This window comes from Nocardia sp. NPDC058519 (assembly GCF_042719755.1).
Lineage (GTDB): Bacteria > Actinomycetota > Actinomycetes > Mycobacteriales > Mycobacteriaceae > Nocardia.
In genome coordinates this window covers 50,721-107,623 of sequence record NZ_JBHXNK010000017.1, presented here as the reverse complement: position 1 = coordinate 107,623, position 56,903 = coordinate 50,721, and the positions used below count along the sequence as shown (strand labels likewise).

General features: G+C 66.5%; 54 protein-coding genes. 19 read left to right on the top strand and 35 right to left on the bottom strand.

Going from position 1 to position 56,903, the window contains the following annotated elements:
- The first annotated feature begins 46 nt into the window (after nucleotides 1-46).
- Nucleotides 47-1,174 (top strand): NDMA-dependent alcohol dehydrogenase, encoded by a 1,128-nt coding sequence (locus tag ACFWPK_RS19870; RefSeq protein ID WP_378917779.1) that lies wholly within the window; start codon nucleotides 47-49, stop codon nucleotides 1,172-1,174.
- Between the two features lie 64 nt (nucleotides 1,175-1,238).
- Here the strand turns inward: ACFWPK_RS19870 and ACFWPK_RS19865 are convergent, their stop codons facing one another.
- Nucleotides 1,239-2,735 (bottom strand): acyl-CoA carboxylase subunit beta, encoded by a 1,497-nt coding sequence (locus tag ACFWPK_RS19865; RefSeq protein WP_378917777.1) that lies wholly within the window; start codon nucleotides 2,733-2,735, stop codon nucleotides 1,239-1,241.
- A 70-nt stretch (nucleotides 2,736-2,805) separates the two neighbouring features.
- Complete coding sequence (locus tag ACFWPK_RS19860) at nucleotides 2,806-4,035, bottom strand: cytochrome P450 (RefSeq protein ID WP_378917865.1); 1,230 nt, start codon at nucleotides 4,033-4,035, stop codon at nucleotides 2,806-2,808.
- A gap of 279 nt (nucleotides 4,036-4,314) precedes the next feature.
- Here ACFWPK_RS19860 and ACFWPK_RS19855 point away from each other — a divergent pair, with 279 nt between their 5' ends.
- A complete protein-coding gene (locus ACFWPK_RS19855) occupies nucleotides 4,315-5,535 on the top strand; it encodes a cytochrome P450 (RefSeq protein WP_378917775.1) in 1,221 nt (406 codons plus the stop codon).
- On the top strand, nucleotides 5,532-6,296 hold the full coding sequence (locus ACFWPK_RS19850; protein ID WP_378917773.1) for an SDR family NAD(P)-dependent oxidoreductase: 765 nt from the start codon (nucleotides 5,532-5,534) through the stop codon (nucleotides 6,294-6,296). Before ACFWPK_RS19855 ends, ACFWPK_RS19850 begins: the two co-directional genes overlap by 4 nt.
- 58 nt (nucleotides 6,297-6,354) lie before the next feature.
- Here ACFWPK_RS19850 and ACFWPK_RS19845 read toward each other — a convergent pair whose 3' ends face one another.
- Both ACFWPK_RS19845 and ACFWPK_RS19840 read right to left on the bottom strand, forming a co-directional pair.
- Nucleotides 6,355-7,254, bottom strand: a complete 900-nt coding sequence (locus ACFWPK_RS19845) for an enoyl-CoA hydratase/isomerase family protein (RefSeq protein WP_378917771.1) — start codon at nucleotides 7,252-7,254, stop codon at nucleotides 6,355-6,357.
- A 73-nt stretch (nucleotides 7,255-7,327) separates the two neighbouring features.
- Nucleotides 7,328-8,578: a CaiB/BaiF CoA transferase family protein gene (locus ACFWPK_RS19840; protein ID WP_378917769.1), complete on the bottom strand. Its 1,251-nt coding sequence runs from the start codon at nucleotides 8,576-8,578 to the stop codon at nucleotides 7,328-7,330.
- Nucleotides 8,579-8,687: 109 nt separating this feature from the next.
- On the opposite strand from ACFWPK_RS19840, the gene ACFWPK_RS19835 reads away from it, so the two are divergent.
- Genes ACFWPK_RS19835 through ACFWPK_RS19820 form a run of 4 tightly spaced genes read left to right on the top strand, consistent with a single transcriptional unit; the run spans nucleotide 8,688 to nucleotide 12,215 of the window.
- Nucleotides 8,688-9,491, top strand: a complete 804-nt coding sequence (locus tag ACFWPK_RS19835; protein WP_378917767.1) for an enoyl-CoA hydratase/isomerase family protein — start codon at nucleotides 8,688-8,690, stop codon at nucleotides 9,489-9,491.
- The gene (locus ACFWPK_RS19830; RefSeq protein ID WP_378917765.1) at nucleotides 9,476-10,291 is read left to right on the top strand and encodes an enoyl-CoA hydratase/isomerase family protein; all 816 of its coding nucleotides are present in this window, start codon (nucleotides 9,476-9,478) and stop codon (nucleotides 10,289-10,291) included. Before ACFWPK_RS19835 ends, ACFWPK_RS19830 begins: the two co-directional genes overlap by 16 nt.
- On the top strand, nucleotides 10,291-11,796 hold the full coding sequence (locus tag ACFWPK_RS19825; RefSeq protein ID WP_378917763.1) for a class I adenylate-forming enzyme family protein: 1,506 nt from the start codon (nucleotides 10,291-10,293) through the stop codon (nucleotides 11,794-11,796). Before ACFWPK_RS19830 ends, ACFWPK_RS19825 begins: the two co-directional genes overlap by 1 nt.
- Nucleotides 11,793-12,215 (top strand): PaaI family thioesterase, encoded by a 423-nt coding sequence (locus ACFWPK_RS19820; RefSeq protein ID WP_378917761.1) that lies wholly within the window; start codon nucleotides 11,793-11,795, stop codon nucleotides 12,213-12,215. The genes ACFWPK_RS19825 and ACFWPK_RS19820 overlap by 4 nt, the downstream gene beginning before the upstream one ends.
- Nucleotides 12,216-12,343: 128 nt before the next feature.
- Here the strand turns inward: ACFWPK_RS19820 and ACFWPK_RS19815 are convergent, their stop codons facing one another.
- On the bottom strand, nucleotides 12,344-13,855 hold the full coding sequence (locus tag ACFWPK_RS19815; protein WP_378917759.1) for a class I adenylate-forming enzyme family protein: 1,512 nt from the start codon (nucleotides 13,853-13,855) through the stop codon (nucleotides 12,344-12,346).
- Nucleotides 13,856-13,874: 19 nt separating this feature from the next.
- A complete protein-coding gene (locus ACFWPK_RS19810; RefSeq protein WP_378917757.1) occupies nucleotides 13,875-14,384 on the bottom strand; it encodes a DoxX family protein in 510 nt (169 codons plus the stop codon).
- Between the two features lie 196 nt (nucleotides 14,385-14,580).
- Here ACFWPK_RS19810 and ACFWPK_RS19805 point away from each other — a divergent pair, with 196 nt between their 5' ends.
- Nucleotides 14,581-15,768: an acyl-CoA dehydrogenase family protein gene (locus ACFWPK_RS19805; RefSeq protein ID WP_378917755.1), complete on the top strand. Its 1,188-nt coding sequence runs from the start codon at nucleotides 14,581-14,583 to the stop codon at nucleotides 15,766-15,768.
- 50 nt (nucleotides 15,769-15,818) lie between these two features.
- Here ACFWPK_RS19805 and ACFWPK_RS19800 read toward each other — a convergent pair whose 3' ends face one another.
- Nucleotides 15,819-16,628: an NAD(P)-dependent oxidoreductase gene (locus ACFWPK_RS19800; protein WP_378917754.1), complete on the bottom strand. Its 810-nt coding sequence runs from the start codon at nucleotides 16,626-16,628 to the stop codon at nucleotides 15,819-15,821.
- A gap of 282 nt (nucleotides 16,629-16,910) precedes the next feature.
- Here ACFWPK_RS19800 and ACFWPK_RS19795 point away from each other — a divergent pair, with 282 nt between their 5' ends.
- The 6 genes from ACFWPK_RS19795 (at nucleotide 16,911) to ACFWPK_RS19770 (ending at nucleotide 22,306) form a co-directional block, all read left to right on the top strand.
- A complete protein-coding gene (locus ACFWPK_RS19795; protein WP_378917752.1) occupies nucleotides 16,911-17,732 on the top strand; it encodes a mycofactocin-coupled SDR family oxidoreductase in 822 nt (273 codons plus the stop codon).
- Nucleotides 17,733-17,761: 29 nt separating this feature from the next.
- Nucleotides 17,762-18,490, top strand: a complete 729-nt coding sequence (gene fabG / locus ACFWPK_RS19790) for a 3-oxoacyl-ACP reductase FabG (RefSeq protein WP_378917750.1) — start codon at nucleotides 17,762-17,764, stop codon at nucleotides 18,488-18,490.
- On the top strand, nucleotides 18,487-19,380 hold the full coding sequence (locus tag ACFWPK_RS19785; RefSeq protein ID WP_378917748.1) for a hypothetical protein: 894 nt from the start codon (nucleotides 18,487-18,489) through the stop codon (nucleotides 19,378-19,380). The genes fabG and ACFWPK_RS19785 overlap by 4 nt, the downstream gene beginning before the upstream one ends.
- The gene (locus tag ACFWPK_RS19780; protein WP_378917746.1) at nucleotides 19,373-20,584 is read left to right on the top strand and encodes an acetyl-CoA C-acetyltransferase; all 1,212 of its coding nucleotides are present in this window, start codon (nucleotides 19,373-19,375) and stop codon (nucleotides 20,582-20,584) included. Before ACFWPK_RS19785 ends, ACFWPK_RS19780 begins: the two co-directional genes overlap by 8 nt.
- A 2-nt stretch (nucleotides 20,585-20,586) precedes the next feature.
- On the top strand, nucleotides 20,587-21,045 hold the full coding sequence (locus ACFWPK_RS19775; protein ID WP_378917744.1) for a MaoC family dehydratase: 459 nt from the start codon (nucleotides 20,587-20,589) through the stop codon (nucleotides 21,043-21,045).
- 70 nt (nucleotides 21,046-21,115) lie between these two features.
- On the top strand, nucleotides 21,116-22,306 hold the full coding sequence (locus tag ACFWPK_RS19770) for an acyl-CoA dehydrogenase family protein (RefSeq protein ID WP_378917742.1): 1,191 nt from the start codon (nucleotides 21,116-21,118) through the stop codon (nucleotides 22,304-22,306).
- Nucleotides 22,307-22,365: 59 nt separating this feature from the next.
- On the opposite strand, the gene ACFWPK_RS19765 is transcribed toward ACFWPK_RS19770, so the two are convergent.
- Both ACFWPK_RS19765 and ACFWPK_RS19760 read right to left on the bottom strand, forming a co-directional pair.
- Nucleotides 22,366-23,163 carry an SDR family NAD(P)-dependent oxidoreductase gene (locus tag ACFWPK_RS19765; RefSeq protein WP_378917863.1) on the bottom strand — a complete coding sequence of 266 codons (798 nt, stop codon included), beginning with the start codon at nucleotides 23,161-23,163 and terminating at the stop codon, nucleotides 22,366-22,368.
- Nucleotides 23,164-23,301: 138 nt separating this feature from the next.
- Nucleotides 23,302-24,357, bottom strand: a complete 1,056-nt coding sequence (locus ACFWPK_RS19760; RefSeq protein ID WP_378917740.1) for an enoyl-CoA hydratase/isomerase family protein — start codon at nucleotides 24,355-24,357, stop codon at nucleotides 23,302-23,304.
- A gap of 165 nt (nucleotides 24,358-24,522) precedes the next feature.
- Between ACFWPK_RS19760 and ACFWPK_RS19755 the strand changes: the two genes are divergently transcribed.
- Both ACFWPK_RS19755 and ACFWPK_RS19750 read left to right on the top strand, forming a co-directional pair.
- Nucleotides 24,523-25,671, top strand: a complete 1,149-nt coding sequence (locus tag ACFWPK_RS19755) for a CoA transferase (RefSeq protein ID WP_378917860.1) — start codon at nucleotides 24,523-24,525, stop codon at nucleotides 25,669-25,671.
- A complete protein-coding gene (locus ACFWPK_RS19750; protein ID WP_378917738.1) occupies nucleotides 25,668-27,098 on the top strand; it encodes an amidohydrolase family protein in 1,431 nt (476 codons plus the stop codon). The genes ACFWPK_RS19755 and ACFWPK_RS19750 overlap by 4 nt, the downstream gene beginning before the upstream one ends.
- Nucleotides 27,099-27,105: 7 nt before the next feature.
- Here ACFWPK_RS19750 and ACFWPK_RS19745 read toward each other — a convergent pair whose 3' ends face one another.
- Entirely contained in the window at nucleotides 27,106-27,426 is a 321-nt protein-coding gene (locus tag ACFWPK_RS19745; protein ID WP_378917736.1) for a hypothetical protein, read from the bottom strand.
- A gap of 133 nt (nucleotides 27,427-27,559) precedes the next feature.
- On the opposite strand from ACFWPK_RS19745, the gene ACFWPK_RS19740 reads away from it, so the two are divergent.
- The gene (locus ACFWPK_RS19740) at nucleotides 27,560-28,411 is read left to right on the top strand and encodes an acyl-CoA thioesterase (protein ID WP_378917734.1); all 852 of its coding nucleotides are present in this window, start codon (nucleotides 27,560-27,562) and stop codon (nucleotides 28,409-28,411) included.
- A gap of 60 nt (nucleotides 28,412-28,471) precedes the next feature.
- A complete protein-coding gene (locus ACFWPK_RS19735) occupies nucleotides 28,472-29,728 on the top strand; it encodes an amidohydrolase family protein (protein WP_378917732.1) in 1,257 nt (418 codons plus the stop codon).
- A gap of 67 nt (nucleotides 29,729-29,795) precedes the next feature.
- Here ACFWPK_RS19735 and ACFWPK_RS19730 read toward each other — a convergent pair whose 3' ends face one another.
- The 11 genes from ACFWPK_RS19730 to ACFWPK_RS19680 form a co-directional block, all read right to left on the bottom strand.
- Complete coding sequence (locus ACFWPK_RS19730; RefSeq protein WP_378917730.1) at nucleotides 29,796-30,947, bottom strand: phosphotransferase; 1,152 nt, start codon at nucleotides 30,945-30,947, stop codon at nucleotides 29,796-29,798.
- Nucleotides 30,947-31,372: a hypothetical protein gene (locus ACFWPK_RS19725; RefSeq protein ID WP_378917728.1), complete on the bottom strand. Its 426-nt coding sequence runs from the start codon at nucleotides 31,370-31,372 to the stop codon at nucleotides 30,947-30,949. The genes ACFWPK_RS19730 and ACFWPK_RS19725 overlap by 1 nt, the downstream gene beginning before the upstream one ends.
- 42 nt (nucleotides 31,373-31,414) lie before the next feature.
- Nucleotides 31,415-32,152, bottom strand: coding sequence for a hypothetical protein (locus tag ACFWPK_RS19720; RefSeq protein WP_378917726.1), 738 nt, complete (start codon nucleotides 32,150-32,152; stop codon nucleotides 31,415-31,417).
- Nucleotides 32,153-32,303: 151 nt separating this feature from the next.
- Nucleotides 32,304-33,098, bottom strand: a complete 795-nt coding sequence (locus tag ACFWPK_RS19715; protein ID WP_378917724.1) for a CbbQ/NirQ/NorQ/GpvN family protein — start codon at nucleotides 33,096-33,098, stop codon at nucleotides 32,304-32,306.
- Entirely contained in the window at nucleotides 33,095-34,618 is a 1,524-nt protein-coding gene (locus tag ACFWPK_RS19710; RefSeq protein WP_378917722.1) for a nitric oxide reductase activation protein NorD, read from the bottom strand. The genes ACFWPK_RS19715 and ACFWPK_RS19710 overlap by 4 nt, the downstream gene beginning before the upstream one ends.
- 190 nt (nucleotides 34,619-34,808) lie before the next feature.
- Nucleotides 34,809-35,417, bottom strand: coding sequence for a TetR/AcrR family transcriptional regulator (locus tag ACFWPK_RS19705; protein WP_378917721.1), 609 nt, complete (start codon nucleotides 35,415-35,417; stop codon nucleotides 34,809-34,811).
- A 334-nt stretch (nucleotides 35,418-35,751) separates the two neighbouring features.
- Nucleotides 35,752-36,747: a DUF3068 domain-containing protein gene (locus ACFWPK_RS19700; RefSeq protein ID WP_378917719.1), complete on the bottom strand. Its 996-nt coding sequence runs from the start codon at nucleotides 36,745-36,747 to the stop codon at nucleotides 35,752-35,754.
- A 257-nt stretch (nucleotides 36,748-37,004) separates the two neighbouring features.
- Nucleotides 37,005-37,775, bottom strand: a complete 771-nt coding sequence (locus ACFWPK_RS19695) for an SDR family oxidoreductase (protein ID WP_378917718.1) — start codon at nucleotides 37,773-37,775, stop codon at nucleotides 37,005-37,007.
- A 48-nt stretch (nucleotides 37,776-37,823) separates the two neighbouring features.
- Nucleotides 37,824-38,585: a crotonase/enoyl-CoA hydratase family protein gene (locus tag ACFWPK_RS19690; RefSeq protein WP_378917717.1), complete on the bottom strand. Its 762-nt coding sequence runs from the start codon at nucleotides 38,583-38,585 to the stop codon at nucleotides 37,824-37,826.
- A gap of 29 nt (nucleotides 38,586-38,614) precedes the next feature.
- On the bottom strand, nucleotides 38,615-39,796 hold the full coding sequence (locus ACFWPK_RS19685) for a thiolase family protein (RefSeq protein WP_378917715.1): 1,182 nt from the start codon (nucleotides 39,794-39,796) through the stop codon (nucleotides 38,615-38,617).
- 81 nt (nucleotides 39,797-39,877) lie between these two features.
- On the bottom strand, nucleotides 39,878-41,107 hold the full coding sequence (locus tag ACFWPK_RS19680; protein ID WP_378917858.1) for a cytochrome P450: 1,230 nt from the start codon (nucleotides 41,105-41,107) through the stop codon (nucleotides 39,878-39,880).
- A 167-nt stretch (nucleotides 41,108-41,274) separates the two neighbouring features.
- Between ACFWPK_RS19680 and ACFWPK_RS19675 the strand changes: the two genes are divergently transcribed.
- Complete coding sequence (locus tag ACFWPK_RS19675) at nucleotides 41,275-42,060, top strand: SDR family oxidoreductase (RefSeq protein ID WP_378917712.1); 786 nt, start codon at nucleotides 41,275-41,277, stop codon at nucleotides 42,058-42,060.
- Nucleotides 42,061-42,186: 126 nt separating this feature from the next.
- On the opposite strand, the gene ACFWPK_RS19670 is transcribed toward ACFWPK_RS19675, so the two are convergent.
- The 14 genes from ACFWPK_RS19670 to ACFWPK_RS19605 form a co-directional block, all read right to left on the bottom strand.
- Nucleotides 42,187-43,857, bottom strand: coding sequence for an acyl-CoA synthetase (locus ACFWPK_RS19670; RefSeq protein WP_378917710.1), 1,671 nt, complete (start codon nucleotides 43,855-43,857; stop codon nucleotides 42,187-42,189).
- Nucleotides 43,858-43,944: 87 nt separating this feature from the next.
- The gene (locus ACFWPK_RS19665) at nucleotides 43,945-45,468 is read right to left on the bottom strand and encodes a coniferyl aldehyde dehydrogenase (RefSeq protein WP_378917708.1); all 1,524 of its coding nucleotides are present in this window, start codon (nucleotides 45,466-45,468) and stop codon (nucleotides 43,945-43,947) included.
- A 142-nt stretch (nucleotides 45,469-45,610) separates the two neighbouring features.
- Nucleotides 45,611-46,288, bottom strand: a complete 678-nt coding sequence (locus ACFWPK_RS19660) for a hypothetical protein (protein WP_378917706.1) — start codon at nucleotides 46,286-46,288, stop codon at nucleotides 45,611-45,613.
- 10 nt (nucleotides 46,289-46,298) lie between these two features.
- Nucleotides 46,299-47,606 (bottom strand): MlaD family protein, encoded by a 1,308-nt coding sequence (locus ACFWPK_RS19655; RefSeq protein ID WP_378917704.1) that lies wholly within the window; start codon nucleotides 47,604-47,606, stop codon nucleotides 46,299-46,301.
- Nucleotides 47,603-48,706, bottom strand: a complete 1,104-nt coding sequence (locus ACFWPK_RS19650; protein ID WP_378917702.1) for an MlaD family protein — start codon at nucleotides 48,704-48,706, stop codon at nucleotides 47,603-47,605. The genes ACFWPK_RS19655 and ACFWPK_RS19650 overlap by 4 nt, the downstream gene beginning before the upstream one ends.
- Nucleotides 48,703-49,809: an MCE family protein gene (locus tag ACFWPK_RS19645; protein ID WP_378917700.1), complete on the bottom strand. Its 1,107-nt coding sequence runs from the start codon at nucleotides 49,807-49,809 to the stop codon at nucleotides 48,703-48,705. Before ACFWPK_RS19645 ends, ACFWPK_RS19650 begins: the two co-directional genes overlap by 4 nt.
- The gene (locus ACFWPK_RS19640) at nucleotides 49,806-50,861 is read right to left on the bottom strand and encodes an MCE family protein (protein ID WP_378917698.1); all 1,056 of its coding nucleotides are present in this window, start codon (nucleotides 50,859-50,861) and stop codon (nucleotides 49,806-49,808) included. Before ACFWPK_RS19640 ends, ACFWPK_RS19645 begins: the two co-directional genes overlap by 4 nt.
- Before the next feature lie 8 nt (nucleotides 50,862-50,869).
- The gene (locus ACFWPK_RS19635) at nucleotides 50,870-51,910 is read right to left on the bottom strand and encodes an MCE family protein (protein WP_378917696.1); all 1,041 of its coding nucleotides are present in this window, start codon (nucleotides 51,908-51,910) and stop codon (nucleotides 50,870-50,872) included.
- On the bottom strand, nucleotides 51,907-53,172 hold the full coding sequence (locus tag ACFWPK_RS19630) for an MlaD family protein (RefSeq protein WP_378917694.1): 1,266 nt from the start codon (nucleotides 53,170-53,172) through the stop codon (nucleotides 51,907-51,909). Before ACFWPK_RS19630 ends, ACFWPK_RS19635 begins: the two co-directional genes overlap by 4 nt.
- A gap of 1 nt (nucleotide 53,173) precedes the next feature.
- Entirely contained in the window at nucleotides 53,174-54,028 is an 855-nt protein-coding gene (locus ACFWPK_RS19625) for an ABC transporter permease (RefSeq protein WP_378917692.1), read from the bottom strand.
- Complete coding sequence (locus tag ACFWPK_RS19620; protein WP_378917856.1) at nucleotides 54,028-54,855, bottom strand: MlaE family ABC transporter permease; 828 nt, start codon at nucleotides 54,853-54,855, stop codon at nucleotides 54,028-54,030. Before ACFWPK_RS19620 ends, ACFWPK_RS19625 begins: the two co-directional genes overlap by 1 nt.
- A 683-nt stretch (nucleotides 54,856-55,538) precedes the next feature.
- Nucleotides 55,539-55,949 carry a cupin domain-containing protein gene (locus tag ACFWPK_RS19615; RefSeq protein WP_378917690.1) on the bottom strand — a complete coding sequence of 137 codons (411 nt, stop codon included), beginning with the start codon at nucleotides 55,947-55,949 and terminating at the stop codon, nucleotides 55,539-55,541.
- Nucleotides 55,950-56,016: 67 nt separating this feature from the next.
- Entirely contained in the window at nucleotides 56,017-56,382 is a 366-nt protein-coding gene (locus ACFWPK_RS19610; protein ID WP_378917688.1) for a VOC family protein, read from the bottom strand.
- A gap of 103 nt (nucleotides 56,383-56,485) precedes the next feature.
- A complete protein-coding gene (locus ACFWPK_RS19605; protein WP_378917687.1) occupies nucleotides 56,486-56,830 on the bottom strand; it encodes a phosphopantetheine-binding protein in 345 nt (114 codons plus the stop codon).
- Nucleotides 56,831-56,903 lie beyond the last annotated feature (73 nt).

Here is a 56,903-nt window from a genome sequence, read left to right as displayed (position 1 = left end):
ACCGGGCCGGCCGACATCACTGCCAGAGACTATGAAGAGGTAACCGATGAAGACCAGAGGCGCGTTGATCTGGGACCGCAATCAGCCGTGGTCGATCGAGGACATCGAGATCGGCGAGCCGCGAACGGGCGAGGTCAAGGTCAGGATGGAGACGGCGGGGCTGTGCAATGCCGACCACCATCTCGTCACCGGCGATATCGCCATGGCCGGCTTCCCGATCCTCGGGGGCCACGAGGGCGCGGGGGTGGTGGTCGAAGTCGGTGCGGGCGTGCACGATCTCGCCGTCGGCGACCACGTGGTGATGTCGTTCGTGCCGTCCTGTGGCACGTGTCCGCCGTGCCGTGCCGGACTGTGCAATCTGTGCGACCTGGGTGCGGGCCTGCTCGGCGGCGCGGCTGTCGCCGACGGCACCTTCCGGGTCACCGCGCGGGGACGCGGAGTGCATCCGATGGCGCTGGTCGGCGCCTTCGCGCCCTACGCCGTCGTCCATCGAGCGTCGGTGGTGAAGATCGACCCGTCGATCCCGTTCGAGATCGCCTGCCTCGTCGGCTGCGACATCACCACCGGCTACGGCTCGGCCGTGCACACCGCGCGGATCCAGCCGGGCGAGGATGTCGCGATCATCGGGCTCGGCGGCGTCGGCGCGTCCACGCTCCAGGGCGCGGTGCTCTCCGGCGCGTCACGGATCTTCGTCGTCGATCCGGTCGAGTGGCAGCGCAAGCAAGCCGAGAAACTCGGAGCCACCGACGTCTATCCCGACCTCGCCACCGCCACCGCAGGCATCGCCGCCGCGACCGCGGGACGCATGTGTCACAAGGTGATCGCCTCGATGGGGCGGCGAGACGGTGACGACCTCGAAGCGTGGATGGACCTCACGGCCCGAGCGGGCACCTGCGTACTCACCGCCATGGGCACCACGCTGGCCGCGGAGGTACCGCTCAAGCTGTCGATGCGGACGCTGTTGCAGAAGAACCTGCAGGGCAGCCTGTTCGGCGGCGGGAATCCGCACGAGGACATCCTCGAGGTGCTTGCCCTCTACAAACTCGGCGACCTCGACCTGGACGGCACGGTCACCAAGGAGTACCGGCTCGACCAGATCAACGAGGGCTACGAGGAGATCCACCGCACCCACGATCTGCGCGGCATCATCCGCTTCACCGACGCCGACCGTTAGCCCACACGAAAACGGGGGCCGGACGATTCGTCCGGCCCCCGTTCTGTCGGCGGTTCAGGCTGGTTCAGGGAATGATGACGGTGCGCTGCACCGGCGCCGCGGGGGTCTGTCGCCCGTAGAGGCCCCGCTGCAGCGATCGAAGCAGGACGTTGCGTGTCTCCTCGGGCCGGATCAGTTCGTCGAAACCCATGTGCTCGGCGGAATGGTAGGACGCCTTCAGCTCCATGTCGCGCAGTTCGGCGGCCAGATCGGCTTCGGCATGGGAGGCGTTGCTCAACGCGGCGGCACCCATGGCGCCCATCGTGGCCCCCGGGTAGGCGAACGTGCCCGCCTGACCGTCGAATCCGATCAGCGACATCACCATCGAGCCGAATCCGTAGGCCTTGCGCAGGGTCACATGCAGTTTCAGCGTCGTCGCCGCGGTCTGTGCCACGAACATCCGCGCGCCGCTGCGCAGCACACCTTCCCGCTCGGACTCGCTGCCGGGCAACATGCCCGGGTTGTCGGCGAGGAAGATGATCGGCAGGTGGAAGGAATCGGCGACCATGATGAAGTGGGCCGCCTTGTCCGCGGCCTCGGCGTCGATCGAGCCGGCCAGGACCTGCGGCTGATTGGCCACCACCGCGACCGGGTGCCCGCCCAGATGCCCCAGCGCGCAGATGATCGGCGTACCGCGTTCGGGCTGCACCTCGAACCAATCGGTGCCGTCGAACACGACATCGAGCACGGCCCGCATGTCGTAGCTCTGCACATTGTCCCGGGAGACGATGTCGAGCAACTCCGGTGTCGCGCGCGGCCCCGTTGTCTCGTCGGCGAGGTACACCGGCGGATAGGACCACGCGCTCGGCGGGAAATAGGACAGGTAGCGGCGGATTTCGTCGAGGACGTCCTCGTCGGTCTCGGCGACGTTGTGGACCACACCGCTGGGCAGCGCGACGTCGGGCCCACCGAGGTCTTCCTTCGAGATGTCCTCGCCGGTCGAGACTTTCACGACCGGCGGTCCCGCGGTGAAGATACAGCCCTGCCTGCTCATGATGGAGAAGTCGGCGACCGGGGCGACCAGTGCGCCGTGGCCCGCCGAGGGCCCGAGCACGCCGGTGACCATCGGCACCTTGCCCGAGCATTGCGCCTGGGCGAGCAGGTCGGTGGGTGTTCGGCCGTAGTGGTCGCCGGTCGGCCGGAATCCGGCCCCCTCCAGCAGCATCACCAGCGGAACCTTGTCGCGCACCGCCAATTCGGCCAGCCGATACCGCTTGGAATTGCTGCCGGGTGCGATCGAGCCCGCCAATGTGGTGAAGTCCTCGGCGCCGACCATGACGGGGACACCGTTGATCAGGCCGGAACCGGTCACGATGGCGTCGGCGGCCACGTCGCCGCCGACGAGTGTGCCGAACTCCTGGAACGTCCCGGGGTCGAGCAGCCGTTCGATGCGCGCTCTGGCATCCAGCTTCCCCTTCCCCCGATGTTTGGCGACCCGGTCGGGGCCGCCCATCTCCAGCACGCGCGCGCGGCGACGGCCGAGATCATCGAGGGTCTCGTCCCAGGTGTTGGCAGTTGTCATGTCGGGCCTGTCTTCTGTGATCGGGTACGCCGGAAACGGCGCGGAAACTCGGGAAAGCGGGACTGTTCGCTCAATCGATGGTGAAGCGGATCGGCAAATGCTTGAGCCCACCCACGAAAGTCGTCGCCGTCAACTCCGGCTCCCCCGCCAACTCGATCGATTTCAACCTCGGCAACAACTCCCCCAGGAACTTGCTGATCTCCATCCGAGCCAACCCCGCACCCAGACAGAAGTGCACGCCGTAACCGAACGCCACATGCTTGTTCGGCGTCCGCTCGATATCGAAGCGGAACGGATCATCGAACGCATCCTCGTCACGATTCGCTGACACATACGACAACAACAACGAATCACCCGCCGGGATCGACACCCCGTTCACCACCGAATCCTCAGCAGCAGTCCGCATGAACGCCTTCACCGGCGTCACCCACCGAATGATCTCTTCGACCGCGCCGGGCATCAACTCCGGATTCCGCCGCAACCGATCCAACTGATCAGGATGCTCGATCAACGCCCGCAGACCGCCCGAGATACTGCTACTGGTCGTATCGTGGCCCGCTGTCGCGATGATCGCGTAATACGACACGATGTCCACATCCGACAGTGGCTCACCGTCGATCTTCGCGTTCGCGATCATCGATGCCAGATCATCGGTCGGATTCGCCCGCCGCGATTCGGTCAGCGACTGGAAGAACGTGAACATCTCCACCAACGCGTTCATCGCTTCATCCGGCGGCGTCGACCGCTTCAGCTCCTCGTCATCGGAGCCCATCAACTCCTGGGTCAGCTTCAGCATCAGCGGAAAATCCGACTCCGGCACTCCGAGCAGCGACATGATCACATACAGCGGGAAATTCACCGCGATCTCGGACACGAAATCGCACTCACCACCGGTGTCGCGCATCCGGTCGACATATCGCTTCGCGAGCTCCTCGATCCGAACGCCCATCGCCTTCATCGCCTTGGGCCCGAACCAATCCGCCGCGATCGCCCGCACCACGCGATGCTGCGGATCGTCCATGTGGATCAAGGTCCGGATCCCGATGGCGGCCTGCATCTCGTCGGATTCCGCGGTCATCAACACCGGACGCGGCCAGTTCGTGAACCGGCGATTCGCCCGCTCCACCGCCATCACATCGGCGTGCTTGGTGATCGCCCAGAACGGCTTGTACCCGGCCACCTCCACCCTCGCCACCGGCTGATCCGCCCGCAACGCGGTCAACGCCGCATGCAGCCTCGCCTCGTCGGCATAGGCGGAGGGATCCGCCAAAACGTTCGCAGCCTCATCAACGATCGGCATCCGTATCAGCACCTTTTCCCGTTCCGAGCTGGCAACCCAGCAATCCACCACCTCGCACGCACCCGTACCGATGGCGTTGTCTCGGTCACAAGACTGATTTATAGTTGCCCTTACTGTCAAGCTTTCCATAACAGCGGCGACAGCGGGCCCACGGCGACCACGGGCCGCCCGCTACCTCGACAGTCGCATTGCCGACCTGGATGTCGGTCGTATACCGTATGCCTTACAGTAAGTATTACTCCAAATAGTCGTACGGTGTGACGAAGCCAGAGGTGAGCTGTGAACAGCCCAGTTGAGGACCAATCAGAGACGATCGGGGACGTTCCCGATCCCCACGATCCCTACCCCTTCTTCGCCGCGCGGCGGCGAGCGGGCGGCGTGTTCCACGGGACCGTGATGGACTACTCCAGAACCCCGAAGGAACTGCGCCCCACCGACACCTACGCCGCCATGTCCTGGACCGCGGTGAACAAGGTCTTGCGCAACAACACGGTGTTCAGCACGAAGCTCTACGACACGACGATCGGCGTGTTCATGGGTCCCACCATCCTGGCGATGGACGGGTCCCCCCACCGGGCGCACCGCAACCTCGTGTCCGCGGCCTTCAAGCCGCAGTCGCTGGCCGTGTGGGAACCCGAGGTCGTGCGCCCGATCTGCGAGGAACTCATCGACGAATTCATCGACGAGGGTCGCGCGGATCTGGTCCGCGACTTCACCTTCGAGTTCCCCACCCGGGTCATCGCCCGCCTGCTCGGACTGCCCGCCGAGGACCTACCGTTCTTCCGCGACGCCGCGGTGGCCATCATCAGCTATGCGGGCAATGTGCCGAGGGCGCTGCAAGCCTCCAAGGAACTCAAGGAATACTTCCTCGGTCATATCGAAAAGCGGCGGACCGCGCCCAGCGACGACATCATCAGCAACCTGGTCACCGCCGACATCGACGGTGAGAAGCTCAGCGATCGCGCGATCTATTCCTTCCTGCGGCTACTGTTGCCCGCCGGTCTCGAAACGACCTACCGCTCATCGGGGAACCTGCTGTACCAGTTGCTGAGTCACCCTGAGCAATTCGCCGCGGTCCAGCGAGATCCCGGCCTGCTCCCGCAGGCGATCGAAGAGGGTTTGCGATTCGAGACGCCGCTGACGCTGGTGCAGCGATACGTCACCGAGGACACCGAATTGGAAGGCGTCGCCATCCCCGCGGGCGCTGTCGTCGATGTCTGCCTCGGCTCGGCGAACCGCGACGAGAGCCGCTGGGAACGTTCGGAGGAGTTCGACATCTTCCGCCCGCATATCCCGCACATCAGCTTCACCGCGGGAGCCCACACCTGCCTCGGCTTGCATCTCGCCCGCCTGGAGACTCGCGTCGCCATGGAGTCACTGCTCGCACGCCTGACCGACATCACCCTGCTGCCCGACGACAACCCACACATCTTCGGCCAGCCGTTCCGTTCACCGAGCGCGCTGCCGGTGACCTTCGATGCCGTCCGAGGAGCCCTGTGACCACCCGTAACATCTTCGATCTCACCGGCCGTTCGGCGCTGGTCACCGGCGCGGCGGGCGGTATCGGCGCGGCGGTCGCCGCGGCCCTGGCCGCCCAGGGCGCCGCGGTGCTCGTCACCGATATCGACGGAGCCGCCGCGGCGGTCACCGCCGAGAAGATCCTCGCCGACGGTGGCCGAGCCGCCGCGGTGGCTCTCGATGTCCGCGACCGGGCCGCCGCCGACGCGGCGGCGAGTGCCGCCGCGGCGCTGGCCGGCGGGACACTGCACATCGTGGTGAACAACGCCGGAGCCACCGAGCCCGCGATGTTCGGCGCCACCACCGAGGAATCGGTATTGCGGATGCTCGACATCCACCTGCTCGGCGCGTTTCGCTGCACGCAGGCCGCGTTGGCGTATCTGCCGACCGACGGCACCGGTCGCGTCATCAACGTGACCTCGTCGGCGGGGTTGGTCGGCACGCTCGGACAGGTGAACTACTCGGCGGCCAAATCCGGCATCGTCGGCATGACGAAGTCGCTGGCGCGGGAACTGGCGCGCAAGCAGATCACGGTCAACGCGCTCGCGCCTGCGGCGGCGACACCGATGACCGAGACGATCCGTACCGATCCCAAGTTCGCCGAACAGATGCTGAATCGAATTCCCCTGCGCCGCTGGGCCGAACCGCAGGAGGTGGCGGGCGCCTTCGTCTTCCTCGCCTCCGACGCGGCATCGTTCGTCACCGGTCAGGTACTGCCGGTCGACGGTGGCCTGGTGATGTGACCGCATCGAATCTTCAGGCCCGGGCCCGCACGGCCCGGGCCTGAAGTCGTTGCGCTCGCTAGCCCAGGTCCGGTTCCGGCACGTGGAAGTGTGCGTCCCGCAGACGGAATGCTTCCTTGGTGCCGTGTTCGGCTCTGGTCTTCACGAAATTGAATTCCCCCGGAGAGAATTGCAGATTGGTGCCGTAGGCGTGGAACAGATAGCTGGCCACCTCCTCGCCCTGATATGCCTGGCTCTGCTCGACCATCCGGAACGCCTCCTTCGCGATCACGACACCATCAGCCGGCATCTTCGCCGCCTTCTCGGCCCAGTACCGCGCACGGGCGGTGACGGCGTCCGGGTCGCAGGTCTCGGTGAAGACGCCGAGATGTTCCAACGTTCCCGCCTCGATGATGTCGCCGGTCAACAACATTCGGCGCGCGAGAACGGGACCGAGCCGATGGAAGAACATGTGCAGGCTCCCCAGGGCCGGACCGAGGAACCGGGCCGCGGGCATGCCGATCTTCGCGTCCCGCGCGATGACCGAGATATCGGTCATCAAGGCCATCTCGAACCCGCCACCCAGCGCATAGCCGCTGATCTCACCGACGGTGACCTTCGGGAAGCCCATGAAGTTGTGGTAGAAGCCGAAAGACTTGCGATCCACCGTGAGTCGCCTGCGCTGACTCGGCCTGCTCTTGGCGGGCCGGTCACCGTTGGCCGCCGGTCGCTCGCCGTACCAGCCGTAGGCGTTGTTCATATCGGCACCGGTGCTGAACACCCGCTCGGCACCGCGCAGCAACACGACGGTGATGTCGTCGTCCTCGGCCACTTCGTCGAGGTAGCGCGCGATCCCGTCGCGCATGGCCGCGTCGTAGGAATTGCGCTGCTTCGGGTTGTTCAGGGTGATGGTGGCGATCCTGCGGTCCGGATCCACCTCGTAGAGCACACGGCCCTCGGCGGTGCTGGAACTGGTCATCAGATGTCTCTTCCTTCTCGTTCGAGGGGGATGTGCGCGCGCTGTCCGTAGCGCGCGGTGGTCGGTGTGGCCATCAGACGACCTGCCGCTCGCGCAGGTCGGCCACCTCGTCGGGGCTGTAACCGAGATCGGCCAGGATCTGCCCGGTGTGCTCGCCGAGCAGCGGCGCGCGCCGACGAATCCGTCCCGGCGTGCGCGACATCCGGAACGGCGTTCCGACGATCGGCACCGGCTTCGACGCTCCCGGATAGTCGATCCGCTCGAGGTAGCCCAGCTTCTCGACGTGTGGGTCCTCGAGCACGTCGTGAGTGCTGTGCATCGGCGCCGCGGGCAGTTTGAACTGCTCGAGCGCCGCGAGCACCTCGGCCTTGGTGCGACCACGGCACCAGTCCTGCATGAGGTCGTTGAGGAAGTCGCTGTGCTGCCATCGCAGGTCGTCACCGGCGAAGCGCGGGTCGTCCATGAGATCCTCCCGGCCGATCAACCGGCACCACCGGCGGAACATCGGCTGCCCGGCCACCTGGAGCAGCACCCAGCCGTCGGTGACCTCGTAGAGGTCGCACGGCGCGACCGAGGTCCCCCGATTGCCCATGCGCGGTTTGTCGACGCCGAGCAGGTCGCGCTCGATCAGGAACGCATTGCTCATCATCAGCGCGGTCGGCAGCAACGCGCCCTCGACGTGCTGGCCCTCGCCGGTGGCGCGATGGTGGAACAAGGCCATCATGACCCCGATGGCCAATGTCATCGCGGTGCCGAAGTCGGTGTAGGGGACCGTGGTGCGGATCGGCTGCTCGGGCAGGCCCTGGCGGTGGGTGGCGCCCGACATGACCTGGCCCGCACCGTCGAAACCGATCCGGTCGCTGTAGGGACCGCCCTCGCCGTAGGCCGTGGCGCTGGCCAGGATGATGTCGGCCTTGACCGCGCGCAGGGTGTCGTAGTCGAGGCCGCTGGCCCGCATTCCGGCCAACGGCATGTTGGCGACGACGATGTCGGCGCCTGCCACGAGGCGCCGGGTGATCTCGGCGCCGTCGGGCGTGGTCGAGTCCAGGGTCAGCGACCGCTTGTTGCGGTTGCACTGCAGGAACGTGCCGCCCTCGCCGCCCTCGGTCACCGCCTGGACCCAACGGTCCTCGCCGCCCTCGCGCTTCTCGACTCGGACGACGTCGGCGCCCATGTCGGCCAGGATCGCGCTGCACCACGGGGCGGCGATGAACCGGCCGTAGTCGAGCACCCGCACACCGTCGAGAACGCCCCTGGTCGTGCTCCCCCCGGCGAGCCGGTCGGCTCCCGTGCCGTCCGAAGGTGTGCTCCCGCTCTCGGCCATCGCCACTCTTTCCTCGTCGGTACTTCACGTCACCTTGGCAGAACCATAACGGTATTGTCTACTGTATCTCTAACAGTATGGGCCACGCCCTGTCCCCCAGGAGGAATGCATGCCGTTCGATACCATCGGCTACGAGGTAGACGGGCACACGGCCACCATCACACTGAACCGGCCCGAGGCCCTCAACGCGCTGAGCCCGCACATGATCACCGAACTGCGCGCCGCCTACGACGAGGCCGAGCAGGACGACAAGGTCTGGCTGCTGATCGTCACCGCGAACGGTCGTGCCTTCTGCACCGGCGCCGATGTCAAGGCGATCCCCGGCGACGGCAAGGTCCTCAACGAGAAGCCGTACCTGTCGACCTACGAACAGTGGGAGGCTCCGCAGGAGGGCACCCCGCCCTTCCGGACCATGACCAAACCGATCCTCGTCGCGATCAACGGAATCTGTTGCGGAGCGGGCCTGGACTGGGTGACCACCGGCGACATCATCATCGCCTCGGATCGAGCGACCTTCTTCGATCCCCATGTGAGCATCGGGCTCGTCGCGGGCCGAGAGGTGGTCCGGCTGGCGCGGGTGCTCCCGCGCACCGTGGCCCTGCGGATGGCGATGATGGGCAAGCACGAACGGATGAGCGCCCAGCGCGCCTACGAGCTGGGCATGATCACCGAGGTCGTCGAGCACGACCACCTGCTCGAGCGGGCTCGCGAGATCGCCGACACCCTCAATTCCAATGCGCCGCTGGCGGTTCGCGGCACCCGACTGGCGATCGTCAAGGGCCTGGACGTGCCGATGCACGAGGCCGAGATGCTGGCCGAGTCGTTCCGCGAACGGGTCACCCGCACCGAGGACGCGCTCGAGGGACCGCGCGCGTTCATCGAGAAGCGCACCCCGGAATGGCAGTGCCGATGAGCGCCGACTACAGCACGATCACGCTCGACGTCGACGCCGACGACCGGGTCGCCACCCTCACCCTGAACCGCCCCGAACGACTCAACGCCTTCAACCGCACCATGTGCGAGGAGGTCCGCGACGCGTGGCGCCGGATCAGGCTCGACGACTCGGTCAACGCGGTCGTCCTGCGCGCGGCGGGCACTCGCGCCTTCAGCGCGGGACTCGACATCAAGTCCGCCTACGGCCAACCCGCCGGGATCTGGCACCACGAGGACCCCGGCGAGGCGTTGAGCCCCAAGTGGCAGAAGATGTGGAAGCCGGTGGTCTGCGCGGTCAACGGCCTGTGCACGGCGGGTGCGTTCTACTTCGTCAACGAATCCGACGTGGTGATCTGTTCCGACGATGCCACCTTCTTCGACTCCCACGTGTCGGCGGGGTTGGTCTGCGCGCTGGAGCCGATCGGACTCATGCGCCGGGTCGGGCTCGGAGAGACCCTGCGCATCGCGTTGATGGGCAACGACGAACGGGTCTGCGCCGAGACCGCGCTGCGCATCGGCCTTGTCTCGGAAATCGTGACCCGCGAACAACTCTGGGAACGCGCGCACGCCATCGCCGCCACCATCGCGGCCAAGCCGCCGACCGCGACCCAGGGCACGGTGAAGGCGATTTGGGAATCGCTGGACAAGCCCTATCGGGCCGCGCTCGATCAGGGCCTCATCTACACCCGCCTCGGCAACCCGATCGCCAAGGCGGAGCTCGCCGCGGCCACGGAAGATCGGCAACGCCAGGCCATTTCGACCGAACCGAGGATTCGTTGATGACCGACACCCATGACCATCCACTGAGCGGGCGCATCGCCGGAGTCCTCGACCTGGCGCCGAGTTCACGGGCCCTCGAATTCGACGGGGCCTGGCACACTTGGGGCGAACTCGCCGAGACCGCGCGGCGCGTCAGCGCGCTGATCACAAGGCCGTGCCAGGTCGGCATCCTGTTGCGCAACCGCCCCGAACACGTGGCCGCCTTCCTCGGCGTTCTGCTCAGCGGCGCCACCGTCGTCGTGATCAACCCCGCCCGTGGCGACGACCGCACCCGGTCCGATATCGCCGCGCTCGACCTGCCACTGGTGATCGGCGGGCAGGCGGACCTCGCCGGGCTCGTCGAGTCCGGTGCCGCGACAGTCACCATCGCCGACCTCGACACCACGCCGATCCCCAGCGAGTCGGTCGGCGAGCACGACGCGGGCACACCGTTGCCGGGGATCGCCGTCCGCATGCTCACCAGCGGGACCACTGGGCCGCCCAAGCGCGTCGAGATCACCTACGACATGCTGGCGCGCAGTGTCATCGGCACCGACTTCGAGCAGGCCGCAGCACCGACCGCGCCGCGCGGCGGCGTCGCGATCGTCAATGCTCCGCTGGTACACATCGGCGGCATCTTCCGCATTCTGCAGTGCGTCGTCGACGCCAGACCGTTCGTCTTCCTGCCGCGCTTCGACCTCGACCGCTGGGCGGCGGCGGTGCGGGCGCATCGTCCGGGCGCGGTGTCACTGGTACCCGCTGCGCTGCGGATGGTGCTGCACTCGAGCCTGGGTCCACAGGATCTGGACGGCGTCCGGGTGGTTACCTCGGGCACCGCGCCGCTCTCGGCCGCCGACGCCGACACCTTCCAGGACAAATTCGGCATTCCGGTCCTGACGTCGTATGCCGCCACCGAATTCGGCGGCGGTGTCGCCGGCTGGACGCTCGACGACCATCGACAATTCTGGAATGCCAAGCGCGGCAGCGTCGGCCGGGCCAGTGGCGGCGCCCGCCTGCGGGTGGTCGGCGAGGACGGCACCGCGCTCGGGCCGGACGAGTCCGGCCTGCTCGAGGTCGCACCCGGTCAGCTCGGCCCCACCGCGAGCTGGGTGCGAACCACCGATATCGCCCGCATCGACGCCGACGGATTCCTCTGGATTCTGGGACGTGCCGACCAGGCCATCATCCGAGGTGGTTTCAAGATCCTGCCCGATGATGTGCGCGCCGCCCTCGAGGAACATCCCGCCGTCGGTGGTGCCGCGGTCGTCGCCAGAGCCGACGACCGGCTCGGCGAGACACCGGTCGCCATGGTCGAACTGCGAGCGGGTCGCCACACCGAGCTCGACGAACTGGTCGACTACCTGAGCACTCGGTTGGCCCGCTACGAGATCCCCACCGCCATCGCCGTCGTCGACGCGATCCCGCGCACACCATCGGGCAAGGCGGATCTGTCCGCGGTCCGCGATCACTTCACCGCAACCCCCATCGGCCGACGGCCACCTTCCGAAAGTGGTGATCCGACATGATGTCGACCATCCGAGAGATCAGCGGGCTACTCGACCACATCGGCTTCCGCAAGGCGACCGACCCCGACGGCTCGCTCGTCTGGGAACTGCCCGTCGCGCCACACGTGGTCAACACCTCCGGTGGGCTACAGGGCGGCCTGATCGCGACACTCGCCGACATCGCGGCGGGCACACTCGCTCTGGAGTTCCGTCCACCGAACACCGGCGTGGTCACCTCGGATCTCAGTGTGCGGTACTTCCGCCCGATCACCGACGGCACGGCGCGCGCGGTGAGCAAGGTCGTGCACGCGGGCAAACGGTCGATCGTCGTCCAGGTCGAGGTATTCGACGTCGTAGACGGCGCATTGGCCGCTCTGGCGACCGTCAATTTCGCCACGGTGAGCTTCGCGACCGACCGATCAGCGGCAGCGAACAGCTAGAACCGCAGCCGGTGCACGACAGGCCGGCGTCGGTCACACGATGCGGAGGCCGGATCGGAATCGCCCCGATCCGGCCTCATCGAATCCGGTTGGCACAGAGATGCTCCGGCAGCCGGAACCCGCAGACGTCAACTCCCGGAGTACATGGCGGCCACCGCGTCCGTCCTGGCCTTCAACGCGGCATTACGCGGAAGGTTGTCGACGACGACGATCGCGACCGGAACATGGTGGCTGGGCAGCCGATCCCGCACGTGCGCGACCAGATCCGCTTCCGAGGGCGCCGGCGTCCCACGACGCGGCTGCACCGCGGCGAACGGCACCTGACCCAATCGGCGATCCGGGACGCCGACGACACACGCATCGCGAACCCCGGGATGGGTCAGTAGGGCGGCGCGCACCGTTTCCGGCAGGATCTTGAAACCGCCTCGATTGATCGCGCCGTCGGCTCGCCCGTGTATCGTCACGAACCCGTCGGCATCCACGGAGGCGAGGTCGGTGGTTCGCACCCAGGTGCCACCGAGCGCGGCCACCTCGGCCTCGAGCAGTCCCTGCGCACCGACGCCCACCTCCGACCCGGTCTCCGCGTCGACGATGCGTACCCGGACGCCGGGCAGCGGCACGCCGACGCTGCCCGTCTTGGTCGCGCCGAATCGCTTGTGCAACTGCGGTGTCCACGCGCACACCGAACCGGCGAACTCGGTGGCACCGTAGGCCCACAACAACGGGATGCCGTAGCGACGTTCGAATTCCGCACGCAGTGCCGGCTCGAGCGGGCCGGAACCGCCCGGCAGATACTCCAGGGACGACAGGTCCTCTGGCGGCACCTCGGCTTCCAGCAGCATGCGAAGAATCGTCGGCTGCACGCCGGTCCGAGTGACCCGGTAGGTCTTGACCGCCCGCACCCATTCCTCGACCGTGAACTTCTCCAGCAACACCATGCGTTTGCCGAGGAACGGCGCCGCGAGAAGCTGACAGATACCGATGCTGCCGAACGGCCAGTACACCAATTCCGGTGGATCGTCGGGATCGGCGACGGTCGCCCCGCCGGTCATGGTGCGGACCGTATGTCCCAACGCCGCCAGCGGAATCGGCACCCGCTTGGGTGGGCCGGTCGTTCCGCTGGTCAGGATGTGCAATCCGGGCACGGTTGTCACCTGATCGGCGGCTCGATCGGTCGACCGGTCACCGCGGACGATGGTCTCGACCGAGGGCTCCTCCAGCGCCACCGCGATCCCGACACCGCCCACCCGCTCGCAGGCGGCCACGACCGGCGCCGTCCAGTCCCGCCGATCGGCGATCACCGCGACCGGACGTGTCTGTTCGATGTCGCGAGCGATGCCCGAGGCCGACTGATACGAGTTGATCATCGTGACCGGACGACGTTGAGTGATGAACCCGAGGATCGCGGCTGCGTGCGGCACCCGATTGCGGACGACGATCCCGATCGGGTCCTCGGCGCGCACGCCCGCACGGTCCAGCTCCGCGGTGATCCGATGGACGTAGGCTCGCACGGCGTCACCGGAATACCAGCGCCGCTCGAACTCTATGCACGGCCGCGCGCCGAAGCCCGCGAGCCCCTCGGCGAGTGTTGTCACGAGCTCGGTCGCGGCGGAGCTCTCGTCGTGATCCTGTATCGACATCGGTGGCCCTCCGATTCACTCAGGACCGGGCGGGAGCCGGCGGCCGGTAGAACAGCGCGAGCTGGCCGACACCGGCCGCGAGGCCGAGGCCGACGGCGAGGCCGAATCCCCACCAGCCGTCCACCCGGTCGGTGCCGAAGATCAGCTGGTCGAGGCTGATCCGGCCGGGACCGAGGGTGGCCACACTCACCGCGCCCACCGCCAGCACCAGGTTGTACTCCCAGCCCTCGCCCACGATGAAGAAGCCCTTCGACCTGTGCACCGTCCAGGCGGCGACCAGCATGAGCGCGACGAAACCCGCGGCCGCGAGGGGAGTGAGCAACCCGAATGCCAGCGCGAGGCCGACGCCGACTTCACTGCTCGCGGCGAGGCGCGCGTGCAGGATGCCGGGGCGCATCCCGATGCTGTCGAACCAGCGGGCCGTGCCCGGTATCCGACCACCCCCGAAGAACTTCTGGTAGCCGTGCGCGGCCATGGTGAGGCCGAGACACACCCGCAGAATCAGCACACCCGTGTCGTACGCAGTCATCGCTTTACCGCCCTGTCCATCGAGTTCCGCGCCGTGACCACGATCCTCGACACATCTCCCGTATTACTTACCGCTGGTATTACAGTAATGTTAGACATAACGCGCGTCCGGTCAAGACGGCGCATCGGGCCACGCTTGCCCATGAGACATTTCGAGCACGACGGCGACACTACGCCGCGAACGAGGAGACCCTGCCATGACGAGCGCATCCACCGCCACCAGCGCGGTCAACGCAGAAGACTTCAGCGAAATCCTCGCGCAGACCAAGGATTTCGTACGAAACGTGGTCGTGCGGCGAGAGCGCGAGATCGCCGAACAGAACCGGATGCCCGACGAGATCGTGCACCAGGCCAAGGCCATGGGCCTGTTCGGCTATGCGATTCCCCAGCAGTGGGGCGGCCTCGGACTCGACCTCGCCCAGGACGTCGAACTGGCCATCGAACTCGGCTACACCACGCTCGCGCTGCGCTCACTGTTCGGCACCAACAACGGTATCGCCGGTCAGGTCCTGGTCGGGTTCGGCACCGAGGATCAGAAATCCCGATGGCTCGAACACATCGCCTCCGGCGCTGTCGTCGCGTCGTTCGCGCTCACCGAGTCCGGCGCCGGCTCCGATCCCGCGGCGCTGCGCACCACCGCGTCCAGGTCGGGCGAGGACTGGATCATCAACGGCGAGAAGCGCTTCATCACCAACGCGCCGGTCGCCGACCTGTTCGTCGTGTTCGCTCGCACCCGCCCCGCCGACGAGGACGGCGCGGGCATCTCGGTGTTCCTGGTCCCCGCCGATACCCCCGGCGTGGAAGTCGGCCCGAAGGACCGCAAGATGGGCCAGGAGGGCGCGTGGACCGCCGAGGTGTATTTCCGCGATGTCCGCGTCGGTGCGGACGCGCTCGTCGGCGGCAACGAGGACATCGGCTACCGCGCGGCGATGACCTCGCTGGCGCGGGGTCGTGTCCATATCGCGGCACTCGCGGTGGGCACGGCGCAGCGCGCACTCGACGAATCCGTCACCTACGCCGCGACAGCCACCCAGGGCGGTACCCCCATCGGGCGATTCCAGTTGGTCCAGGCCCACCTGGCGGATATGCAGACCGGGGTGATGGCGGGCCGCGCGCTGGTTCGTGATGCCGCGCGGGCATGGGTGGCGGGCGAGGACCGGCGGGTGGCGCCGTCGGTGGCCAAGCTGTTCTGCACCGAAATGGCTGGGCGGGTGGCCGATTCGGCGGTGCAGGTCCACGGCGGTACGGGGTATATGCGCGATGTTGCCGTGGAACGGATCTACCGTGATGTCCGGTTGCTGCGGCTGTACGAGGGCACCAGTGAGATCCAGCGCCTGATCATCGGCGGCGGGCTGATCCGGAATGCCGAGCGGGCCGCGAGGTAACGGGCCGGGTCGGCCACCGCATCGGTGGTGGCCGACCCGGTCGCCGGATATCAGCTCAAGTCGAACGGACCCTCGGCGATCACAGCTCCCAAGCCGCCGAGGTCGATACCGAGCTCGGCGGTCGCGCTCACGCAGGCCGCGACGTCCTTGCGCAGGAACGGCGCGGCACGTTTCTCGAATTTCGCCAGACCACCGGTGCGCCGGATCGAATCGGCCGCGTAGCTGTTGCCACTGGCCACCGACAGCGCCTGCAGCAGTTGGCCTTCCTCGATGCCCAGCTTGCGGCCGACCTCGGCCGCCACAGCAACCAGTTGCGCGTTCGCGGCGAACAGCGCGTTGTTGACCAGCTTCACGCCGAGCGCGCTACCGAGCGCACCCGTGGCCAGAACCGAACTCGCGTAGGCGGACAGCACCGGACGGACGGCTTCGACGGCCGCCGACGGACCGCCGAGCAATACCGTGAGCCGCCCGGCGGCGATGTCCTCGGCCGACCCGCTGACCGGCCCATCGAGCAGGACCGGACCATCGTGTCGCGCGGCGGCCAGCTCCGTGATCGTCGAGACCGTGCCGGTCGTGTGCGAGACCACCACCGCGTCGGCCCCCGCCGACGCCAACACCCCGTCCGGGCCCGAGAGTACCTCGCGCAACTGATGATCCGAGAACAGGCAGGCGATGATCACCTCGCTGGATACCGCGGCTTCCCGCACCGAGTCGACGATTTCGGCCCCCGCGGCCCGCAGGCGTTCGCGCACCGCGTCCTGGCGCGCGTAGACCACGGTCCGATGACCTGCCGCCACCAGTCGAACCACCATCGGCTCGCCCATCTGGCCCGCTCCGATGAACCCGACAACCTTCGACATCCGCGCCGCTCCTCACTCGCGTTGAACCCGTTCGCTACCGAGAACGATGCGACGAGCCACTGATCGACAGTGCTCCAGTAACGCCAACTGTAACAGCGCCGTCCAGCGCGGCACAGTAGCTTCTTGTGCCGCGAACAGTCGGGCAATAGGGTGACGCGACACGGTACTGTTGCCTTTACGATAAAACATACGATAATAAGTTCTGGCGCGCTGGTACACGGACCTGGGATCGCGATCCCTGTCCCACACTCCAGCGATCGCCCGAGAGCTCGAGGAGAAGACGTGACCGGCCGACACAGCGACAAAGTCGCCTTCATCACCGGCGCAGCGCGCGGACAGGGCCGCGCGCACGCCGTGCGCCTGGCGCGTGAGGGCGCCGACATCATCGCTGTCGACCTCGCGGGCCCGCTGCCCGCGGCGGTTCCCTACGATTCCGCCACGCCGCAGGACTTCGAGGAAACGGTGCGGCTGGTCGAGGCGACCGGCCGCCGGATCGTCGCCGCGACCGTCGACACCCGGGACCTGGACGGGCTGCGCAAAACGGTCGACGAGGGAGTTGCCACCCTGGGCCGACTCGACATCATCGTCGCCAACGCGGGCATCTGCATCCCACAGCGGTGGAACGAGATCACCCCCGAGTCGTTCCGCGATGTCATCGACATCAACGTCACCGGCACCTGGAACACCGCGATCGCCGGCGCCGACCACATCATCGACGGCGGGCGCGGCGGCTCGATCATCCTGATCAGCTCCGCCGCCGGGCTGAAGATGCAGCCCTTCATGGTCCACTACACCGCCAGCAAGCACGCGGTGACCGGCATCGCCAGGGCGTTGGCCGCAGAACTGGGCAAACATCGGATCCGGGTCAACAGCGTGCATCCGGGCGCCGTGTTGACCCCCATGGGCAGCGGGGACATGGTCGCCGCGCTCGGCCGCTCGCTCGAGTCCAATCCCCAGCTCGGACACATGACGACACCGTTCCTGCCGGACTGGGTGGCCCACCCCGAGGATGTCGCCGCCGCTGTCAGCTGGCTCGCCGACGACGAATCCCGCTACATCACCGCCGCGCAGATCGCGGTCGACCTGGGCTCGACTCAGTACTGAACGCCCGTCACGCCGAAAGGATCAACACCATGTCACTTCTCGAGGGCCGTGTCGCGGTCGTCACCGGCGGGGCGCAGGGCATCGGCCTCGCTATCGCGTCGACCTTCCTGCGTGAGGGCGCGCGGGTGGTCGTGGGTGACCTCAATCCCGAGGGGGCACGAGAAGCACTCGGCTCGAATAACGTTCGCGCGGTCCACTGCGACGTGACCCGCGCCGAGGACGTCTCGGCGCTGCTCGCCACCGCGCTCACCGAATTCGGTTCGGCCGACATCATGGTCAACAACGCGGGCATCACCCGCGACGCCTCCATGCGCACGATGAGCGAGGAGGATTTCGACCAGGTCGTGTCGGTCCATCTGAAGGGCAGCTGGCACGGGACGAGGTTCGCGTCGACGATCATGCGAAATCAGGGGCGCGGCAGCATCATCAATATCTCCTCGTTGTCAGGCAAGGTGGGGATGGCGGGCCAGACCAACTATTCGGCCGCGAAGGCGGGCATCATCGGTCTGACCAAGGCCGCGGCCAAGGAGACGGCCCGATACGGCGTGCGGGTCAACGCGATCCAGCCCGGCCTGATCCGTTCCCCGATGACCACGGCGATGCCCGTCGATATCTGGGACAAGAAGATGGCGGAGATCCCGATGTCGCGAGCGGGTGAACCGGAGGAGGTCGCCGGTGTCGCGCTGTTCCTCGCCTCGGACCTGTCCTCGTATATGACGGGGACCACGCTGGAAGTGACGGGCGGGCGGTTCATGTGACCGGCTGGCAGCCACACACCGTCGTCACCGACGAATACGTCGACCCAGCACCGGTCGCGGCGCTGCGCGCGGTTCTCGACTCCGGTGCGCCGCCGATCGGTGTCGGCGATCCCCTCCCGCCGCTGTGGCATTGGGCGGCGCTGGCGCATTGGCCCGTGTCGTCGGAGATCGGAGCCGACGGGCACCCGGCCCGTGGTTCCTTCCTGCCTCCGGTGGATCTGCCGCGCCGCATGTTCGCCGGCGGTGCCGTGGTGCTGCACGAAGCGGTGACCATCGGGTCGACGGTGCGCCGCGAGTCGCGAGTCGTCGCCGTGACGCCCAAGACCGGGCGAACGGGGCCGCTGGTGGTGGTCGATGTCGAGATCCGGCTCTACACCGGCGCGGACACCCTCGCCGTGGTGGAACGTCAGAATCTGATCTACCGCGAGGCCGTGGCGCCCGGCTCGATCGGTCCCCCGACGCCGTCCGAGCCCGAGCCCGCGGGCACTCCCCTGCGCCGCGTGGCCGAATGGGACTGGGAATTGCGCACCGATCCCACCGTCTTGATGCGGTTCAGCGCCGCGACGGCCAACCCCCACCGCATCCACTACGACTGGCCGTACGCGACCGGCGTCGAGGGATACCCGGCGCTGGTGGTGCACGGACCGCTCATGACCCTGGCCATGGCCGAGACCATTCGACGGGAACGGCCCGATCGGGCACCGACCCGGCTGCGCCACCGCAACCTCGCGCCGTTGTTCTGCGCCGAACCGGCCCGCATCCAGCGTCGCGACACCGCCGATACCGACCTCGAACTCGCCGTCCGCACCGGTGGCGGCACCGACCGAACCGTCGAACACACCGTTCTGACCGCCGATTTCGACCATGACGGAGACCGAACCCATGCGTGAAGCAGTGATCTGCGAACCTGTCCGTACCCCCATCGGACGCTACGGCGGGGTGTTCTCCTCGCTCACCGCGGTCGATCTCGGCGTCACCGCCCTGCGCGGGATGCTGGAACGGACCGGGATCGACCCCGATGTCGTGGACGACGTGATCCTCGGCCACTGCTACCCCAGCAGCGAGGCTCCCGCCATCGGCCGCGTCGTCGCCCTCGACGCCGGACTGCCGGTGACCGTCGGCGGCATGCAGATCGACCGGCGCTGCGGATCCGGGTTGCAAGCGGTCATCCAGGCGGTCATGCAGGTCGCCTGCGGCGCAAGCGAAGTGGTGGTCGCCGGCGGTGTGGAGAGCATGACCAACACCCCGTTCTACTCCCTCGACATGCGCTGGGGCGGTGCACGAGGTGGCGTCCGCGTCCACGACGCGCTGGCTCGCGGACGTGAGACCGCCGGTGGCAAGACCTATCCGGTGTCGGGTGGCATGCTCGCAACCGCCGAGAACCTGCGCCGGACCTATTCGATCCCCCGGGAGGAACAGGATCGGCTCGCGGTGACCTCCCATCAGCGTGCCGTCGAGGCCGCGCGCAGCGGTGCCAGCGCCGAGCAGATCATTCCGGTCACGGTGTCCGCGCGCCGGGGAGATTCGGTGGTCGACGCCGACGAGCATCCCCGCGCCGACACCACCCTCGACTCCCTCGCCGCGCTGAAACCGATTCGGGCGCAGATCGATCCGGACTCGACGGTGACCGCGGGCAATGCCAGCGGCCAGAACGACGCGGCGTCGATGTGTCTGGTGACCACCCGGGACAACGCCGAACAACTCGGCCTCACTCCCCTGGTCACCCTGAAGTCGTGGGCCGTGGCCGGGGTGCGACCCGATGTCATGGGTATCGGACCCGTCCCCGCCACCGATGCCGCCCTCGGCCAGGCGGGTCTCTCGCTCGCCGACATCGACCTGATCGAACTCAACGAAGCGTTCGCGGCGCAGGCACTGGCGGTCATGCGGGAATGGAAGTTCGGCGAACGCGATCTCGACCGCACCAATGTGCACGGCTCCGGCATCTCCCTCGGACATCCGGTGGGCGCCACCGGCGGCCGGATGCTGGCCACCCTCGCCAGGGAACTGCACCGGCGCGAGCTGCGCTACGGGCTGGAGACGATGTGCATCGGCGGCGGCCAGGGCCTGGCCGCTGTCTTCGAGCGGGTGGTGTGAGCATGGCCGCGCGCGCCTTCACCTCACTCGATGATCTCTCGGCCGCGATCGGCGACACCGTCGGTCCCGGGCCGTGGTGCACGATCGACCAGGAACGAGTCGACGGGTTCGCCGAGTGCACCGGCGACGATCAGTGGATCCACGTGGACCACGCGCGCGCCGCCGACGGCCCCTACGGCGCCACCATCGCGCACGGCTACCTCACCCTGTCGATGCTGCCGTTCCTCGGTCGCGACCTCTACACCATCGAATTCGGTTCGGCGCGAATCAACTACGGCAGCAACAAGGTTCGGTACCCCTCCGCCGTGCGTGTCGGCACCCGGGTGCGTGCCTCGGCGACCCCTGTCGACTTGTCGGTCGAGATGTCGCGGTGCCTGCTCACCGTGCGTTGGGTCGTCGAGAACGAGGGACAGGACAAACCGGTGCTGGTGGCCGAAACCCTCACGGTGGTGGTGTTGTGACCCGCGCCGAGCCCATCGCATCCGCTGACCCACGCCACGAAGGCGCCGATTCCACCGAACGGATATCCCGATGAAACTCGGACAAACCCACGGCCTCACCGAGGTGCAGACCGAAATCCTCACCACTGTGCGCACGTTCGTGGACAAGGAGATCATCCCGGTCGCGCAGGAACTCGAACACGCCGACACCTATCCGCAAGCCATCGTCGATCGGATGGCGGAGATGGGTTTGTTCGGGCTGATGATTCCCGAGGAGTACGGGGGTCTCGGCGAATCCCTGCTGACCTACGCGTTGTGTGTCGAGGAACTGGCGCGCGGCTGGATGAGCATCTCCGGTGTCATCAACACCCATTTCATCGTCGCGTACCTGCTCGCCCAGCACGGCACCGTGCAACAGCGGCGACATTTCCTGCCGCGCATGGCCACCGGTGAGGTGCGCGGGGCGTTCTCCATGTCCGAACCCGAACTCGGCTCGGATGTGGCCGCCATCCGCACCAAAGCCGTCCGCGCGGAGTCGGGCGAATACACGCTCAACGGCCGAAAGATGTGGCTGACCAACGGATCCACGGCCACGGTGGTCGCCACCTTGGTACGCACCGATGAGGGCCACGAACGCCCGCACGACAATCTCACCGCCTTCCTGCTCGAGAAGCCCGCCGGATTCGGTGAGGTCGCACCCGGGCTGAGCATTCCCGGCAAGATCCACAAAATGGGTTACAAGGGCATCGACACCACCGAGATGCTGCTCGACAACCATGTCGTGCCCGCGGATGCCGTCCTCGGCGGCGAACCCGGTCATGGCTTCAAGCAGATGATGGACGGCATCGAGGTCGGCCGGGTCAATGTCGCGGCCCGCGCCTGCGGAATCGCGCTGCGCGCGTTCGAACTCGGCGCGCGCTACGCCCAACAGCGCTCGGCCTTCGGCAAACCCATCGTCGAACACCAGGCCATCGGGTTCTCGCTGGCCGAAATGGCCACCAAGGTCGAGGCGGCCCATCTCATGATGGTCAACGCGGCTCGTCTCAAGGATTCCGGCCTGCGCAACGATGTCGCGGCGGGCATGGCCAAATATCTGGCCAGCGAGTTCTGCAACGAGGTCACCCAGGCCAGTTTCCGGATCCACGGTGGCTACGGCTATTCCACCGAATACGAGATCGAACGTCTCATGCGCGAGGCGCCGTTCATGCTGATCGGCGAGGGCACCAGCGAGATCCAGAAACGGATCATCGGCAAGGGTGTGCTGCGCGACTATCGGCTCTGAGATCGTCGTGGACGGGTGACGGCCGGACCAGTCGATGGTCCGGCCGAAACCATGGCGGCTCAGACGAAATCGGAGCCACCGTCCACATTCACATTCGCGCCGGTCATATACGAATTGCGGCGCGAGGCCAGGAAGGCGGCGACCGGGCCGATCTCCTCGGGCAGCCCGGCCCTCGGCATCTGCGCGGGGTGCCCGTAGTGGGTGCCGATCGCCTCCATGAGGCGGTAGGGATCGTCGTCCTCGATGCCCGCCGAGCGCGCCCAGTCGGTGAGCGCAGGGGTGACGAAGGTGCCCGGAGACACCACGTTGACCAGGATCTCCTCCTTGGCCAGCAACAGCGACAGGTTCTTCGAGATGCTGGTCACCATCGCCTTCGCTGCGGTGTAGGCAACCAGGGACACCGTCTGGCGCTGGGTCGAATGCGCGGAGAAGTTCACGATCCGCCCCCACTCGGCCTCGCGCAGCAACGGCAGCGCCGCGTTGACGCAGTGCACGATGGCGAGCGCCCCGTGATCGACTGCCTCGTGCCACTGCTCGTCGGACAGGTCCTCCACCGTCCCCTGCACATTCGGGCCGACGGTGGTGATCAGCGAATTGAGTTCACCGCCCCACCGATGCCCAAGTCGGGTGAAGGCCGATTCCACCTGCGCGAGGTCGCGCGCGTCGGCGACGAGACCGACCGCGTCCGGACTCCCCCGATCCACCAGACTCGCGACCGCGCGCTCGACATCCTCGGCGGACCGGCCGACGACCGCGACCCTGGCCCCTTCCTCTGCCAAGCACTGCGCCGTGGCCAGCCCCATCCCACGGCTTCCACCGACCACGACGGTCGCCGCGTCCCGCAATCCCAGATCCATACCGCTTTCCGCCTCACGTCGAGAGAACCGCCGTTCCGGGTCGGACCGCTGCGGACTGTCGTCGGCCCACGGCACGATCGGATGGCTCGAGCCACTACTGTAATGCATTCAGTATGGCTTACGGGAGTTCGGTGGGGACTACCCGACGGCGTTTTCCTCGATGCCGTCGATCAGCTTCCACCGCAACGCGGTTGCGGTGTCGACACGGTCGCCGGTCAGCATCATCCATGCCGCGCGCCAGCGCCCGATCCGGCGCGGGACGCTGACAGTACCGCCGGCCCCCGGCACCAACCCCATCTCGATCTCGGGCAGTCGGAAGTAGGTTTCCGGCGCCGCGATCAGCTTCCCCGCGAAGGCTGTCATCTCGATGCCCGCCCCGATGCACGCCCCGTGTACCCGGGCGCAGACATGGTCGCGCAGTCGGTCGATGATCCGCCACGGCGCGCGTTCGAGTCGCACCTGATACGCGGCCACCACATCGACAGCGGTGCCGAACTCGTCGAGATCGCCACCGCTGCAGAACACCGGCCCCGCGCCGCGCAGGAGCACCCGGTCGATGCTGTCATCGAGTTCGGCGAGACGAAGCGCCTCCAGAAGTTGTTCGCGCAGCGGCGAACTCAGTGCGTTTCGACGCTCCGGATGGTCGAGAACGACCGACAGCAGGTCGGCGTCGCGGTCCAGCCGCACCAGCGGTCGGTCGGGAAAGCGCACCGGCTTCGGTCCGCCCCGTTCGGCCAGCCACCGCTCGAACTCGCTGCCTGCCAGCAGCATCGAGTAGACCGCGGCCTCCGCCCCGAGTCCCGCGGTCGTATCCGGCACCGTCGTCTGGCGCAGCAGTCGCCCCAGCGCCACGCTCGCCTGCGGATTGCGCCGCACCGCTGCCGTCAGGTGCTCCACCGCGGCATCGGGGTCTGGGTGGTCGACGATCATCGGCGAGGTTCCGGCGTCCTCGGCCAGCGTCAGGGTGAGCGCGCGCAGCAGCGGCACCAGGCTCGGCGAGGCCGGTCCCCGCAGCACCCCGATCGACAGCCGCAGCGAACCGGCCAGCGCTTCGGCGACCCGTGCGATCCGCTCCGTCGATTCCCCCGCCCACACGTCCAGCGGAACGACCAGTATCGGGTTTCTCGGCGCGCCCTCCGGGCTGATGTCCAGTTCCAGGGCGTCCAGGGCCAGATCGGTAGCGTCACGGCTCACCGCGCAATAGTGACATGGTGTCCGTCCCGTAGTGACCGAGACCGCGCGACCCCCTCGACCTACTATCGAGCCGTGCAACCTAGGACAGCGTCGGTTCCCGGTCCGCCCGCGGCGGACTGGGCGGCGAGCGGGGTGGTCGCCCTCTCCGGTCGCCCCGACGGACCGATGCTGGTACCGCCGGGGCGCGCGGCCACCATGGCCCGCGAACTGACCTCGACGCTGGCCGCCGTCTCAGGCCAGGCGATCACCGTCGACGGTGCCCACCTGCTGGGCGAACGCGCCGCGCTTGCCGGCCTGCGGCGCCGGGGAACGGTGTCGGCGGGCGGCCGTTGCCGGTTGCTGCCCACCGCCGACGGGTGGGCGGCGGTCTCCTGCGCCCGGCCTGATGATCCGCTCCTGCTCGGCGCACTGATCGGGGACGAGCTCGACGCGGTGAATCCGTGGCCCGCGCTTGCCGACTGGGTGCGCGCCCATCGCGGCGCCGAACTCCTCGAACGCGCCGAACTCCTCGGCGTTGCGGCCGGCCCCGTGCGGCACCGCGAACGCGTGCACTGCCCGGCACCGATGACGCCGAGGCCGGTCGAAGGGCTGCTCGTCGTCGACTTCAGCGCCTTGTGGGCGGGTCCGCTGTGCGCCCATCTCCTCGGGCTGGCAGGCGCGCGGGTGGTCAAGGTCGAGACCCCGGGACGGCCCGACGGCGCTCGCCGCGGAAACCCGGAGTTCTACGCGCTGCTGCACCATGGGCACGAATCGGTGGTTCTCGATCCTGCCGACACTGCTGGACGGTCGGCGTTGTCGGCCCTCGTCGACGCCGCCGACATCGTCATCGAGGCGTCAAGGCCCCGCGCGCTGGCCGGGTTCGGACTCGACGCCGAGGCTGCTGTCGGACGCGGGGCGAGCTGGGTGTCCATCACCGCCGCGGGTCGAGCGTCGAACCGCATCGGTTTCGGGGACGATGTCGCCGCGGCCGCCGGACTGGTCGCCCACGAACCCGGTTCGGGCACACCGGCATTCGTCGGCGACGCCATCGCCGATCCACTCACCGGTCTCACCGCCGCCGTGCTCGCGATGTCCTCGCCCACCGACGGTCGCGGAGTGCTGTGGGACATCTCGATGACCGATGTCGTCGCGAGCACACTGACAACCGATCCGGTGCCGCGCACGTCACAGCGCGGCGACAGCTGGTTCATCGATTCCGACGCCGGACCGATTCCGGTCGCACAACCACTGTCTCGCACCCCGATCGGCCCCGCCGCAGAGTCCGGTGCCGATACCGCGCGAGTACTCGAATCGCTCCGGATCCCAGTGCCGTGACCGATACCCAACTGCCCGCGGCCGACCGGGCCATCATCGTGCGCGACGCGGAGATCGACGGCATTCCAGGTCTCGATCTGCGGGTGCGGGACGGCAGGATCGACGACATCGGGCCGTCACTGTCCACGGACGGGGCCACGGAGGTGATCGACGCGCGCGGCGGTGCCGTCATCCCCGGACTGCACGATCACCACCTGCACCTGCACGCCACGGCCGCCGACGCGGCGTCGGTGCATTGCGGCCCGCCGGCAGTCCGCGACCGCCGCGCACTGGGCACGGCCCTCGCCGAGGCATCGGGAGACGATCATGGCTGGGTCCGCGGCGTCGGCTACGTCGACACCGTCGCGGGCGATCTCGACGCCGTCGCCCTCGACGGCTTGCACGCGACCCGACCGGTGCGAGTACAGCACCGCAGTGGCGCGATGTGGATCCTCAACTCCGCCGCTCTCGCCGCAGCGGGAATCACCGACGCGGCGCATCCCGGCGTCGAATGCGATGCCGATGGCGTCCCGACCGGCCGGATCTGGCGCGCGGACACCTGGTTACGCACACGGCTGCCACCGGCGAGGCCACCGCATCTCGGCTCGCTCGGCTCCACCCTCGCCGAGTACGGCATCACCGGTGTCACCGACGCGACCCCTGATCTGTCGACCGGGTCGCAGGCCGCGCTGGTCGCCGCCGTGACCAAGGGTGACCTACCGCAACGGTTACACCTGCTCGGGATCCCCGTGGGCAGCGCGGCTCCGCTGCCGGAGCGGATCGGTGTCGGACCGTACAAGATCGTCATCGCCGACTCCGGACTCCCCCCGTTCGACGATCTGGTGGAACAGATCAGCGCGGCCCACCGCGGCGGACGGGCCGTGGCCGTCCATTGCGTCAGCCGCGAAGCACTGCTCCTGCTGCTCGCGGCCCTGGATGTGGCGGGCGATTTCCCCGGCGACCGCGTCGAACACGCGGCGCTGGTTCCCGCCGACACCATCGGCGATCTCCACCGTCACGGCCTGCGGGTGGTGACCCAACCGGGTTTCCTGTCCCGGCGCGGCGACTACTACCTCGACCATGTCGAACCCGACGACCTCGACGATCTGTACCGCTGCCGAAGCCTGCTCGCGGGGGGTGTCCCCCTCGCCCTGTCCAGCGACTCCCCCTACGGCCCGCTCGACCCGTGGGCGGTGATCGCCGCGGCCAGTCGCCGATCCACCGAAACCGGCGCGACCATCAATATCGACGAATGCCTCACGCCCGCACAGGCGCTCGCGGGATACCTCACCCCAGCCGAAGACCCGGGTGGGCGCCCACGCCGGATCCGACGCGGGGCGTCGGCCGATCTCGTCCTGCTGCGCGCACCGTTGGAGCAGGTACTACGCGACCCGTCGGCCGATGCCGTCGCTCGCACCCTCTTTGCGCGAGCGCCGGCGCAGCCGTGATCGGCAGCTAGGTGGCGGGTAGCGCAGCCGCCGGAACCGTGTCGGCGACTTCGAAAGACGAATCGTGCCAACCACACGGCAACCCACACGTGCGATACAGCCTGCGCTCGACCAACCCGCTGGAATAGGCGCAGACCGTCTCCGACGCCTGCGCCGCGTAACCGCATCGTGGACATTTCGCGAAGTAGTCGAGCAGGTCGTAGCTGATGGTACGAACCACCTCGCCGGGGATCCGCGCACCGTGCTCGTAGGCCGTGCCGGGTGGCGCGGCCGATCGCGGGTGCGCGATTGTCAGCGCCCTGCGTCGAGAGTCCCTGTACTTCGTCATCGACCGATCACCTCGACACTCACGGAAATCCCAGAGGGAATTACTGTTGCCACGACAGTAGTCGAGAATATTCGAGCCCGAGCGCTGATCAGAGATATACTGTAAACCTTCCCGTATAGCTTATGATCGGCACGTGCCGGATACATGGAACGACCTCATGACTTGCCTCGACCTCCGATCACTGCCCACCGATGCCACGTCGCCGAGTCCGGCCGAACCCCTCCTCGCCTTCGCGGGATCGAATCAACAGCTGCCCCATCGACGCCTCTTCGGCGGGCAACTACTCGGCCAGTTCGTGCGCACGGCGAACGCGGTGAACCCGGACAAGACGGTCAAGTCACTCCATGCGTCGTTCTTCCGGGAAGGCACATCCGACACTCCCGTTCACTACATCGCCGACCCGCTCCACGACGGACGCTCGTTCGGCGCACTGACCGTGACCGCGACCCAGGGCCGCCGCCCGATCGCCACCTGCGCCGTCTCGCTGCATGCCAGCGAAGCGGGCCCGACACACCAGCCGATTCGGCCCACCGCAGCACCGCCCGGTCCCGAAAACCGCGTCCGGTTCGATCTGCTCCCCTGGGACACCCGGTCGGTCACCGATCTCGACGCCCACGACGACGGGCGAGCCGACTACGACCTCTGGATGCGAATCCCCGACACACAGGACGCCGGGACCGCCGCCGCGCTGCTCGCCTATTCCACCGACCTGAACGTCATCGGCACCGCGCTACGCCCGTTCGACGGCATCGACCAGCGCGGCAACGGCACCGCGTTCACCTCGGCGACCACCTCGCACACGGTCTGGTTCCATCGACCGTTCGCCACCGGCGATTGGCTGCTCCTGCGCCACTACAGCGCGATGGTCGCGCACGGGCGCTGCTTCGGACGAGGGGAGGTCTTCACCACAGACGGCACGTTGGTCGCCTCGTTCGCCCAGGAGGCCCTGCTCAGGTTTCACGTCGACGCCGTCCCGGCCACATGAACCACGACTCATACTGTATGCATTACAGTAGATAGGACTGCAGTGATGGAAGGGAACCAGATGACGAACACCGCCGACCCGGCCGCAAGCCGGACCGAGGAACAATTTCGCGATGCGCCGATCTTCGACGCCGACCAGCACATGTACGAGACCCCGGACTCGCTGACGAAGTACCTGCCGGAGAAGTACGCACGTGCGGTGCAGTTCGCGCAGATCGGGCGCCAGACCCGGATCGTGATCAACAACAAGGTCACCGACTTCATCCCCAACCCGACCTTCGAGCGGGTCGCCGCGCCCGGCGCGCACGAGAAGTTCTTCGCGGGCGAGAACTCCGAGGGGCTCACGCTGCGAGAGATGCAGGGGCCCGCGATCGAGGCACCCGCGGCCACCCGCAACCCGGTGGACCGGATCACCGAGCTCGACCGCCAGGGTGTCGTCGAGGCACTCAACTACCCGACGCTCGCGAGCCTGGTCGAGCATTCGGCGGCCGACGATCCACAGCTCACCCTGGCGATCATCCACGCGCTCAACCAGTGGATGGCCGAGCACTGGTCCTACAACTACGCCGACCGCATCTACTCGACCCCGATCATCAATCTCTCCGAGGTCGACGCCGCCCAGCGCGAACTGGAATACATCCTCGACAACGGCGCGAAGGTCGCCTTGATCAAGCCGGGCCCGGTGAACGGCCTGCACGGCTGGCGCTCACCCGCGCTGCCCGAATTCGACCCGTTCTGGCGTGATGTCGAAGCCGCGGGCCTGCCGATCGTGCTGCACGCCAGCTACCCACCGCTGGACGGCTACATTGCCTCCTGGGAACCGCCGCACACCGCGAACTTCATGGCGCAGAGCCCGTTTCGCTGGATGGCGCTGGGGCATCGCGAGATCTCCGACATGATCACCAGTCTCATCTGTCACGGCACCCTGACCCGTTTCCCGAAGCTGCGCGTGGCCAGCGTCGAGAACGGCAGTTCGTGGATCTACCCGCTGTTCCACGACTTCGAGGACCTGCACAAGAAGATGCCGCAGAACTTCCCCGAGCATCCGCACGAGGTGTTCCGCCGCAACATCTGGGTCAGCCCGTTCTGGGAAGGGTGCGTGGCCGATGTCGTCGACACGGTCGGCTGGGACAAGGTCCTGTTCGGTTCCGACTACCCGCACCCGGAGGGTCTTGCCGAGCCGAAGGGCTTCTGGAAGTACGCCGAGGGCATGGACGTCAGGCGCACCTATGACTTCATGGGCGACAATGCCCGCCGCTTCCTCGGACTGCCCATCGCCAACCCTGATCCGAGCGTCGCGACCACGACAACCAGCTGATCCAGACGACTTCAGCCGCCGCCGAATCGGATTCGGCGGCGGCTGTTCTCATCGGGTCGCCTGATGCTCAGACGCGCATGTCATCGAGAAGCGCGGCCAGCAGTGCGAGGCTGTCATGTGCCTCGACGCCCGCGACAGCGCGCGCCACACCACAGCGGGTCACCGCCACCGACTGCATTCGTTCACCCGCCTCAGCGGTACAGACGATGGCGAGCAGCAACTCGGCGATGCCGACCTTGTACAGCGTCCACAGCTGCTCCGGGTCTGCCGTGATGCCCGCGGCGTCGAGCCGGGCGGCGTAGCGCTCGACAAGTCCTCGTTCGATCTCGCGCAGCAATTCCGGCTCCAGCGACGAGTTCGCGAAGTAGGCGACATCGCGCATGCCGCAACCGGTCGTCGAGATCTGCCAGTCCAGGAAGCCCGGCGTCGAGCCTTCGAAGAACAGGTTGCCCAGATGTGGGTCCCCGTGGATCAGGGTCTGCGGTTGGTGGGCCCAGAAGGCGTCGATCTCCCTGCCACGTTGATAGAAGATCCGGATCTGCTCCCGGACCGTCGCCGGGACCAGGTCCGCGGCGTGCCCGGTGAGTGTGCCGAGCAGCCGGCGCCGGATCAGGATCCCGAGTTGGGTTTCCACCTCCGATCGTGCGGCGGTACCCGCCGCACCTGCTGGATCCCGCCAGAAGGCGGCGTGCAGATCCGCCATGGCGTCGACGACGGCCTCCGCTTCGCTTCGGTCGAGCGGATCGCCGACCGTGCGAAACCGCGCGGTCGGCGACAGATCCTCCAAGACCAGCACAGCCCGACCCCGCACCGGGTCGAACCGCGTCGCGTAACAGCGGGGCACCCGGATCGGTGGTGCGTCGCCTAATGCGCGATAGGCGTCGATTTCTCGCGCCCCGAGGCTGAACAGGTTCATCAGGACATGCTGAAAGTAGTTGCGCGGCGGCATTTTCAGGAACAGGGAGGCCGGAATTTCGGCATCCGAGGTCACTTCGATGCGCGCTCGCGCCGCCGTACCGGAATGGGCGTCCACGACCCGTATCCGGTGGATCGTCTCCGGTGCCACGCCGAAGACCTCGGCGAGCCAGGCGGCGGTCACGTCCTCCACGCGCAGTGGTGCGCGCGTACCACCCGTCGGTACAGTGCGATCGAACGCGACCCGCAATGCCTGCCCGGCCACCGAACCGATGGCTCGGGCAGTGAGGACCGAAGCCCGCACTATCTCCCTCCGCCTTCTCGGGCGATCCGCTCGTCGTGGCGACGGACCAGTTCCCGGAACCCGATGGGTTCCCAGCCGGGTTTGGGTTGGACGCTCCATTCGTCACGTGCGGTGGTCTGCCCGGCCGCTTCGGCCTGCCCGCCGAGCGGCGGTGCGTTGAAGTCGGCGGGATACTGGCATTCCAGGGTGTCGTCGGAGTAGCGGACCTTTATCATCTCGTGGCAGATCTCCTGCAGTGACAAGGTCGGCCAGCCGTACCAGATCGCGAGCGCGGGTACGGTGAACGCCCCTTCGACCACCAGCGCCACCAGGCAGATCATGATCCCCCGCTTGAGCCAGCGATGCATGCGCGCGAAAGGTGGCGTGGTGCCCAACGGAAGTTCTTCCGGCGGAGCCGATCCCGATTCGGACGACGGTGTACTCATCGCGAAATTCTCCTTCAGCAGATAAATCGAGTCGAACCGCGGTCAGTCGGCGAATATCTCGCGATTGACCGTATGCAGATAGGGGATTGCCAGGAATGGCGTGATGTAGAAGATGTCGTAGAGCCACCAGCCGAACACCGGCAGCACGACACCGTCGAAGCGGATATCGGCGTACACGGTCATATTCACGATGTAGCCGACCCAGATGACCACACCGAACCAGCAGGTGACCGTCAGCCACTGATGGCCCCACCGCTTCATCTGCAGGAAGGCGATCGCGGCGGCGATCCGCATCGGAAAGACGACGAGCACACAGGCGATTTCCCAGCCCTTCTCGCCAGGCGCGCCCGACCCGCCGATCCACAGCTCGTTGTAGTGCCACCAGTAGCCACCGTCGAAGAAATTGCCCCAGGCGGTGAAGAAGACCCGCGTGACCAAGGTGTGGCTGGCGAAAACGTCGAGCACCCAGCCGATACTGTTGAGGAAGGCGTCGAGAATGACGAGATACCCGATCAGCGTGACGATGAGCGGGCGCACGGATAATCCCTCTCGCTGCGCTCGGCGCTGCAGCCACACGCCGCGCAGAAAGACCGGCAGCCCCACCAGGCCCAAGATGTAGGTACCCATCAGTGCCGTGCCGGCGGTGAGCCAGATATCGGCGCGTCGCTGACTCGCCCGGCTTTCCGCTTCGTGCTCGTCATAGCTTCCGGCGGTCCGGATATCCGCGCTCGGTGGATTCGCCGATCCGGTGCGGCGCTTGACAAATGTCGGCAAATTCACGATTTTCTCCTACCAGTCACTGTTCATCAGCATCTGCACCTGGATGAGGAACATCAGCAGCAGAAACCCATAGATGGTGATTTGGAAGACGATCAGCGCACGCTTACGTCTACGGTCTTGCTCGTTCATGAGAGCGTTCTCCTCGAGGTGATCACACGGGTTCTTCGTCGGCGAGCAAGCCGGCGGTGGCGATCTGGCGCAGGCCGTCACCGATGGCGGCATCGGTGCTCAGCGGCGCCAGCACACAGGCCTGCACGGCATCGATTTCGCGCGCGCCGGCGCCGATGAGTTGGGCCGCCGCCACCAGCACGCGCGTCGACGGTGGCTCGAAATGGAATATCTCGTCCGCGCCACGAATAGTGTTCGCGCAGTGGACCAGTCGGGTCGCAACCGCCGGATCGACGCCGGATTCCGTCACCACCACATCGGCTTCCCGTTCGGGCGGCAGGTAGTCCATGGTGATGGTGACGAAGCGCTGTCGAAATGACGGTTTCAGCACTTTGAGTGAACTGCGATAGGCCGGGTTGTAGGAGCAGACGAGCATGAACGATTCGGGGGCTGCCACCACCTCACCCGCGCGGTCGAGGAACAGCGCACGCCGATGGTCGGCGAGCGAATGCAGCACGGCCAGTGAATCGTGGCGGGCCTCGATCACCTCGTCCAGATAGCAGATGGCTCCGTCCTTCACGGCCCTGGTGAGGGGTCCGTCGCTCCAGACCACGTCTCCGCCGGTGACGAGCAACCGCCCGACCAGGTCTGAGCTGGTGATGTCGTCATGGCAGCTGACGGTGACCACCGGTCGACCGAGCAGCGAGCCCATGTGCTCGACGAATCGCGTCTTGCCACACCCGGTCGGCCCGGTGAGCATGACCGGAAGGCGCTGCTGGAACGCTCGTTCGAACAGTTCGACCTCGCCGCCGCCGGCGAAATAGGAATCAGATGTCATAGGTCGACCAACTCTCGGTGAATATGTGCGAGAACGCGGGGAAGTTCATCCACCCGCCGAATGCGTTGCGAGCGTGTGGGTCCGAATACTTCGGGCAGTGGATCGACGCGAACCGGGCCGATGCCGATGTAGTAGACGGCGATCCCGGCTGCGACGGCCTCCTCGACGGCATGTGCCACATCGGCCCACGCGTAGCGGCCCTCGTACCCTTCGTCGGAGATGAGGCCGTCGCCGATGATGATGAGCTGGCGACGCTGCGCGGGTTGTTCGAGCAGCCGACCGGTCAGGTGCCGCAGTGGCGCGCCGAGGCGGGTGTAGCCACCGGCCATCAGCCCGAGACCGCCGACATCGACGAAGTTCCGGTCGTCGAAGTCCTTCAGGCACCGGACTTCCACGCGGTGACGGGTATTGCCGGTGAACACGAAGATCCCGTGCCGTTCCCTGGCGACCGTCATGGCCCGGGAGAGGGCATCCGCGCAGGCCAGCTCCAACCGGAAGGTCGCGCCGCCGTTGATGCCGAGCGAGGAGCTGCCGTCGAGCAGCACAGCGGTCGTGACATCGCGGGCGCTGGGCAGCAATTCACGAAACACCCGTGGTTGCGGCGTCGCGCCGACCTGTGTGTCGACGTAATGGCTGATGTAGCGGTCGATGTCGATGTCGGACCCGTCCACCAAGCCGCCGCGCATGGAACGATGGGTGAGTTCCTCGAACCAGCGACGCACCTCGGGCGAGGCAGGCGCGATCGGGCTCGACGAGGTGGGTTGGCGGCGTTCCATGACCGCGACGTGGTCGCGCAGAAAACTCATCGTCCACTGGTTCCACTCCGGATACGGAATCCCCGCGCGTTGATCGGCGCGGATCTCGATGTCCTCGTTCTCGGGTCGGCTCGGTGGTGGCATGTTCGAGGCCCGGCTTCCGCCTTCACCACCGACCGGTACCGACCAGACGCGGTAGCTGTCGCTGCGATGGGATGTCCACGGCATGCGGCCATATATCCGCCGCGCCGCCATCGCCACACGGCTCCGCGGCGGCGCGGCCAGCGGCAGACTCCCGAGCAACGGATACTCCCCCAGCGCCCGCGGCGACCGAGCGAGCGCGACGGCGCGCTCGATGATGTCGTCACCGGGCAGGTCGGGATCGATGAACTCGAGTGCAGGCAGCCACCGGCGCAGTTCGGGTACCAGTCCGGGAAACCGCTCGCCGACCCAGGTCGCGGCGACGTCACCCTCCACGATCGAGAGTGCAGCACGCTCACGCGGTGACAACTCGTGCAGCAGATACTGCGCTATCCGGTCTTTGGAAGGCGAACACTGCAGTGCGACACCGCAGGTCATGGTGATGCGGTTCCAGTCGGCCGACGGCGGATACGGCACGTGCACGAAGCTGAGACCCGGGCTCAGGCCGAAGCCGCGCCGCTCGCCGGTCACCAGGCGGACGCCTTGGCGGCGGCGGCCCGACAGCGCAACCGCCGTCACCGCGTAGCTGCGCTCGATCGACGCCGCGGGCCCGGTCGCGGTCATCCTGGATCTCCGCGGGTACACGCCGACGCACGTACAGAACCCATGATCAGAATGTCCCGATATTGCTCAGGATCCAGTACCAGAACGCGATGATGAGAACCACCGCGCCCCAAGCGAGGACAAGTCGGACGATGTCGAGCAGCATGATCGGGATTCCCTATCTGTCGGCGAATGGTGGGTTGCGTCGCGGTCATCGGGGCTCCAGGCTCCGCAGAGTCGCCGTCACGTAGTCGGCCAGCGCCGCTGTACGGACGGCTTTCGAGCCGCTCGTGGTGGTGAGCAGGGCGTAGAGACCGAGCAGGAAGAACACGGCGCTGTGGTAGGACTGGACGACGAGTTGGGCTTGCCCGCGCGCGGCGGCCTGTTCGATCTCCACGGCGACCAGTGCGATCACGGAATGTTCCCGCCAGGTCTCGTCCAATGGTCGGGTCGGCGAGAAGTGCACGGCGAGTAGGTCTTTGAACAGCTTGCTGCCAAGACGCCGTTCCATGGCCGAGACGAGCCGGACGACTTTCGCCAGCACGTCCGCCAGATCGTGGGGCGTACGGAGGTACCGTTCGAGCTCCCCGGCGATGCGCGCCTCCTCGCGCTGCTCGAGTTCGAGCAGTACGTGTTCCTTGGTCGGGAAGTGGAAGTAGAAGGTCCCGCGTGCCACGCCCGCGTCCTCGACGATCGCGGCGATGTCGGCCTCGGCCGCGCCGGCTCTACCGAATTCCGCAACCGCCGCATCGAGCACTCGCTTCCGTGTGAGTAGACGCTGCGCCTGTCGCCCGTGGGGCTTGTCCTGGATTTCGCTCATGCCGCGAGCTAACTCCCGTCATTGACTCGCGTCAATCAGGCGCGCAGAGAGGCACGGCGAGATTCGCCAGAGCCCTTCTCCTGCTTGCTGATCGAGTCAGCTCGAGTGAATCCCGGCTGGTCATCGACCGCGTGACCCAATACTGACACATGTCATTGAAATTCGTCAATAGATCTTCGGATCGCGATCCGGCGGTTCGCGGACACCTGACCACACCCACCGAACTCACCCCAGGGCGACATACCGGAAGGCATACTGTATTCATGCGAATGAGGCTCCCCGGCGCAGGCGGTGCCGGGGAGCGTATGTGCGGCAGGGATGTTGCCAGGCGCGGCTATCCGGCGCGGTTGCGAACCCTCGTGAGCACGGCGGTACCGACGAGCAGCACCCCCACGACAGCCAGACCGATCGGCAGCCACATGAAGAGTCCGCGGATCAGCTGACGGCCGTCCTTCGCATCACCGAGCAGGGCGTCGAGGGTGGTCTGGTCGAATCGGAGCTCACCGGCGAACGCGGTCACCTGGTGCGGACTGTCCGCAGTTTGCGCGTAATAGATCCGCGGGCTGGTCACCAGGTCGACGGTCGCGCCGGTAGCCGGCTCCACCCACATATCGCGGACATTGGCGTAATACTGGTTCATCGTCACCATATCCATGCCGCCCGGCAGGCCCCACTTCGCCGCAGGCAAGGTCAGCTGGGTCTGCTGCGTGATCCCCACGGTCTCGGTCATATCCACCGGTGGCAATTCGGAACGGAAGTGATACAGCCGCATCCCGTCGATGCTGCGGTCATCGTCGATGTAGCGCGCCGTAGTCGGCGTGTGCGCCATGAGTTCGTAGAATCGGTGATCCGATTTCTGTACATCAGGGGTGAAGGAGAACAGCGTCCCGATGCGGGCAGGCTCCGCCGCCGGCGGAGCGGGCGGGCCCGTCCACGTCGGTACCGGTTCGGCGCCGACCAGATAGTTCTGCCGGTCGACCTGCACGACATCGGTCGTGTTGATGAAAACTGCGGAGTCTCCCGCGACGTCGCTCCGCGCCCCGAGGAGACTGCCGTGGATCACGGCCGACGAACTGTCGGCCGATTCGGCCAGCGTCGTTCGCGCGGTAATGGATACCGGGACATCCTTCGATGTCTGCACCGGTGCCGCCGAGAAGAAACTCGACCGATCGATCAACTCACCCTTACCGACGACAACGGTGGTCTGGTCCAGCTCGTCCGGTAGACCGACGACCGAATCCCGTACGTATGTCGGTAGCAATGCGGCGGCGACGAGAAAGGCAACTCCTGTAACGCCTGCCGCGATCCCGGTAAATGACCTCTTTGTCATGAAATCCTCTATCCCTGGCGGAGATGTCGTGGCATCCGATTTCTGCTCATGGATGACCACTGTGATCCAACACACTGAAGATAGTCCAACGGTTGGCCTTACGGGATAGATTGCGATAAGTATTCCTATATCGATTCGAACGCGGACGCGCGGGCCGTGTCCGAGTTGAAACCCACCCGAACAGCCGATGACCGCCGCCCCGTATTCGGAGCGGCGGTCATCGACGGCTATCCGTCACGACGAGAAAAGCGCCGGAACTACTTCGGCTGGAAACGCTGCCCACCGTCGATACGAATGACTTCACCGTTGATATACGGATTCTCGAGCAGATGCTGAGCCAGCAAGGCGTATTCGGCCGGTGCGCCCAGCCTCTTCGGGAACGGCACCGCCGCAGCGAATTTCGCGAGCTTCTCCTCGCCGAGGAAATCCATGATCGGGGTGTGCATCGTTCCCGGAGCGATGCTGTTCACCCGGATGCCGACAGCGCTGAGATCGCGGGCGCCGGTCAGGGTCAACGAGATCACGCCACCCTTGGCCGCCGCGTAGGCCGACTGACCGATCTGGCCCTCGTACCCGGCGATGGAGCTGGTCATGACGATCGCGCCACGCTCACCGCTGTCCTTCGGCTCGAGCTTCGCGATCTTCGCCGCCGCGAGCCGAAGCACGTTGTACGTGCCCGTCAGGTACAGCGCGATGGTGTCGGTGAAACCCTTCAAGGTGTGCGGTGTGCCGTCCCGGTTGACGACCTTCTCCAGCACACCGAAACCACCGTGGGCGATCACCGCGTAGCGCAGCGTGCCCAATTCGTCGGCCGCCGCGAACGCTTCCTCGATCGTCGAGTCGTCGAGCACGTCGGTGCGCACATAGACCGCCTTGTTGCCCAGCTCCTCGGCCAGGGCCTTGCCCTTGTCATCGTTGACATCGGCGATCACAACGGCCGCGCCTTCGGCGTGCAGCCTGCGCACCGTCGCGTCACCCAGCCCACCGGCACCACCGGTCACCAGTACTACTTCACCTTCGAACGACACTGCGTCTCCTCACTTGATGGGTTGATGGTGGACGGGCAGCTCGCTGCCTCACTTGCCCGTCCAGTTGGGGGTTCGCTTCTCGGCGAACGCCTTCGCGCCTTCCTGCGCGTCCTGCGTCCCGAAAACCGGGGCGATGAGCTCCAGCTGCTTCTGCCACATCTCGCCGGTGCTCCACTCGGCCGCCTTGACGATGACCTCCTTGGTCACCGCGACCGCGATCGGTCCGTTGGCCGTGATCCGTTCGGCCAGAGCCAGTGCCCGGTCCAGCGCTTCCCCGGGTTCGGCCACTTCGTTGACGAAGCCCCACGCGGCGGCGTCCTCCGCCGTGAAACTGTCACCGGTCAGAGCAAGTTCGAGTGCCTTCTGGTACGGAATGCGCTGCGGCAGCCGCAACAGCGCACCGCCGCCTGCCACCAGGCCGCGTTTGACCTCGGGAACCCCGAACCGCGCGGTCTTGGATGCGACGACCAGATCCGTGGCCAGGACCAGTTCGGTGCCGCCGGCCAGCGCGTAGCCTTCGACGGCGGCGATGATCGGCTTTGCCGGTGGCTTCTCGGTGAATCCGAGTCCACGACCGGCGACATAGGGGTACTCCCCCGCCGCGAAGGCCTTCAGATCCATTCCGGCGCTGAAGTTTCCGCCGCTGCCGGTCAGGACCGCGACGGACAGCTCGGGACTTTCGTCGAGTTCGTCGACGGCGTCGGCGAGTCCCTGACTGACCGCGAGATTGATCGCGTTGCGCGCGTCCGGCCGGTTGATCGTGATCACCAGCGTTCGCCCGCGCCGTTCCACTAGCACTGCGTCCGACACAGATATCTCCATTCTCTCGGTGAAAGCACTCAGACTTCGATGACGAGGGCGCCGCCCATACCGCCACCCGCGCACATCGCCGCGACGCCGATACCGCCGCCGCGACGCCGGAGCTCATAGATCAGGGTCGCCACCTGGCGGGCACCCGAGGCCGAGATCGGATGGCCGAGGCTGCATCCGCTGCCGGAGAAGTTCACCCGCTCCTCGTCGATGCCGTGCGCGCGGCACGCGGCGATCGGGACCGAGGCGAAGGCTTCGTTGATCTCCCACAGCGCCACGTCATCGACGGTCAATCCCGCACGGTCGAGCACCTTGCCGATCACGTTCACCGCGGCGATGCCGTTGTCCGCAGGCGTCACACCCACGTTCGCCCAAGCTCGCACTGTCGCAAGAACATCCAGGCCCGCACTCGCCGCATAGTCGTCTGCGGTGACTGTCACCGCGGCGGCGGCGTCGTTGATGCCGCTGCTGTTTCCTGCCGTGATCGAGAACCCCTCGATTTCGGGATGCAGAACGGGCAGCGCCGCCAACCGCTCGGCGGTCGTCTCCCTGCGCGGATGCTCGTCGACGGCGAAATCGAGCACCGAGCCGTCGGGCTGGGCGACCTTCAACGGCAGGATCTCGTCGGTGAACTTTCCCTCGTCGATCGCGGCGACGGCCCGCTGATGCGACCGCAATGCCCAGTCGTCCATTTCCTGACGGCTGATGCCGACCTTCTTGGCGGTGTTCCAGCCGACGGTGATCGCCATGTCCATCGTGGGCGCGTCCGGGGTCTCCGGGTGTGACGGCGGGATCCACGGTTCCTTGAATTCGAGCTCGGGCCCCGACCCGGGTACCCGCCACTTCATCAGCGGAGCCGTCGACAGCGATTGCACACCGCCGGCCACGATCACCCGCTCCATGCCGACGCCGATGTGCGCGGCCGCGTTGGCGATGGAGGTGAGACTGCCCGCGCAATGGCGATTCACCGCTTGGCCGGGCACATTCAGCATTCCCGCGGCCACGGCCGCGTGACGCGCGAGGTCGCCGCCGCCGTAGTTCAGTTCGGCGAAGATGACATCGTCGACGTGCGTCGGGTCGATGCCCGAGCGGCGAACGGCCTCGGTGAGGATCTCGATGGCGAGTGTCTCCGACGCCACGTTCACGAGCGCACCCTTGAACGATCGCGCGATCGCGGTGCGGACCGCACTGACAATGACTGGTTTGGGCATGTCTCTCAACCTCTGAGTTCCGGCTACACCCATAGATGCGGCCTGGTGTGTATTGCGATGAATTACAGGTCGTGTATTCGGTCAGTCGATGGTGAAGCGGATCGGCAAATGCTTCAAACCACCCACGAAAGTCGTCGCCGTCAACTCCGGCTCCCCTGCCAACTCGATCGATTTCAAGCGCGGCAACAACTCCCCCAGGAACTTGCTGATCTCCATCCGTGCCAAGCCCGCACCGAGACAGAAGTGCACGCCGTAACCGAACGCCACATGCTTGTTCGGCTCACGCCCGATATCGAAGCGGAACGGATCTTCGAAAACGTCCTCGTCACGATTCGCCGACGCATACGACAACAACAGCGAATCACCCGCCGGAATAGACACCCCGTTGACGACCGAATCCTCAGCGGCAGTTCGCATGAACGCCTTCACCGGTGTTACCCACCGAATGATCTCTTCGACAGCGCCCGGCATCAGACCCGGATCAGAACGCAAACGATCGAGCTGGTCAGGATGCTCGATCAACGCCCGTAGACCACCAGAGATACTGCTACTCGTCGTATCGTGGCCCGCCGTGGCGATGATGGCGTAATACGAAACAATGTCCACATCCGACAGTGGCTCACCATCGATCTTCGCGTTCGCGATCATCGACGCCAGATCATCGGTCGGATTCGCCCGCCGCGATTCCGTCAATCCCTGGAAGAACGTGAACATCTCCACCAACGCGTTCATCGCCTCATCCGGCGGCGTCGACCGCTTCAACTCGTCATCATCAGAACCCACGAGTTCCTGGGTCAACTTCAGCATCAGCGGAAAATCCGACTCCGGCACTCCGAGCAGCGACATGATCACATACAGCGGGAAATTCACCGCGATCTCGGACACGAAATCGCACTCACCACCCGTATCCCGCATCCGGTCGACATATCGCTTCGCGAGCTCCTCGATCCGCACCCCCATCGCCTTCATCGCCTTGGGCCCGAACCAATCCGCCGCGATCGCCCGCACCACCCGATGCTGCGGATCATCCATGTGAATCAGCGTCCGGATCCCCACCGCTGCCTGCATCTCGTCCGACTTCGCGGTCATCAACACCGGACGCGGCCAGTTCGTGAACCGGCGATTCGCCCGCTCCACCGCCATCACGTCCGCGTGCTTGGTGATCGCCCAGAACGGTTCATAGCCGGAGACTTCCGCCCGCGCGACCGGCTTCTCCGCCCGAAGCGCGGCCAACGCGGCATGCAACCGCGGCTCATCGGCGTAGGCGGCAGGATCCGCCAGAACGTTCGCGGCCTCATCAACGATCGGCATCCCTATCAGCACCTTTTCCCGTTCCGAGCTGGCAACCCAGCAATCCACCACACCGCACGCACCCGCGCAGATGGCGTTGTCTCGACCTCAAGACTGATTTATAGTTACCCTTACTGTCAAGCTTTCTGTAACAGATGCCGTATCGGGCATCAGAACGGTGGAAACCCATGGTCGCCCAGCAACGCAGGATCGTCGTCGTCGGAGCAGGGTCCGGCATCGGAGCGGCGACGGCGGCGCACTTCCACGAGCAGGGAGACCACGTACTCGCGGTCGATCTGCACGCGAACGACACACCGGCCACCCAGCACGAACAGTGCGACCTGCGCGACGCGAGCGACATCGCGGCCCTGCTGGACCGCATCGGGGCGGGCTGGGACGCGTTGGCCTACGTCGCGGGCGTGCCGGGAACCGCACCGGCGGCCGATGTCCTCGGGGTGAACTACCTCGGTATGCGGCTGTTCACCACCGGAATGCTGCCGCTGCTGCGCGAGGGCGGCGCGATCGTCACCGTGGCCTCGGTCGCCGCCCTCGGCTGGCAGCAACGGATCGACGATCTCGCGGGCCTGCTGGCCGCGACCGACGCCGATGCCGTGGCGCAGTGGCAGGCGACGCAGGACCCGGCCTATCCCGTCTACAGCACCTCGAAGCAGGCGTCGATCATCTTCGCCAAGCGCCTGGCCCCGACCGCTTGGCAGAAGTACGGCATCCGGGTCAACTCCGTGAGTCCAGGTCCCACCGAGACACCGATTCTCACCGATTTCGAAGCGTCGATGGGCAAGGAAGTCCTCGACTCGGTCAAGGCCACCGTCGGCAGGCACGCGACAGTCGCCGACATCGTGCCGGTGATCGCCTTCCTCGCCGGCCCTGACTCCCGCTGGGTCAACGCCCAGGACATCCACGTCGACGGCGGATTCGTGGCCCCGTTGACCGTCGGCCCGGCCATCGAACTCTGAACCGTTCCCACTCGCCCGTACGGCGCCACAACTCGTGGCGCCGTACGGGCGTTGCGTTCGGAAAACAGGTGTCATGCCGAAACCTCGGACGACACATCGAGATCGGTGCCGCCCGAGGTCGTTCGATCAGAGTTCGGCGACAGCCTGTTCACGAGCCCAGCGATAGTCCGCTTTCCCCGCGGGACTGCGACTGATCGCGGAGCGGAAGACGACCGCCTTCGGCAGCTTGTAGCGGGCGAGCGACTGCGCGGCATGGCCGACCAGCTCATCGAAATCCACGGACGCGTCTTCCACCAGTTCCACGACCGCAACGACCTCTTGGCCCCACCGCTCGTTCGGACGCCCGACCACCAACACGTCGGCGACCGCGGGATGAGAAACGATCGCCGACTCGACCTCCTCGGCGAAGATCTTCTCGCCGCCGGAGTTGATGGTGACGGCGTCGCGACCGAGCAGCTCGATCGTCCCGTTCTCGAGGTGGCGCGCACGATCACCGGGCAGCACGAAGCGCACGCCGTCGATGACGGGGAAGGTCGCAGCGGTCTTGGCCGCGTCACCCTTGTAGCCCAGTGGGGTGAACTGACGTTTCGCGAGCCAACCGAGACCGTCGTGGCCTGCCTGCAGGACGGTGCTGAAATCCTCGGCGACGACCCTGGTGTCCAGACCCGCGGAGAACGTTCCGGTCGAGACGAAGCCCGCCGCCGACACATGATGCAGCTGGGTTCCGGTTTCCGAAGATCCGACACCATCGAGCACCACCAAACCCGGCACTGCCTCGATCCATTGCTGCTTGACCTGCGGGGTGAGTACCGCTCCACCATTGGCGAGCGCGGCCAGCGACGACACATCGGCGATCTTCGATTCCACGGCGGCGAGCAACGGTCTGGCCATGGCGTCACCGACCACGATGGCGATCGCGACTCGTTCGCGCTCGATCGTCCGCACGATCTCGGGCCCGTCGATCCGGTCCACCACCGGGGAGAACACAATGGATTGACCGGTCGTCATGGCGGTCAGCACCGCCCACTGCGCCGCGCCGTGGATCAGCGGCGGCAACAGCATGAGTTTGACGCCGGGGTTCGCGGCGGCCCGCGCACCGATCTCCTCGTAGGAGCTCACCTGCGTGCCGGTGTTGATGTCACGCCCGCCGCAGGCCGCCATGTAGATGTCGTGCTGGCGCCACAGCACGCCCTTCGGCATCCCGGTGGTGCCGCCGGTGTAGAGCACATAGAGATCGTCCGGTGAGGCTGTCACCGGCAAAACCACCGGTTCTGTTGCGGCGATGATCGTTTCGTAGTCGACGGCGCCGTCGAGCAGCTCGTTTCCGGAGTCGTCGGCGATCTGGATGAGGACCCGCAGATGGGGCAACTCGGACCGAATCTCGGCCACCCGCGGCGCGAAGGTCGCGTGGTAGACCAGTGCCGTGGCGCCGGCGTCGGCCAGCAGATGCTGGAGTTCGCTCTTGACGTAGCGGTAGTTCACGTTGAAAGGCGCCACGCGCGCGCGAAATGCCCCGATCAAGCTCTCGACATACTCGTTGCCGTTGTAGGCATAGATGCCGAGCAGGTCCTGGCCGACCTCATGCGGTTCGAGCTCGCGACGTTCGGTGTGACAACCCAGCCCCTGAGCGTGCAGGTAGGCAGCGAGCCGCCGGGACCGGTCGGCCACCTGCGCATAAGTGTGTCTGCGGTCGCCCTGGATGATGATTTCCCGATCCGGGAGCGCCGCGGCGGCGGCATCGGCGGCGCCGACGAGAGTCAATTGCGTCGAGTCGGACCCGGTCGCGGAAGGGGACAACGTAGCTCCTCAGTGATCGTTCGCACGCGCTCACGCGCCCGAAAATTGTGGTGGAAGAAGTGGATTGAACGGCCGGTGGCGGGCGCCTCAGCTGGCGGGCTCGCGTCGCGGCAGGCGTCCACGCACCCGGCGCTGAGTGCGCCAGCGCGCGGCCCGCAACGCGAGATCGATGAACTTCGCCGTCCGGAGATCGAAGGGCGGCGCCGCTATCCCGGTGATCGCGAACGGGAGGTCGGTCCCCGCCACCGTGCGCAGGTGGCTGAACGTGTCGAACCCGGTCTTCCCGTGATAGGCGCCCATCCCGCTGTGCCCGACACCGCCGAACGGCGCGTTCTCGGAGAACATGTGGATCGCGAACTCGTTGCGCGCGATCCCGCCGCTGCGGGTGCCGTCGACGAACCTGCGGAAATCCGTCCGGTCCGGGCCGAACCAGTAGGCGACCAACGGCGAAGGCCGCGCGTTGATGTAGTCGATGACATCGGCGATGTCGGCGTAGGGCCGGATCAACAGGACCGGACCGAAGATCTCCTCCGTCGCGATACGCATGTCGTCGCCGACGTCACGGATCAGCGTGGGCGCGATCTTTCGCGCAATCGGATCGGGCAGTTCCTCACCCGCCGGTGCGAGCGATTCCACCCTGGCACCTCGAGCTCGGGCATCGTCGACGAGGGCGAGCACACGGTCATAATTGGCGGCGTCGACCGAGGCCGTGTAGTCGTCGTTGTCCAGGATCGTGGGGAACATCCCACACAATTCGGCACGGAGGCGGTCGACGAAGCGATCGATCTCGGCTTCCGGAACGAATACGTAGTCGGGACAGACGCATACCTGCCCACCGTTGACCATTCTGGCGCGGGCGACCCGGTTCGCGGCACGGTCGATATCGGCGTCGGGCGCCACCACGACGGGATTCTTTCCGCCGAGCTCGAGGGTCACCGGGACCAGATTCTCCGCCGCGGCTCGCTGCACGAGACGCCCGACACCGGTCGAACCGGTGAAGAAGAGGTGGTCCAGCGGTAGGCGGGTGAAGGCGGCACCGATGTCGGGTCCACCGGTCACCACCGCGAGTTCGTCCTGGTGGAAGTAGCGCGCAGCCAGCGAACGGGTCAATTCAGCGGTGTGCGAGGTGATCTCCGACATCTTGATCATCACGCGGTTGCCCGCGGCGAAGGCCGACGCCGCGGGCACCACGACCAGCTGCAGCGGGAAGTTCCACGGGCCGATGATGCCGACGACCCCGAGGGGTGAGGGATGGACTTCGGTGCGGATGCCGTACAGGCGTGCGAGCCGGTTCGGGCGCACCGGACGCATCCAGCGCTCGGTGTGTGAGCGGGTGTGCTCGAATGCGGTGAGCATCCCCATGATCTCGGCGAACAACGTCCCGGTCCGCGAGCGCGTCCCGAAATCGCGTGACATCGCATCGACGAAGTCGTCGATATTGTCCAGGACCATGGCCAGCAGCCGGTCGATCCGGTCGCGCCGGACTGCCGCCGACGCCGGGCCGTCACACAGGAATGCCTGCCGTTGCCGGTCCAGAATCGCGACCAGCTCGTCCGGATCTGTCGTTTCACCGGTCCGACCGGCCTCACTGAACCCGACAACCTGTGACATCCGCGCCTCCGCACTCACATCGAACCCGCCGCAGCCTTCGTTCGGAGGCAAACAACAGATACTGTTCCAGTAATACCAACTGTAACAGCGTCAGCCCTGCCCGAACAGTGTTTACGCTGCGCTGGATGTGACCCGTGCGGGGTCAGGGCAGAGCCACCCGACTCGCGAGCCAGCGACCGTCGACGAGCTCCATCGTCATCATCACCCGGCTGCGGTCCACCCTGGGATCGGGCGAGGCTGTGTTGGTCACCGTCTGGTCGACGAACAGGATGGCCTCGACCTTCGTCGGGGTCGCCGACTTCACCGCCGCATCGAGCACCGTGCCCTTGCCGGTCGCCTTGTTCTCCAGCAGCAGCTGCCGCAACTGCCCGCTGGAGCGCGTGTAGGTGTCCTTGAACTCCCCGGTCGACCCGTCGAGCACTGCGGTGAAGTCACGGTCGAGATTGCCGGAGTCGACGCTGGTCAACGTGACCGCATACGCTCTGGCCGCTTCGAGTCCGGCCGCGGCCGCGGCGTCGGTGTCGCTCTCCTGCTTCAGCTTCCATCCGAGAATCGCCGCGGTGACGACGGCTACCACGGCCACCAGCACCAGCAGTGGAATGCGGATCTTCTTCCAGATCAATGCCGCGATCATCCGACGGATCGCCCATTTGGACGGCATCACGAATTCGGGCTCAGCCGGCGGGGTCGTCGAATCGTCGACGGACGATTCTGCGGTCGTGTCCACGGACTCGTCCGAGCTCTTCTCCACCGAGACAGCTGCCACAGTGGCTGTTTCGTCGGTGGTCGGGATGGCGGTGGGGTCGGTCTTGGGATTCATCACAGATTCCTCATCGGGGTGGAGCGGGGACCGTCTGGCCGGAGTCGACCAACGGCAACGGCAGGGGCAATGACCAGGGCCCGATCGGGGTGGGGCCGGCCGTTCGATCGGCGGGTTCGCCCGCGGGCGGGCGACCGGGCAGGCGTTCCCCCGGCGGTCGCGGCGCATTGTCCGCGCCGCGGACCAGGACCGCCGGGTTGTCGTCCGAGCAGTGGGTATAGAGATACGGTTCGGAATAGTCACCGACCGACGGTGGTTTCCGCGGCAGGTCGTACACGCACGTGTATCGCGGATACAGGCTGACCAGCCCCCAGAATCCGCCGTCGTGCATCACTGTCGCCAACGCGTCGAGGGCCGATCCGGCGCGCTGGGTCGGGAAGAAGAACTCCTGCATGGCCGGTACCCGGGTATTGGTCACCTGGGCGACCGTCGACAGGCTGGTCAACAGCCCGACCACCGCGGCGGAATTGTCGGCCAGCACGGTGTCCAAGGCGGCGAGTGTTCCCGGCGTCGCATCGAGGAATTCCGCGAAACCGCCGGTCTTCGCTTCGACACCGCGCATGAAGTGCGCGGCGTCGGCGGAGAACCGTTGCAGCCCTGCCGATCCCGTACCCAGGGTCGCGAGCACTGTCTTGCTGTCGTGCACCAGTGCGACGGTCTGCGGAAGCACCGAATCCAGCGTCGACACCAGGAAGATCCCGCCGTCGAGGATGTCGATCAGCTTCTGCGGCCCCTCCGGTCCGACCCCGAGCTCGTCGACCACCGAGGCGAGTTGGGCCGGATCCACCTGCGCCAAGCTCGAATCGAGGGTGCCGAGCATCTGCCACAGCGGGGTGGGCGTGGAGGTCTTGTCCGAGGAGATCTCGGCCCCGTCGCTCAGATACGGGCCGGTCGATCGGGTCGGCCGGAAGTCGAGGAACTGCTCTCCCGCCGTGGACAGGCTGGTGACGTCGACCGTACCGTCGTCGGGCACCCGGATTTTCGCGTCGATGCTCGCGACCGCGACCACGCCGTCCGGTGCGAACTCGACCGAACGGACTTCACCGATCGGCACACCGCGCAAAGTGACGTCCTGGCCGGGCAGCAGCCCACCGGACTGGGTGAGATGCACCCGCACCGCGATGGTCGACGCCGACGGATCGAAGCCGAGCGCACCGAACACCAGGTATGTCGATCCGGCTACCGCCACCATCGCCAGCGCCACCGCCGAGAGCGCGAGCCGATACGGATGCCCGCCGCGCACCCCACCGACCAGCAGCCGGGCGGGCAGATCCGCCACCGCCGACCCGAACGAAGCGAGTCCACCGACGGCGCTCATCGCCCCGGTCCCAGGACCCGCTCACGCAGGGTGAGCAGGGTGTAGGTGAGCGAACCGACGAGCGCGTGCCAATCGCTCGCATCAGGTATCCGGCTGCCGGGATCCGCCTGGTGACCGGGGTCGGCGAGCGCCCCGATCGCGAAATCCTCCAGGTCGACGTTGCCGTGCGCCGAGGTACCGCTGGAGAGCCTGATGACGGTGGGCAGCAGAGCATTCATCGCGGCCAGGCTCGCGTTCGGATTCAAGATGGCGTCGTTGAGCCCCGCGGAGATCTGGTCGAGATTCGCGATCAGCCCGCCGATCTCACCACCGCGAAGGACCGGGAACTTCGCCAGCTGAGCGCTGACATCGTCGACCTGCCGGACGAGTTCGAGCGCCTGCTGGGCATTCGCCTCGATGACCGTGGAGGCGGGACCGGCGGCGCTGATGAACTCGCCGATCACGGTGCGGTTCGCGGCCAATTCGGCGACCAGCCGATTGGTTTCGGCCAGCGCGAGCCGGATGTCGTCGGACCGGGCAGCCAGGGCCGTGACCAGCTGGGTGGACTGATCGAGCAGCCCGCCGAGGTTGTCGCCGCGATCGCCGACCGCGCGCCCGAGACCGTTGACAACGCTGGTCAGATTGCGGATGGCGCCGCCGTTGACCAGCAGCGAGGCAGTGGTCAGCAATTCCTCGACGGTCGCCGCCGCCGAGGTCTCCGGCAACGGGATGGAGTCTCCGTCACGCAGGGCGGCGGTCGAGGGTGTGGCGTCGACCGGCGCGTCGAGCGCCACGTAGACGTCGCCGAGCGGGGTCGCGGTGCGCAGCTGTGCCCGGGTGCCGACCGGAAGCTCGACATCGGCCCGGATACGCAGCGACACCTTGGCTTTGTAGTCGGCGACCGACATCGCGGTCACTTCACCGACATCGGCGCCCGCCAGCCGAACCTTCGCCTTCGCAGGCAGATTCAGCGCGTTCGCGAAGGTGGCGTCGATCGTGTATCCGGACTCGCCCGATCCGGGTGCCGACAGCGGCAGATCGTCGAGCCCCACGCCACATCCGGTCGTGAGCACGGCGACCGCCAGCGCCGCGGTCGTCAGCACGGAATTCTTGGCTCTCATCGAGGCAACCTACTCATCGCTTCCAACATGTCGGTGATACCGAAATCCGGCCCGAAATCCTGCAGAGTCCCTGTGCTGCAGCCCAGTTGGCGGAGGCCGAGGATATTGCACACCTCTTTGACCATCTGCCCGTCGAAGGCGACCCGGTCGAGGAGCGCGTGAATGCGCGCACCGCCCGCCTCCTGGTCGACCGCGTTGTAGCCGTTCGCCAGCAACATCGGCGACAGGTCGAGGAATTCGGCCAGCTGGTCGCGATAGTCGGCGAGGGCCTTGGTGACGGTTGCCGTGTCGGCGACCGCGCTGCGCAACGGCTCCCGATTGGCCATCAGCAGGTCGTCGGCCTCCCGCATCACCGTGGTGATCTGCGCGCCGGTAGCTCCCGATCCGATCTCGAGCTGGGTCAACATCTCACCCAATTGCCCCGAGGCAGCACCGAATTCGCGGATGACCTGGTCGCCGTCGGCGGCTGCGGCGACCAGCACCGACAGCTCCTGCATGATCTGGGTGACCGCGTCCCGCGTCCCCGCTCCCGCGTCGTCACCCAGGCGCAGCGCCCGCGACAACTCGTCCATGGTCGCGCGCAATTCCTGCCCGTTGCCACTGGTGGCCGACGACGCGACGGCGAGCATCCGCGCGATCGGTCCCTCACCGGGCTGTTCGCCGCCGAGCTCACCGGACATGTCATCGGCCATCGAGATCAACCGATCCACACCGACCGGCGTCCTGGTGCGTTCCAATCCGAGCGTCGTGCCGTCGCGCAAAGCATCCCCGCCCCGGTACACGGGGGTGAACTCCACGTGCCGGTCGGTCAGCACCGACGTCGATACCGTCACCGCCGTGGCGTCCGCCGGGATCTTCGCCTCGCCGTCGACCCGCATGGTCACCTCGACATAGGCCCCCCGCGGCACGATCCCGGTGACTTTCCCGACCGGCATGCCGAGGATCGCGACCGTGTTGTCGACATACAGTCCGGCGGCGCTGTCGAAATGGGCCACCACGGTGATGTCGTCCGGGCCGCGTTCCAGCGAACCGCTCGCGCAACCGACGAATCCGAGGACCGCGAGCACCGTGGTGACCCGCACGAGCTTCAGCAGTGTTCTCATCGACAATCTCCGAAATACTGTGGCAACTGAGCCAGCTCGGCGTGTCCGCTCAGGGCGCACATCCACGAGTCGACGAGCACACCGCCGGGCGCGTTGAAGTCCACCGAGTTTCCGTTGCCGGCGGCGTTGGTCAGGTTGCGGACCGCGACAGGCAAGATCTCCAACGTGTTGCGCAGCAGGTCGTCGTGGCGGGCGAGGCTGCCGAGCAGACCGTTGAGCCCGGTGAGCAGCTGGTCGATATTGGCCCGGTCATCGACGATGATGCCGCGGACCTGCTCGACCAGCCGGGTAGTGGCCGACATCAGCAACTCGATCGCTTGTCGCCGGGAAGCTATGTCGGTCAGCAGGTCTCGCCCCACGCCGACGATCACCTCGACATCGGACCGCTGGCTGGTGACCACGGCGGTCAGGTCACGCACCCCGGTCAGCAGTGAACCCAGTTCGTCGCGGCGGCTACCCAGAATGCTCGACAACGTCCTGATATTGGTCAGTACACCGGGAAGGACCGCGGGCACGCCGTCGAGTTGCGTGGCCAGGGTATCCAGCGAGCGGCTGATCTGCGCGGCATCGACCTGCTCGAAGGTGGTGGTGGCGTTCTCCAGCGACTGCTGCAGGTCGTAGGGAACGGCGGTGTGCGACAGCATGATCCGTCGCTCGCGCAACTCACCCGCGCCGGCCGGGCGCAGCTCCACATAGCGGGCGCCGAGCAGTGTGGTCAGTTTGATCGCCGCCGTGGTCTCGACGCCGAGCGGTACATCGTCGGCGATACGCATCGTCACCACGACGCGGTCGTCCACCAGCTTCTGGCCGGTCACCGCGCCGACCTGGACGCCGGCGACCGTGACGCTGTCACCGACGCGTAGCCCGGCGGCCTGGGCGAACTCGGCGTCGTAGCTGCGCTCGCCGACGCCGAGAGTGTTCCAGCCCAGTGCGGTGATCAGCAGCGCGACCAGCACGGCCAGCGCGACGATCCCCAGCATGCGCGGGTTCTGTTCTTCGATCGGCCGTGAGAGCGAGGAGCTCAGCCGCCGGATCCGGGTCGATAGTGTCATGAATTGCCTCACCTACAGATCGGCGATTGCTGAACGGTTCCGGCCGGGGTGGCCATGCGGACGATCGCCGGGATCAATTCCGAGAGCGCGGGGATCACCGTGAAGCCGAGATTGCAGAGGTAGACGTTGAGGTTCGCGCCTTCCTGGCTGACCCGGGCGATCCCCTTCAACAACACGGGCAGGTTGAACCCCAGGTAGGCGAACTGGTCCTTGTTCTGCTCGAAATGCCGGGTGAATCCCGGCTCTCGGCTCATCAGCCGATCGAGTGCAGGCCGGTCCTGCGCGACGACCGTCGCCATCCGATCCGCGACTCCCGACACCTCGGTCAGCGTCGTCATGATTTCGTCGCGGTGACGGGCCAGCCCGTCGACGATGGTCCGGGTTCGGCTCAGCAACGTGCCGAGTTCGGCCCGTCGGCCCGCCAGGTTCTGCACCACCTGGTTGAGATTGGTGATGACCGCGCCGAGCACCTGGTCCGGACCGGCCAAAGACTGTGCCAGCGTAGACATCTGCTCGATCAATCTCGTCAACGAGCCCGCGTCCCCCTGCAGAGCCTGAACGAGCGCGGCGGTGACATTGTCGACCTGCTGCGGATCGAGGCCGCTGAACAGTGGTTCGAATCCGTTCAGCAGCGCCGAGAGATCGAAGGAAGGCTCGGTGCGCTCCACCGGGATCTCCCCATTGCTCGGAAGTTCGGTGTCAGAACTGATTTCGTCACGGGACAGACCGAGATAGCGCTGTCCGATGACATTCTGATAGGTGATGGCGGCGACGGTGTCGCCGTAGAGGCGCTGGGCATCTTGCACGCGAAAACGAACTCTGGCCCGCGTGCCGTCGAGTTCTACCGCGTCGACACGTCCGACGCGCACTCCCGCCATCCGCACGTCGTCGCCGACCCGCAAACCGGTGGCGTCGGTGAAGATCGCCGAATACGGCTTCGTCGAGCCGTCGATGCCACGATTCAAGGTCACGAAGGTCATCGAGATGAGGGCGAACGCGACGACGAGGAAGACGCTGAGTCCGGCCACCGAGCGACGATGCTGGTTCATCGTGGTGCACCTCCTGTTTCGGGGACTCCGGTGGTGAGTAGTTGAGCCAGAACCTGTTCCGCGCTGTTGGCGCCGCCGCCGAGTACCCGGCCGATGAGGTCTTGCATCTCCGGGGTCAGGACGGGTTTCGGAACGGAGCGGGGGTCCAGCGATGCGGGCAGCGGCTCGGCCGAGGTCGTCAGCGGCGCTGTCGCGCAGCTCGGTCCGGCGAGGTCGCCGTATCGGGGGCAGTCCGCCCGCGTGTACGGGGTGTCGGGTGTCAGCCTGATCTGGAATTTGCCGGTCCCGTTCTGGGTCTCCTCGTTCCAGAATTCGGCGAACCACACGTCCGACAGATTCTTGATGCTGCCCACGATGGGGCCGAAACTCGAACTGCCCGCGGCGAACACGTCCAGGACCGGAGTCAGCTGATCGGTGATCGTCACCATCTCGTCGACGTGGCGGTCCAAGCCGCCGTCGACGGTCGACAATGTCGCGGTGCCTGCCGTCAGCAGGTCGTGCAGCTCGGCTTCCTGCTCCACGACGGCCCGCATCGGGACGACCGCGGAATGCAGGACATCGAGGAGATCCGGTGCCGCCGCGGCCAAGCCCTGCACCGATTCGGTCAGCGCGGTGATCGTCGACGGCTCACCCGGCGGTGCGATCTGGGCAGCGAGTTCCCTGGTGATGTGGTCGAGCTGGGCACCGGCTCGAACGAGGTCGGCGCCACGCCGGTCGGTGGCCTTGGCGACCGCGGCGAGCACTCCCACCGTGTCGCTCGTGCTGATCCTCGCCGTCGCCGCCACGATCGTTCGCAGCTTGGTCAGGGCGGTCTGCAATTGCACCGTCGACAAACTGGTGTCCTGTTGGATCTCCGCACCGGCCCGCAACGGTCGTCCCGGACCGTTGTCGACCAATTGCACCGACGACACCGCGAAGATGTTGCTGGGAACCACCCGGGCGGTCACCGAAGCCGGAATGCTCACCAGCAGACGCGGTTCCAGCTCGAGTCTGGCCCGATTGCGGCCACCGTCGATCGATGGCGTCACCTCGGCGACAGTCCCCACCAGCACACCACGGAATTTCACGTCCGAGTTGGGCGGCAGGCCGTCACCCACCTGCTCGAGCAGGGCAGTGATCTCGGCCTTCTCCTCGAAGGACCCGGTCGATTTCATGTACACGACCGTGAGACCACCGACGATCAGCGCGAACGCGACCAACCCCCGCAAGAGCAGTGACAATTTCGACGGTCCGCGTCCGTCCGTGTCGAACAATATCGACATCTCACCCTCCCAGCCGCGCGCTGGCCCCGATGCCCCAAATGGCAATGGTCAGCATGAGATTGACGACGATCATCACCGAGATCGCCGCACGCATGGCGCGGCCCGCCGCGATGCCGACGCCCTGTGGTCCGCCCGCGGCGTAGTAGCCGTAGTAACACTGGATCGTGGTGGTGATCAGTACGAAGACAATCGCTTTGCCCAGCGAGTAGATGATGTCCGGTCCGTTCAAGACGAGCTGGAAGTAGTGGCGATACGTCCCGATCGACAGCCCGCCAGACATCCCGACCACCATTTCGACAGCCACGTAGTTGGCCGCCAGGCACAGTAGATACAGCGGAACGATCGCGACCACCGACGCCAGCAACTTGGTGCTGACCAGATAGGGAATGGACCGGATCGCCATCGACTCCATCGCGTCGATCTCCTCCGAGATACCCATCGAGCCCAGTTGTGCGGTGAACCGGCAACCCGCCTGCGCCGCGAAGGCCAGCGATGCCATGATCGGCGCCAGCTCGCGCGTCGAGGCCGTCGAGGCGACCAATCCGATGGCGGGCTCCATGCCGAGCAGATGCAAGGCGTTATAGCCTTCCAACCCGATAATCGCGCCACCGGCCGCACCAAGGATGATGATGACGCCCGCCGTGCCTCCACCGACGACGATCGATCCATTTCCCCACGCGATGTCGGACAGGGTCCGCATGAACTCGACTCGATAGTTGCGGAGCATCACGGGAATCGATGCGGCGGCGCGCACGAAGAAGGTGAGCATGTGCCCGAGTCGCATGAATGCAACGCCGAGTTTTTTCGAATATGTTGTCACCAGTCTGGTGCCGAACGGGTGATAGGTGGATGCCATTACAAGCCCTGCCTGGGAAACAGCATCATGAACAGCTGGGTGAACAATACATTGACGATCATTAGCAAAAGGATCGACGACACAACCGTCGAATTCACCGAGTTCGCGACACCTGCGGATCCGCCCTTGGTCGTCAGCCCCTTATGGCAGGCGACCACTGCCACGATCGCGCCGTAGACCACCGCCTTCACCATGGTCAAGACCAGATCCCCGACAGTGGCGAACGAGGCGAACGTCGCCACGAAACTCCCGGGCGCACCGCCCTGAGCGAAGACATTGAAGGCATAGCCCGCCACGAAACCGACGAAGCACACCACCCCGGTCAGCGAGACGCCGATGACGATCGCCGCCAGAAACCGGGGAACCACCATGCGCCGGATCACCGAAACGCCCATGATCTCCATGGCGTCCAATTCCTCCCGGATCTTCCGTGATCCCAGGTCGGCGCAGATAGCCGAGCCGACCGCGGCGGCCATCAGCAGCGCCGCCACCATCGGGGCGCCCTGCCGGATGACCGCCAAGCCACTGGCGGCCCCCGCCAACGAGGTGGCACCGACCTGCCCGGCCAGCAGCCCGAACTGAATGGAGAGCGTGACCCCGATCGGCAGGGCGACAAAGATTGTCGGCAGCACTGCCGCCGACGCCATGAAAGCCCCCTGCGCGAGGGTTTCCCGCACGGCCAGCTTCCCCGTAAAGAGGTCGACAATCAGATATTGCACCGTACGAACACCGAGGACGAACTGGCCACCGACAGTATCGATGGCAACACCGGGATGCCGGCCGAGATAACCGCGAAACCATGCGGCGACTTCCCTGCTCGCCGGCATCGCAGACCGCTCCGAGCCCACCGCTCGCCTTTCGCGGCGCTTGTCAGCTGCCGGATCGAATCCGTTTACCATCGGTTCGCGCGTCTCCATTCGGGTAACACCGCCCATTTGCCATCCCGAGTGTGCGTGACATCACAGGGTCAAGTCAACAGAATTCTGGAACTATTTTTCAGTACAATTCAGACATTCGATTTTATGGCATGACAATATGCCCGCCCAGAAAATAGGCGAGCTTTTATTACCGCGTCGGGGCATATTTCCGATCGATAATTAATACGTAGGGAATTCAGGTTTTATGGACTGTCCGATCAGTCGGACACCCCTCCGATCGCGGCGACGTAGGGATATCCGTGCCGTAGCCGCCGGTGTGCGGACGGGGCCCAGCCGCGATGCGAGTTCCGACGAACCATCCCACTCCTCCCGACCGCCACGCGACGACCACCATCCGCCCACCGGCTCTCACAGTTGCCACTCGACATCACCTGCCGGGTCGGCCTCGGACTCACGGGCGGCGCAGGTCGTTCACAGCTGCCCGATACGACGTGAGCAAGCATACTGTATTACTTACAGTTAGTCACGCAGGAGGGCAGAGCTGTCGAGAGGCGCCCGCGGGCCTCGGTGCCCCGACAGGGCATCCGCCCGCCGGGCGTCCACTGGGCGGCGGGTACGAGTACCCGCACCGGTCAATCGAGCCGGAAGTCGGCGAAGTCGAAGCCCGGCGCGACGACACAGCTCACCAGCGTGTACTCCTCGCCCGCCGGGCGGGCGGCCTGACTCACCCCACCGGGGACCACCGCCTGGGGTCGCTGCCCCTGCTCGACATCGGGTCCGAGGACGATCTCCTCACCCCCGATGTTCAGCAGCAGCGGACCACCCCGATGCCACATCCAGATCTCGTCCGAGGTCACCGTATGCGGTGCGGACTCCTCACCCGGCAGCAGCAGGAAGTAGATCGCCGTCGCGCTCGCGCGCGTACCGGAGTAGCCAGCGGGCTCGAATTCCACCGCACTGCGCCAGGTTTCACGGAACCAGCCGCCCTCGGGATGCGGCTGGAGATCCATTTCTGCGGCCAGTTGCGGACGGTCGTCGCTCATGGAGCCACAGTATTTCACCTCGGCGGGTGGTGCGCGCGCATGCTCGCCTCAACCCTCGTCTGTCCGGTCAGCTCTCGGCGACGACACAGAACTCGTTGCCGTGCGGGTCCTGCAGCACAGTCCATGCGAAGCCGGGCAGCGAGTGTTCACCCAGGACCGTGGCCCCCAGGACCGTCAGCCGGTCGACTTCCGCCGCGCGAGCTGTGGTCTGGAAATCGATATGCACACGGTTCTTGGTCCCCTTCGTCTCGGGAACGCGCTGGAACGCGAGGTAGCGCCCCTCCCCGAAACCGACACCAGGTGGGGCAATCATGACGTAGTCCCCCGAGTCGGCGAGGACGGTGTAACCGAGTGCGGCACTCCAGAACTCGGCCAGCTCAGCGGGGTCGTTGCAGTCGATGGTGATACCGCCGACGGTGATGGTTTCGGACATGGACGAAACGCTAGGCCACAGCACCGACATTTTCCGGTGGCACGGGGACGCTTTGCAGCTGTGTTCGACAGGGCGCTGCCACTGATCGACTCGTTCGGTCCTATCAGTCCGGCGTAGACCCGTGATCGGAGAGGTGGGCGGCCAATCCGGTGGGTGTGGGATGCAGGAACATCAGGTGCAAGGGGATGTCCCGATCGAGTTCTGCTTCCAGCGCGGCCATCAATCGGGTGGCGGACAGCGAATCCCCGCCCAGGGCGAAGAAGCTGTCATCGACCCCGACCCGATCCATCCCGAGGACCCGTGCGAACACACCGGCCACGAGCTCTTCCCTCGGCGTCGACGGCGACCGGAAGCGGGCACGCGCCTGACTTACTGCGTTCTCGGTGGCGTTCCGGTCTCCGAGCATTGATCGCCGGTCGGTGCCATCGAGCAGTTCGATGGCACCCACCAGTGGGGCGGTGTAGGGGGTGTAAGATTGGGGGTCCCCCCAAATGCCACAAGCGAAGCAAAGCCCCCGCGCA

Bases quoted from the DNA above. Each gene is read 5' to 3' on its own strand.
- ACFWPK_RS19870 (WP_378917779.1), top strand. From the start codon at position 47: ATGAAGACCAGAGGCGCGTTGATCTGGGACCGCAATCAGCCGTGGTCG.
- ACFWPK_RS19865 (WP_378917777.1), bottom strand. From the start codon at position 2,735: ATGACAACTGCCAACACCTGGGACGAGACCCTCGATGATCTCGGCCGT.
- ACFWPK_RS19860 (WP_378917865.1), bottom strand. From the start codon at position 4,035: ATGCCGATCGTTGATGAGGCTGCGAACGTTTTGGCGGATCCCTCCGCC.
- ACFWPK_RS19845 (WP_378917771.1), bottom strand. From the start codon at position 7,254: ATGACCAGTTCCAGCACCGCCGAGGGCCGTGTGCTCTACGAGGTGGAT.
- ACFWPK_RS19840 (WP_378917769.1), bottom strand. From the start codon at position 8,578: ATGGCCGAGAGCGGGAGCACACCTTCGGACGGCACGGGAGCCGACCGG.
- ACFWPK_RS19835 (WP_378917767.1), top strand. From the start codon at position 8,688: ATGCCGTTCGATACCATCGGCTACGAGGTAGACGGGCACACGGCCACC.
- ACFWPK_RS19830 (WP_378917765.1), top strand. From the start codon at position 9,476: ATGGCAGTGCCGATGAGCGCCGACTACAGCACGATCACGCTCGACGTC.
- ACFWPK_RS19825 (WP_378917763.1), top strand. From the start codon at position 10,291: ATGACCGACACCCATGACCATCCACTGAGCGGGCGCATCGCCGGAGTC.
- ACFWPK_RS19820 (WP_378917761.1), top strand. From the start codon at position 11,793: ATGATGTCGACCATCCGAGAGATCAGCGGGCTACTCGACCACATCGGC.
- ACFWPK_RS19815 (WP_378917759.1), bottom strand. From the start codon at position 13,855: ATGTCGATACAGGATCACGACGAGAGCTCCGCCGCGACCGAGCTCGTG.
- ACFWPK_RS19810 (WP_378917757.1), bottom strand. From the start codon at position 14,384: ATGACTGCGTACGACACGGGTGTGCTGATTCTGCGGGTGTGTCTCGGC.
- ACFWPK_RS19805 (WP_378917755.1), top strand. From the start codon at position 14,581: ATGACGAGCGCATCCACCGCCACCAGCGCGGTCAACGCAGAAGACTTC.
- ACFWPK_RS19800 (WP_378917754.1), bottom strand. From the start codon at position 16,628: ATGTCGAAGGTTGTCGGGTTCATCGGAGCGGGCCAGATGGGCGAGCCG.
- fabG (WP_378917750.1), top strand. From the start codon at position 17,762: ATGTCACTTCTCGAGGGCCGTGTCGCGGTCGTCACCGGCGGGGCGCAG.
- ACFWPK_RS19780 (WP_378917746.1), top strand. From the start codon at position 19,373: ATGCGTGAAGCAGTGATCTGCGAACCTGTCCGTACCCCCATCGGACGC.
- ACFWPK_RS19775 (WP_378917744.1), top strand. From the start codon at position 20,587: ATGGCCGCGCGCGCCTTCACCTCACTCGATGATCTCTCGGCCGCGATC.
- ACFWPK_RS19770 (WP_378917742.1), top strand. From the start codon at position 21,116: ATGAAACTCGGACAAACCCACGGCCTCACCGAGGTGCAGACCGAAATC.
- ACFWPK_RS19765 (WP_378917863.1), bottom strand. From the start codon at position 23,163: ATGGATCTGGGATTGCGGGACGCGGCGACCGTCGTGGTCGGTGGAAGC.
- ACFWPK_RS19755 (WP_378917860.1), top strand. From the start codon at position 24,523: ATGCTGGTACCGCCGGGGCGCGCGGCCACCATGGCCCGCGAACTGACC.
- ACFWPK_RS19745 (WP_378917736.1), bottom strand. From the start codon at position 27,426: ATGACGAAGTACAGGGACTCTCGACGCAGGGCGCTGACAATCGCGCAC.
- ACFWPK_RS19735 (WP_378917732.1), top strand. From the start codon at position 28,472: ATGACGAACACCGCCGACCCGGCCGCAAGCCGGACCGAGGAACAATTT.
- ACFWPK_RS19725 (WP_378917728.1), bottom strand. From the start codon at position 31,372: ATGAGTACACCGTCGTCCGAATCGGGATCGGCTCCGCCGGAAGAACTT.
- ACFWPK_RS19715 (WP_378917724.1), bottom strand. From the start codon at position 33,098: ATGACATCTGATTCCTATTTCGCCGGCGGCGGCGAGGTCGAACTGTTC.
- ACFWPK_RS19710 (WP_378917722.1), bottom strand. From the start codon at position 34,618: ATGACCGCGACCGGGCCCGCGGCGTCGATCGAGCGCAGCTACGCGGTG.
- ACFWPK_RS19705 (WP_378917721.1), bottom strand. From the start codon at position 35,417: ATGAGCGAAATCCAGGACAAGCCCCACGGGCGACAGGCGCAGCGTCTA.
- ACFWPK_RS19700 (WP_378917719.1), bottom strand. From the start codon at position 36,747: ATGACAAAGAGGTCATTTACCGGGATCGCGGCAGGCGTTACAGGAGTT.
- ACFWPK_RS19685 (WP_378917715.1), bottom strand. From the start codon at position 39,796: ATGCCCAAACCAGTCATTGTCAGTGCGGTCCGCACCGCGATCGCGCGA.
- ACFWPK_RS19680 (WP_378917858.1), bottom strand. From the start codon at position 41,107: ATGCCGATCGTTGATGAGGCCGCGAACGTTCTGGCGGATCCTGCCGCC.
- ACFWPK_RS19675 (WP_378917712.1), top strand. From the start codon at position 41,275: ATGGTCGCCCAGCAACGCAGGATCGTCGTCGTCGGAGCAGGGTCCGGC.
- ACFWPK_RS19665 (WP_378917708.1), bottom strand. From the start codon at position 45,468: ATGTCACAGGTTGTCGGGTTCAGTGAGGCCGGTCGGACCGGTGAAACG.
- ACFWPK_RS19660 (WP_378917706.1), bottom strand. From the start codon at position 46,288: ATGAATCCCAAGACCGACCCCACCGCCATCCCGACCACCGACGAAACA.
- ACFWPK_RS19655 (WP_378917704.1), bottom strand. From the start codon at position 47,606: ATGAGCGCCGTCGGTGGACTCGCTTCGTTCGGGTCGGCGGTGGCGGAT.
- ACFWPK_RS19650 (WP_378917702.1), bottom strand. From the start codon at position 48,706: ATGAGAGCCAAGAATTCCGTGCTGACGACCGCGGCGCTGGCGGTCGCC.
- ACFWPK_RS19645 (WP_378917700.1), bottom strand. From the start codon at position 49,809: ATGAGAACACTGCTGAAGCTCGTGCGGGTCACCACGGTGCTCGCGGTC.
- ACFWPK_RS19640 (WP_378917698.1), bottom strand. From the start codon at position 50,861: ATGACACTATCGACCCGGATCCGGCGGCTGAGCTCCTCGCTCTCACGG.
- ACFWPK_RS19635 (WP_378917696.1), bottom strand. From the start codon at position 51,910: ATGAACCAGCATCGTCGCTCGGTGGCCGGACTCAGCGTCTTCCTCGTC.
- ACFWPK_RS19630 (WP_378917694.1), bottom strand. From the start codon at position 53,172: ATGTCGATATTGTTCGACACGGACGGACGCGGACCGTCGAAATTGTCA.
- ACFWPK_RS19625 (WP_378917692.1), bottom strand. From the start codon at position 54,028: ATGGCATCCACCTATCACCCGTTCGGCACCAGACTGGTGACAACATAT.
- ACFWPK_RS19620 (WP_378917856.1), bottom strand. From the start codon at position 54,855: ATGCCGGCGAGCAGGGAAGTCGCCGCATGGTTTCGCGGTTATCTCGGC.
- ACFWPK_RS19615 (WP_378917690.1), bottom strand. From the start codon at position 55,949: ATGAGCGACGACCGTCCGCAACTGGCCGCAGAAATGGATCTCCAGCCG.
- ACFWPK_RS19610 (WP_378917688.1), bottom strand. From the start codon at position 56,382: ATGTCCGAAACCATCACCGTCGGCGGTATCACCATCGACTGCAACGAC.